Annotated in this window: 59 protein-coding genes, 3 tRNA genes, 1 rRNA gene and 2 pseudogenes (1 of these 65 running past the window's edge); 26 read left to right on the forward strand and 39 right to left on the reverse strand. The window is 32.0% G+C overall.

The window, feature by feature from the left end; translation table 11 throughout:
• A 16S ribosomal RNA gene (locus ACIQ66_RS01905) occupies positions 1-1,129 on the reverse strand; the annotation flags it as partial.
• 584 nt (positions 1,130-1,713) lie between these two features.
• A complete protein-coding gene (locus tag ACIQ66_RS01910; protein ID WP_396211121.1) occupies positions 1,714-2,391 on the reverse strand; it encodes a DUF4294 domain-containing protein in 678 nt (225 codons plus the stop codon).
• Positions 2,392-2,473: 82 nt separating this feature from the next.
• Between ACIQ66_RS01910 and ACIQ66_RS01915 the strand changes: the two genes are divergently transcribed.
• From ACIQ66_RS01915 to ACIQ66_RS01965, 11 genes and pseudogenes are all read left to right on the forward strand, one after another.
• Complete coding sequence (locus ACIQ66_RS01915) at positions 2,474-3,562, forward strand: M42 family metallopeptidase (RefSeq protein ID WP_396211122.1); 1,089 nt, start codon at positions 2,474-2,476, stop codon at positions 3,560-3,562.
• A gap of 133 nt (positions 3,563-3,695) precedes the next feature.
• Positions 3,696-4,241 carry an RNA polymerase sigma factor gene (locus ACIQ66_RS01920; protein WP_396211123.1) on the forward strand — a complete coding sequence of 182 codons (546 nt, stop codon included), beginning with the start codon at positions 3,696-3,698 and terminating at the stop codon, positions 4,239-4,241.
• Positions 4,238-4,768, forward strand: coding sequence for a hypothetical protein (locus ACIQ66_RS01925; RefSeq protein WP_396211124.1), 531 nt, complete (start codon positions 4,238-4,240; stop codon positions 4,766-4,768). Before ACIQ66_RS01920 ends, ACIQ66_RS01925 begins: the two co-directional genes overlap by 4 nt.
• Positions 4,752-5,807: a hypothetical protein gene (locus tag ACIQ66_RS01930; RefSeq protein WP_396211125.1), complete on the forward strand. Its 1,056-nt coding sequence runs from the start codon at positions 4,752-4,754 to the stop codon at positions 5,805-5,807. Before ACIQ66_RS01925 ends, ACIQ66_RS01930 begins: the two co-directional genes overlap by 17 nt.
• Before the next feature lie 5 nt (positions 5,808-5,812).
• On the forward strand, positions 5,813-6,529 hold the full coding sequence (locus ACIQ66_RS01935; protein WP_396211126.1) for a head GIN domain-containing protein: 717 nt from the start codon (positions 5,813-5,815) through the stop codon (positions 6,527-6,529).
• A gap of 95 nt (positions 6,530-6,624) precedes the next feature.
• Positions 6,625-6,813 (forward strand): annotated as a pseudogene (locus ACIQ66_RS01940) (DUF4256 domain-containing protein); the annotation flags it as partial.
• A 212-nt stretch (positions 6,814-7,025) separates the two neighbouring features.
• Positions 7,026-7,565 carry a hypothetical protein gene (locus tag ACIQ66_RS01945; RefSeq protein ID WP_396211127.1) on the forward strand — a complete coding sequence of 180 codons (540 nt, stop codon included), beginning with the start codon at positions 7,026-7,028 and terminating at the stop codon, positions 7,563-7,565.
• A gap of 75 nt (positions 7,566-7,640) precedes the next feature.
• Entirely contained in the window at positions 7,641-8,036 is a 396-nt protein-coding gene (locus ACIQ66_RS01950; RefSeq protein WP_396211128.1) for a four helix bundle protein, read from the forward strand.
• Between the two features lie 96 nt (positions 8,037-8,132).
• Positions 8,133-9,191 carry a nucleoid-associated protein gene (locus ACIQ66_RS01955; RefSeq protein WP_396211129.1) on the forward strand — a complete coding sequence of 353 codons (1,059 nt, stop codon included), beginning with the start codon at positions 8,133-8,135 and terminating at the stop codon, positions 9,189-9,191.
• A 150-nt stretch (positions 9,192-9,341) separates the two neighbouring features.
• Positions 9,342-9,527: a YdeI/OmpD-associated family protein gene (locus ACIQ66_RS01960; RefSeq protein WP_396211130.1), complete on the forward strand. Its 186-nt coding sequence runs from the start codon at positions 9,342-9,344 to the stop codon at positions 9,525-9,527.
• A gap of 51 nt (positions 9,528-9,578) precedes the next feature.
• On the forward strand, positions 9,579-10,772 hold the full coding sequence (locus tag ACIQ66_RS01965) for an LETM1-related biofilm-associated protein (RefSeq protein WP_396211131.1): 1,194 nt from the start codon (positions 9,579-9,581) through the stop codon (positions 10,770-10,772).
• On the opposite strand, the gene can is transcribed toward ACIQ66_RS01965, so the two are convergent.
• The 5 genes from can to ACIQ66_RS01990 form a co-directional block, all read right to left on the reverse strand.
• On the reverse strand, positions 10,769-11,410 hold the full coding sequence (gene can, locus ACIQ66_RS01970; RefSeq protein ID WP_396211132.1) for a carbonate dehydratase: 642 nt from the start codon (positions 11,408-11,410) through the stop codon (positions 10,769-10,771). The genes ACIQ66_RS01965 and can overlap by 4 nt on opposite strands.
• Positions 11,411-11,494: 84 nt before the next feature.
• Complete coding sequence (locus tag ACIQ66_RS01975) at positions 11,495-12,139, reverse strand: carbonic anhydrase family protein (protein ID WP_396211133.1); 645 nt, start codon at positions 12,137-12,139, stop codon at positions 11,495-11,497.
• Between the two features lie 31 nt (positions 12,140-12,170).
• Positions 12,171-12,842, reverse strand: a complete 672-nt coding sequence (locus ACIQ66_RS01980) for a DUF2490 domain-containing protein (RefSeq protein WP_396211134.1) — start codon at positions 12,840-12,842, stop codon at positions 12,171-12,173.
• A gap of 11 nt (positions 12,843-12,853) precedes the next feature.
• Positions 12,854-14,635, reverse strand: a complete 1,782-nt coding sequence (locus ACIQ66_RS01985) for a SulP family inorganic anion transporter (RefSeq protein ID WP_396211135.1) — start codon at positions 14,633-14,635, stop codon at positions 12,854-12,856.
• A gap of 70 nt (positions 14,636-14,705) precedes the next feature.
• Entirely contained in the window at positions 14,706-14,996 is a 291-nt protein-coding gene (locus tag ACIQ66_RS01990; RefSeq protein ID WP_396211136.1) for a hypothetical protein, read from the reverse strand.
• A 152-nt stretch (positions 14,997-15,148) separates the two neighbouring features.
• On the opposite strand from ACIQ66_RS01990, the gene ACIQ66_RS01995 reads away from it, so the two are divergent.
• Positions 15,149-16,090, forward strand: a complete 942-nt coding sequence (locus ACIQ66_RS01995; RefSeq protein WP_396211137.1) for a LysR substrate-binding domain-containing protein — start codon at positions 15,149-15,151, stop codon at positions 16,088-16,090.
• Positions 16,091-16,096: 6 nt separating this feature from the next.
• On the opposite strand, the gene ACIQ66_RS02000 is transcribed toward ACIQ66_RS01995, so the two are convergent.
• The 5 genes from ACIQ66_RS02000 to ACIQ66_RS02020 all read right to left on the reverse strand — a co-directional run bounded on the left by ACIQ66_RS02000 (position 16,097) and on the right by ACIQ66_RS02020 (position 18,467).
• A complete protein-coding gene (locus ACIQ66_RS02000) occupies positions 16,097-16,309 on the reverse strand; it encodes a hypothetical protein (RefSeq protein WP_396211138.1) in 213 nt (70 codons plus the stop codon).
• A gap of 268 nt (positions 16,310-16,577) precedes the next feature.
• A complete protein-coding gene (locus ACIQ66_RS02005; RefSeq protein WP_396211139.1) occupies positions 16,578-16,775 on the reverse strand; it encodes a hypothetical protein in 198 nt (65 codons plus the stop codon).
• Positions 16,776-16,891: 116 nt separating this feature from the next.
• Entirely contained in the window at positions 16,892-17,554 is a 663-nt protein-coding gene (gene mnmD, locus ACIQ66_RS02010; protein WP_396211140.1) for a tRNA (5-methylaminomethyl-2-thiouridine)(34)-methyltransferase MnmD, read from the reverse strand.
• A gap of 2 nt (positions 17,555-17,556) precedes the next feature.
• Positions 17,557-17,991 carry a hypothetical protein gene (locus ACIQ66_RS02015; RefSeq protein ID WP_396211141.1) on the reverse strand — a complete coding sequence of 145 codons (435 nt, stop codon included), beginning with the start codon at positions 17,989-17,991 and terminating at the stop codon, positions 17,557-17,559.
• A gap of 5 nt (positions 17,992-17,996) precedes the next feature.
• Positions 17,997-18,467, reverse strand: coding sequence for a DUF4920 domain-containing protein (locus tag ACIQ66_RS02020; protein ID WP_396211142.1), 471 nt, complete (start codon positions 18,465-18,467; stop codon positions 17,997-17,999).
• 242 nt (positions 18,468-18,709) lie between these two features.
• Here ACIQ66_RS02020 and ACIQ66_RS02025 point away from each other — a divergent pair, with 242 nt between their 5' ends.
• Positions 18,710-19,777 carry a branched-chain amino acid aminotransferase gene (locus tag ACIQ66_RS02025; protein WP_396211143.1) on the forward strand — a complete coding sequence of 356 codons (1,068 nt, stop codon included), beginning with the start codon at positions 18,710-18,712 and terminating at the stop codon, positions 19,775-19,777.
• Between the two features lie 147 nt (positions 19,778-19,924).
• The gene (gene lpxD, locus ACIQ66_RS02030) at positions 19,925-20,923 is read left to right on the forward strand and encodes a UDP-3-O-(3-hydroxymyristoyl)glucosamine N-acyltransferase (RefSeq protein WP_396211144.1); all 999 of its coding nucleotides are present in this window, start codon (positions 19,925-19,927) and stop codon (positions 20,921-20,923) included.
• Positions 20,924-21,020: 97 nt separating this feature from the next.
• Here the strand turns inward: lpxD and lon are convergent, their stop codons facing one another.
• The 8 genes and pseudogenes from lon to ACIQ66_RS02070 form a co-directional block, all read right to left on the reverse strand.
• Positions 21,021-23,474, reverse strand: coding sequence for an endopeptidase La (gene lon, locus ACIQ66_RS02035; protein ID WP_396211145.1), 2,454 nt, complete (start codon positions 23,472-23,474; stop codon positions 21,021-21,023).
• 189 nt (positions 23,475-23,663) lie between these two features.
• Positions 23,664-24,740 (reverse strand): fibronectin type III domain-containing protein, encoded by a 1,077-nt coding sequence (locus tag ACIQ66_RS02040; RefSeq protein WP_396211146.1) that lies wholly within the window; start codon positions 24,738-24,740, stop codon positions 23,664-23,666.
• 67 nt (positions 24,741-24,807) lie between these two features.
• On the reverse strand, positions 24,808-26,121 hold the full coding sequence (locus tag ACIQ66_RS02045; RefSeq protein ID WP_396211147.1) for an MFS transporter: 1,314 nt from the start codon (positions 26,119-26,121) through the stop codon (positions 24,808-24,810).
• Positions 26,122-26,196: 75 nt separating this feature from the next.
• Entirely contained in the window at positions 26,197-27,015 is an 819-nt protein-coding gene (locus ACIQ66_RS02050; RefSeq protein ID WP_396211148.1) for a M48 family metallopeptidase, read from the reverse strand.
• Positions 27,016-27,658: 643 nt separating this feature from the next.
• The gene (locus ACIQ66_RS02055) at positions 27,659-30,052 is read right to left on the reverse strand and encodes a glycoside hydrolase family 31 protein (protein WP_396211149.1); all 2,394 of its coding nucleotides are present in this window, start codon (positions 30,050-30,052) and stop codon (positions 27,659-27,661) included.
• 231 nt (positions 30,053-30,283) lie between these two features.
• Complete coding sequence (locus ACIQ66_RS02060) at positions 30,284-30,418, reverse strand: alpha amylase C-terminal domain-containing protein (protein WP_396211150.1); 135 nt, start codon at positions 30,416-30,418, stop codon at positions 30,284-30,286.
• 40 nt (positions 30,419-30,458) lie between these two features.
• Positions 30,459-30,683: pseudogene (locus ACIQ66_RS02065) on the reverse strand (1,4-alpha-glucan branching enzyme); the annotation flags it as partial.
• Positions 30,684-30,797: 114 nt separating this feature from the next.
• Positions 30,798-31,391: a HupE/UreJ family protein gene (locus ACIQ66_RS02070; RefSeq protein ID WP_396211151.1), complete on the reverse strand. Its 594-nt coding sequence runs from the start codon at positions 31,389-31,391 to the stop codon at positions 30,798-30,800.
• Between the two features lie 145 nt (positions 31,392-31,536).
• Here ACIQ66_RS02070 and ACIQ66_RS02075 point away from each other — a divergent pair, with 145 nt between their 5' ends.
• The gene (locus ACIQ66_RS02075) at positions 31,537-31,968 is read left to right on the forward strand and encodes a TerB family tellurite resistance protein (protein ID WP_396211152.1); all 432 of its coding nucleotides are present in this window, start codon (positions 31,537-31,539) and stop codon (positions 31,966-31,968) included.
• A 60-nt stretch (positions 31,969-32,028) separates the two neighbouring features.
• On the opposite strand, the gene fbp is transcribed toward ACIQ66_RS02075, so the two are convergent.
• Positions 32,029-33,036 (reverse strand): class 1 fructose-bisphosphatase, encoded by a 1,008-nt coding sequence (fbp, locus tag ACIQ66_RS02080; RefSeq protein ID WP_396211153.1) that lies wholly within the window; start codon positions 33,034-33,036, stop codon positions 32,029-32,031.
• A 136-nt stretch (positions 33,037-33,172) separates the two neighbouring features.
• Here fbp and ACIQ66_RS02085 point away from each other — a divergent pair, with 136 nt between their 5' ends.
• The 5 genes from ACIQ66_RS02085 (at position 33,173) to ACIQ66_RS02105 (ending at position 36,399) form a co-directional block, all read left to right on the forward strand.
• Positions 33,173-34,039 carry a M48 family metalloprotease gene (locus tag ACIQ66_RS02085; RefSeq protein ID WP_396211154.1) on the forward strand — a complete coding sequence of 289 codons (867 nt, stop codon included), beginning with the start codon at positions 33,173-33,175 and terminating at the stop codon, positions 34,037-34,039.
• A gap of 4 nt (positions 34,040-34,043) precedes the next feature.
• Positions 34,044-34,526, forward strand: a complete 483-nt coding sequence (locus tag ACIQ66_RS02090) for a GNAT family N-acetyltransferase (RefSeq protein ID WP_396211155.1) — start codon at positions 34,044-34,046, stop codon at positions 34,524-34,526.
• 64 nt (positions 34,527-34,590) lie between these two features.
• Positions 34,591-35,844 (forward strand): aspartate kinase, encoded by a 1,254-nt coding sequence (locus ACIQ66_RS02095; protein ID WP_396211156.1) that lies wholly within the window; start codon positions 34,591-34,593, stop codon positions 35,842-35,844.
• Between the two features lie 49 nt (positions 35,845-35,893).
• Positions 35,894-36,100 carry an addiction module protein gene (locus ACIQ66_RS02100; RefSeq protein ID WP_396211157.1) on the forward strand — a complete coding sequence of 69 codons (207 nt, stop codon included), beginning with the start codon at positions 35,894-35,896 and terminating at the stop codon, positions 36,098-36,100.
• Entirely contained in the window at positions 36,100-36,399 is a 300-nt protein-coding gene (locus tag ACIQ66_RS02105) for a type II toxin-antitoxin system RelE/ParE family toxin (RefSeq protein ID WP_396211158.1), read from the forward strand. Before ACIQ66_RS02100 ends, ACIQ66_RS02105 begins: the two co-directional genes overlap by 1 nt.
• A 209-nt stretch (positions 36,400-36,608) precedes the next feature.
• Here the strand turns inward: ACIQ66_RS02105 and ACIQ66_RS02110 are convergent.
• The 3 genes from ACIQ66_RS02110 to ACIQ66_RS02120 all read right to left on the reverse strand — a co-directional run bounded on the left by ACIQ66_RS02110 (position 36,609) and on the right by ACIQ66_RS02120 (position 36,909).
• Positions 36,609-36,691 (reverse strand) — tRNA-Leu (locus tag ACIQ66_RS02110).
• Positions 36,692-36,735: 44 nt separating this feature from the next.
• Positions 36,736-36,808: transfer RNA gene (locus ACIQ66_RS02115), tRNA-Lys, on the reverse strand.
• A 28-nt stretch (positions 36,809-36,836) separates the two neighbouring features.
• A tRNA-Lys gene (locus ACIQ66_RS02120) sits at positions 36,837-36,909 on the reverse strand.
• A 127-nt stretch (positions 36,910-37,036) separates the two neighbouring features.
• Between ACIQ66_RS02120 and ACIQ66_RS02125 the strand changes: the two genes are divergently transcribed.
• Positions 37,037-37,555, forward strand: coding sequence for a shikimate kinase (locus ACIQ66_RS02125; RefSeq protein ID WP_396211159.1), 519 nt, complete (start codon positions 37,037-37,039; stop codon positions 37,553-37,555).
• Here ACIQ66_RS02125 and ACIQ66_RS02130 read toward each other — a convergent pair.
• Entirely contained in the window at positions 37,544-38,044 is a 501-nt protein-coding gene (locus ACIQ66_RS02130; protein WP_396211160.1) for a phosphoribosyltransferase domain-containing protein, read from the reverse strand. The two genes, ACIQ66_RS02125 and ACIQ66_RS02130, sit on opposite strands and share 12 nt — an antisense overlap.
• Before the next feature lie 2 nt (positions 38,045-38,046).
• Positions 38,047-38,442, reverse strand: a complete 396-nt coding sequence (locus tag ACIQ66_RS02135) for an RNA-binding S4 domain-containing protein (protein WP_396211161.1) — start codon at positions 38,440-38,442, stop codon at positions 38,047-38,049.
• Between the two features lie 79 nt (positions 38,443-38,521).
• Between ACIQ66_RS02135 and ACIQ66_RS02140 the strand changes: the two genes are divergently transcribed.
• A complete protein-coding gene (locus tag ACIQ66_RS02140; RefSeq protein WP_396211162.1) occupies positions 38,522-39,601 on the forward strand; it encodes an FKBP-type peptidyl-prolyl cis-trans isomerase in 1,080 nt (359 codons plus the stop codon).
• A gap of 32 nt (positions 39,602-39,633) precedes the next feature.
• Here ACIQ66_RS02140 and ACIQ66_RS02145 read toward each other — a convergent pair whose 3' ends face one another.
• The 4 genes from ACIQ66_RS02145 to ACIQ66_RS02160 all read right to left on the reverse strand — a co-directional run bounded on the left by ACIQ66_RS02145 (position 39,634) and on the right by ACIQ66_RS02160 (position 42,840).
• On the reverse strand, positions 39,634-40,401 hold the full coding sequence (locus ACIQ66_RS02145) for a sulfite exporter TauE/SafE family protein (protein WP_396211163.1): 768 nt from the start codon (positions 40,399-40,401) through the stop codon (positions 39,634-39,636).
• A gap of 91 nt (positions 40,402-40,492) precedes the next feature.
• Positions 40,493-41,803, reverse strand: coding sequence for a UDP-N-acetylglucosamine 1-carboxyvinyltransferase (gene murA, locus ACIQ66_RS02150; RefSeq protein WP_396211164.1), 1,311 nt, complete (start codon positions 41,801-41,803; stop codon positions 40,493-40,495).
• Positions 41,804-41,842: 39 nt separating this feature from the next.
• Positions 41,843-42,556 carry a DUF4290 domain-containing protein gene (locus ACIQ66_RS02155; protein WP_396211165.1) on the reverse strand — a complete coding sequence of 238 codons (714 nt, stop codon included), beginning with the start codon at positions 42,554-42,556 and terminating at the stop codon, positions 41,843-41,845.
• Complete coding sequence (locus ACIQ66_RS02160) at positions 42,556-42,840, reverse strand: DUF493 family protein (RefSeq protein WP_396211166.1); 285 nt, start codon at positions 42,838-42,840, stop codon at positions 42,556-42,558. The genes ACIQ66_RS02155 and ACIQ66_RS02160 overlap by 1 nt, the downstream gene beginning before the upstream one ends.
• Before the next feature lie 245 nt (positions 42,841-43,085).
• Between ACIQ66_RS02160 and ACIQ66_RS02165 the strand changes: the two genes are divergently transcribed.
• The 4 genes from ACIQ66_RS02165 (at position 43,086) to ACIQ66_RS02180 (ending at position 47,031) form a co-directional block, all read left to right on the forward strand.
• Complete coding sequence (locus ACIQ66_RS02165) at positions 43,086-43,619, forward strand: AAA family ATPase (RefSeq protein ID WP_396211167.1); 534 nt, start codon at positions 43,086-43,088, stop codon at positions 43,617-43,619.
• A 66-nt stretch (positions 43,620-43,685) separates the two neighbouring features.
• Complete coding sequence (locus ACIQ66_RS02170; protein ID WP_396211168.1) at positions 43,686-45,578, forward strand: ATP-dependent DNA helicase RecQ; 1,893 nt, start codon at positions 43,686-43,688, stop codon at positions 45,576-45,578.
• Between the two features lie 50 nt (positions 45,579-45,628).
• Positions 45,629-46,576 carry a methionyl-tRNA formyltransferase gene (gene fmt, locus ACIQ66_RS02175; RefSeq protein ID WP_396211169.1) on the forward strand — a complete coding sequence of 316 codons (948 nt, stop codon included), beginning with the start codon at positions 45,629-45,631 and terminating at the stop codon, positions 46,574-46,576.
• A gap of 152 nt (positions 46,577-46,728) precedes the next feature.
• Complete coding sequence (locus ACIQ66_RS02180) at positions 46,729-47,031, forward strand: HU family DNA-binding protein (RefSeq protein WP_396211170.1); 303 nt, start codon at positions 46,729-46,731, stop codon at positions 47,029-47,031.
• A gap of 54 nt (positions 47,032-47,085) precedes the next feature.
• Here ACIQ66_RS02180 and ACIQ66_RS02185 read toward each other — a convergent pair whose 3' ends face one another.
• The 9 genes from ACIQ66_RS02185 to ACIQ66_RS02225 all read right to left on the reverse strand — a co-directional run.
• Complete coding sequence (locus tag ACIQ66_RS02185) at positions 47,086-48,759, reverse strand: formate--tetrahydrofolate ligase (RefSeq protein ID WP_396211171.1); 1,674 nt, start codon at positions 48,757-48,759, stop codon at positions 47,086-47,088.
• 30 nt (positions 48,760-48,789) lie between these two features.
• The gene (locus tag ACIQ66_RS02190; RefSeq protein ID WP_396211172.1) at positions 48,790-49,245 is read right to left on the reverse strand and encodes an RES family NAD+ phosphorylase; all 456 of its coding nucleotides are present in this window, start codon (positions 49,243-49,245) and stop codon (positions 48,790-48,792) included.
• A gap of 2 nt (positions 49,246-49,247) precedes the next feature.
• Positions 49,248-49,760, reverse strand: a complete 513-nt coding sequence (locus ACIQ66_RS02195) for an antitoxin Xre/MbcA/ParS toxin-binding domain-containing protein (protein ID WP_396211173.1) — start codon at positions 49,758-49,760, stop codon at positions 49,248-49,250.
• Between the two features lie 71 nt (positions 49,761-49,831).
• Positions 49,832-52,546 carry a DNA gyrase/topoisomerase IV subunit A gene (locus tag ACIQ66_RS02200; protein WP_396211174.1) on the reverse strand — a complete coding sequence of 905 codons (2,715 nt, stop codon included), beginning with the start codon at positions 52,544-52,546 and terminating at the stop codon, positions 49,832-49,834.
• A 101-nt stretch (positions 52,547-52,647) separates the two neighbouring features.
• Entirely contained in the window at positions 52,648-53,022 is a 375-nt protein-coding gene (locus tag ACIQ66_RS02205; protein WP_396211175.1) for a GxxExxY protein, read from the reverse strand.
• A 108-nt stretch (positions 53,023-53,130) separates the two neighbouring features.
• Positions 53,131-54,990 (reverse strand): DNA topoisomerase IV subunit B, encoded by a 1,860-nt coding sequence (locus ACIQ66_RS02210; protein ID WP_396211176.1) that lies wholly within the window; start codon positions 54,988-54,990, stop codon positions 53,131-53,133.
• Between the two features lie 135 nt (positions 54,991-55,125).
• Complete coding sequence (locus tag ACIQ66_RS02215; RefSeq protein WP_396211177.1) at positions 55,126-56,094, reverse strand: transglutaminase domain-containing protein; 969 nt, start codon at positions 56,092-56,094, stop codon at positions 55,126-55,128.
• Between the two features lie 10 nt (positions 56,095-56,104).
• Positions 56,105-57,199, reverse strand: a complete 1,095-nt coding sequence (ychF, locus tag ACIQ66_RS02220) for a redox-regulated ATPase YchF (RefSeq protein ID WP_396211178.1) — start codon at positions 57,197-57,199, stop codon at positions 56,105-56,107.
• Positions 57,200-57,340: 141 nt separating this feature from the next.
• Positions 57,341-57,671 carry the 3' portion of a hypothetical protein gene (locus ACIQ66_RS02225; RefSeq protein WP_396211179.1) on the reverse strand. It continues 836 nt past the right edge of the window, so only the last 331 of its 1,167 coding nucleotides appear in the window; the start codon falls outside the window, past its right edge — the gene reads right to left on this strand; it ends in the stop codon at positions 57,341-57,343.

Consider the following 57,671-nt stretch of genomic DNA (forward strand, 5'->3'; position numbering starts at 1 on the left):
AGAGTTCCCGACTTGACTCGCTGGCAACTAACAACAGGGGTTGCGCTCGTTATAGGACTTAACCTGACACCTCACGGCACGAGCTGACGACAACCATGCAGCACCTTGTAATTTGTCTTGCGAAAGACTAGTTTCCTAATCGGTCAAACTACATTTAAGCCTTGGTAAGGTTCCTCGCGTATCATCGAATTAAACCACATGCTCCACCGCTTGTGCGGGCCCCCGTCAATTCCTTTGAGTTTCATTCTTGCGAACGTACTCCCCAGGTGGGATACTTATCACTTTCGCTTAGCCACTGAGATTACTCCCAACAGCTAGTATCCATCGTTTACGGCGTGGACTACCAGGGTATCTAATCCTGTTCGCTACCCACGCTTTCGTCCATCAGCGTCAATCAATTAGTAGTAACCTGCCTTCGCAATTGGTATTCCATGTAATCTCTAAGCATTTCACCGCTACACTACATATTCTAGTTACTTCCTAATAATTCAAGTTAAACAGTATCAATGGCCGTTCCACCGTTGAGCGATGGGCTTTCACCACTGACTTATCTAACCGCCTACGGACCCTTTAAACCCAATGATTCCGGATAACGCTTGGATCCTCCGTATTACCGCGGCTGCTGGCACGGAGTTAGCCGATCCTTATTCTTACGATACCGTCAAGCTCCTTCACGAAGGAGTGTTTCTTCTCGTATAAAAGCAGTTTACAATCCATAGGACCGTCATCCTGCACGCGGCATGGCTGGTTCAGGCTTGCGCCCATTGACCAATATTCCTCACTGCTGCCTCCCGTAGGAGTCTGGTCCGTGTCTCAGTACCAGTGTGGGGGATCTCCCTCTCAGGACCCCTACCCATCGTAGCCATGGTAAGCCGTTACCTTACCATCTAGCTAATGGGACGCATGCTCATCTTTTACCGTTGGAACTTTAATAATCAAGTGATGCCACTCGAAGATACTATGAGGTATTAATCCAAATTTCTCTGGGCTATCCCTCTGTAAAAGGTAGATTGCATACGCGTTACGCACCCGTGCGCCGGTCTCATATATTGCTATACTACCCCTCGACTTGCATGTGTTAAGCCTGCCGCTAGCGTTCATCCTGAGCCAGGATCAAACTCTTCATCGTATATTGTTTGTCAAGCTAAGCTTGACTGTTTTTTAGACGAATTTCTAGTCTCTTTTCAAATCTCTCGATTCTCTTACTCTCTTTTTGTTTGTTCTTAAAATCTCTTTTAAAAACGGCTGTCAATTCAATATGTCTAGGAACGTGTCTTCTTCTTTTCGCCTCTCTTGCGGTTAGCGGGTGCAAAAGTAATCATTCTTTTTTATCTGGCAAGCTTTTTTGAAAATAATTTTAAAATTTTATTTCCGCCTAAACTCTACCACTATATCAACGAACTTCCCTATTGCGGGGTGCAAATATAATAATTCTTTTTTACCCTTTCCAAATTTAAATCAAACCTTTTTTATTCTTTTTTTTAAAACACTGAATATGCGGTTTTTGGAAAACAAATTTTGTTGGTTTAGTATCAATCTCTTTTGAAAATCGAATCCCATAGCCGTGATTGTAGTGGAAATCCTTGCTCAAATTTGGCTTATTTTTTCTCGTTTTTGAAAGAGCGACCAACGGAAGCTCCTTGCAAAACGTAGAAAAGTTGCCAAATTTGGGCAAGATTGCAACGAAAAGCGCGAGTAGCTACTAGAAAAAAACTACTTATTAATTTTTACAGCGAGTTGTTGCCAATGCTCGTATAATTCGTCGTAATCGACTGGATTGGCTGGTGGTTGGTTTACTAATCTACCTGAATTGAAGGCACGATACAAGATGCTTTCGATAAGAAAATCTTCATTGACTTGATACGGTGCGTATTTGGTTTTGAGATTAATATCGAATAATCTGGCGGTATTGTTAGACCAAAATGCTTTCCAGCCGCTTTTATAGTCCTTAATAAGTGAATAAGTTGTAAAGCCTGTTTGGCGGTGGATTAACTTAACCAAAATTTGACCTTGTTTGCGAGACAATTTTTTGAGTTGGGCTTCAAATTCGTTTTCCATGTAGTCTTCTACGATTTTGAAATACTTTCTTTTTTCTTTTTCGGTTTTGAGTTTATCCATATTCTTTTTGAGTATGGTTAGTCTTTCAGATGCGATTTTGGCATAAGGATATGTTTTGTAAACTCTATTTCTTAATAATAAGTATTGCTTTTTTGCTTCGGGATCGAGTTTCTCCTTATATACAAGTATTTCTTCTAACTGAATTGGTTCGTTAGAAAGTGTGTCTATATCTTTGATATCGTAACCCATTTTGGTCGTATCTTTCTGGATAACTTGGGCGTTTGCCGTGAAAGAAACAACTAAACAAAAAACAAAATACTTTAGCGAATTCATAAACTTGTAATTATTTACCAAAATTATACAATATATATAACAAGTGTAATGCCAAATTTATATTTTAGCAAAAAAATATTTTATGGCAACAAAATCAATACTTACAAAATCATCTATTTCATTTTTAGAAAAATATTTGAACAATGCTTCACCAACAGGATATGAAAGTGAAGGGCAAAAACTTTGGATGGATTATCTAAAACCTTACGTTGATACTTTTATAACCGACACATACGGAAGTGCCGTTGGAATTATAAACCCAGATGCACCTTTTAAAGTAGTAATAGAAGGACATTCGGATGAAATTTCGTGGTATGTAAACTATATTACCGATAACGGACTTATATATGTAATAAGAAATGGTGGTTCTGATCATCAAATAGCGCCTTCAAAACGCGTTAACATTCATACTAAAAACGGAATTGTAAAAGGTGTTTTTGGTTGGCCAGCGATTCACACTCGTGGACGTGGAAAGGAAGAAGCTGCTACACAGTTCAATATTTTTATAGATTGCGGTTGTGAAACCAAAGAACAAGTTGAAAAATTAGGAATTCATGTAGGTTGTGTTATTACGTATCCTGATGAGTTCATGATTTTGAATAAAGATAAATTTGTTTGCAGAGCTATTGATAACAGAATGGGCGGATTTATGATTGCAGAAGTTGCCCGTTTGCTAAAAGAAAACAAGAAGAAATTACCTTTTGGATTATACATTGTAAACTCTGTTCAGGAAGAAATTGGACTTAGAGGTGCCGAAATGATTACGCAAACTATCAAACCAAATGTTGCCATAGTAACCGATGTTTGTCACGATACCACTACTCCTATGATTGATAAGAAAATTGAAGGCGATTTGCAAATGGGCAAAGGTCCAGTTATTGCGTATGCACCAGCTGTTCAGAATAAACTTAGAGAACTAATTGTTGATACAGCAGAGAAAAACAAAATCCCGTTTCAGCGCCATGCTACATCTCGTGCTACTGGAACAGACACTGATGCTTTTGCTTATAGCAACGGCGGTGTTGCTTCTGCATTAATTTCATTACCATTGCGTTATATGCACACCACTGTAGAAATGGTTCATAGAGATGATGTAGAAAATGTAATCAAACTGATTTATGAGAGTTTGTTGCAAATAGAAAACAATCATAGTTTTTCTTATTTTAAATAAACTTAAAGAATTTATATTGCATACAAATCCAGATTAATCGTCTGGATTTTTTATTTTTATAAAGAATATTTTCAAAAACTGTAACATTCTAAAAACCCAACTGTCTTTTATATAGATTAACTAACCAAAACGTTTGAAAAACCAAGAAGTAGATATTGCCATTCTTCTCAATCTGTGCAAAGAGAACAATGAAAAAGCGCAACTAACCATTTATAATAAATATTATAAAGCAATGTTTAATGTGGCTTTCAGAATTGTTAATGATTATGCATTGGCTGAAGATATTATGCAAGAAAGTTTCTTGAAAGCGTTTACCAAGTTGGATTCGTATAGCGGAAAAGTAACATTTGGCGCTTGGTTGAAGAAAATTGTAGTAAATAACAGTATTGATGAATATAAAAAAGTATCAAAACATCAAATAGAAACACTTGATGAAAATACTGAAGTAATTGATGACAGTAATGATAATGGCATTTCATATAGTGAACTAAAAGCTGAATCCGTTTTAAAAACCATTCAAAACTTGAAACCCAATTACAAAATTATTTTAACCTTATTTTTTATTGAAGGTTATGATTTAGAAGAGATTACACAAATACTAAATATAAGTTACGAAAACTGCCGAACGATGATGAGCAGAGCAAAAGAAAGTTTGAGAACAAAATTAAATGCCTTATGAGTACCAATAATAAAATAGAAGATTTATTTAAAACTCAAGACAATTGGGATTTTGATATACCCAATCAAGGTCATGAAAATCGATTTTTAGATAAATTGAAAAATAAACAGCCTAAGAAAAAAAGAAATTGGATTCCGCTGTCTATTGCGGCTTCGCTCCTATTTGGCTTTGGGATTTTATATCTGAATTACACTTCAGAAAAAAAACAAGAAGTTGCTTTTTCGCCTCAAGTACAAGAAACGCACGATTATTTTTCGTCTGTAATCAATGTCGAACTTGAAATGCTAAAGAAAAAGGAAACACCACAAAGTAAAGCACTTATAAATGATGCCCTGAAACAAATGGAAGCACTAGAAAAAGATTATGAAAATTTGAAACAAGAAATCATAAAAAATGGCGAAAACAAACAGATTATTTATGCCATGATTACCAATATGCAAACCCGAATTACCTTTATAAAATCGGTATTAGACCAAGTCGAAACTATCAATAAATTAAAAATTGAAGCAAATGAAAACCATAGTTAAAATAGTATTTATTATTGTTCTATTTCCAATACTTTCTTTTGGATATAATGACGATAATCATGCTTACAATAAAGAAAAAACTATTTCAAAAACCTACGCTGTCAACGAAGATGCGCAAGTAAACATAACCAATTCGTACGGAAATGTAAATGTGTATTTATGGGATGAAAACAAAATTTCAATTCAAGTAAATATTAAAGTTTCTGGCAATAGCGAGAAGAAAATCAATGAAAGAATCAATTCTATCGATGTTGATTTTACAGCCACAACAAGCAAAGTTTCTGCTAAGACAATTTTCACAACCAAAGAATGGAAAAGTAGCAATATAAGTTACGAAATAAATTATACCATAAAAATTCCAAGAAATGGAAACATTGATTTGAACAACAAATACGGAAATATTATTGTAGAAAAATTAAACGGAAGTTCTGATATAACTTGTCATTATGGAAGCATTATTCTTGGACAATTTAACAACAAAACTAACAATATAAGCATTGCCTATTCCTCAAATTCATCTATAAATTCTATTGACAAGTTGAATTTAGAAAGTCAATATTCAGATGTTGATTTTCAGAAAGTAAACCATATAAATATTGATGGTAACTACAATACTTTCAATTTTCAAAACGTTGGCGGATTGAATTTGTCTTCCAATTATACCAAAATCAAAGCAAGTTCTATTCAAAAAATAGCCGTTGATGGCAATTATCTAACATTAAAATTGGGCGAAATTGGAAACGCAATCAACATAAGTTCAAATTATAGTGATATTCAATTTTCAGTCTCAAATAAAACAGATGCTATTGCGATATATGGAAATTATACCAATTCAAAAATAACTTGCAGTTCTGATTTTGCGTTCAATTTTGATATAAATCTTGGTTATGGATCGTTCAAAGATGAATTAGATTTGAAATACACTCAAAAATCAGAAAAAAACACATCAAAAGCCTATTCCGGTTATCATATTAGTCAAGGAAAAGCAACAATGAAAATTTCAACCAATTACGGAAGCGTTCAACTTTTAACAAAATAAAAATCATGATAAAAATAGTATTATTAATAGCATTTATGAGTATTTCAACAACAAATGCTCAATGGAATAAAGAAAAAATAAAAGAAAACGGTGTTCAAACGACCATTACCAGAACGACCGAGTCGTATGATGAAATCTCAGCAAGTGGATCATTTAACGTTGAATTAGTCGCTGGAAAAGAAGGAACTATCACAATTTCTGGCGATGAGAATATTATAAATCACATTGTTACTGAAGTCAATGGTTCAAAGCTCAAAATTGGTTTTGAAAAAAACAAAAACTATTCTTATCATTCTGACATTGTAATTACTGTTCCTTTTGAAGAAATTAGTGCCGTTTCCTTTACCGGTTCTGGAGAAATTACAACTAAAGACACTGTGAAAGCTGCCGATTTTGAAATTAAATTAACAGGTTCTGGAGATGGTGATTTTTCGGTTGACACCAAAAATTTGATTGCTTCAGTGGCAGGTTCGGGCGATTTGAAAATTACTGGAACTACGGAAGAATTAGAAGCTAAAGTAGCCGGTTCAGGTGACTTAAGTTGTACAAAACTAATAGCTCAAAACGCCTTTGTTTCTGTAGCTGGTTCGGGCGACTTAAAAGTAAACTGCACCAACAAACTCAAAGCTTCTGTAGCTGGTAGTGGTAACATTCATTACAAATCAAAACCTGAAACTATCGATTCAAAAGTTACAGGTTCAGGTGATATAACAAGTTATTAATTACGTTAGTTTTTACACAAAAACGTCTCAAAACTTAGTTGATTTGGGGCGTTTTTTTTTAAGAAATGGTAATTGAACTACTTACTTAAAATTAATACCATGAGCTACAAAAACACGGAAATTTTGACATCAAAACCTCAAGTTGGTTGGCAACACCTTTAGAAATAAGAAAACTTGGTGGCGCCATTTTTGGAGATTGGCGTTTTGGAAGAGTTTTTGTTTACCATAATGGAGCCGAATCTTACTATGCTGTAAGAGGTTTTAGAGGTATTTTGAAAGTTTAAAAACTATAACTTACCAATAGAATGAAGATTAAAAATCTATTCAATTTTTAAACGAATTATAAAAATCAACTTACAGATTATAATTAGTAAAATTAATTAAACTTTTGATTCGTGTGAATTTCAATTAAAAAAATCTTATCAACAATCTGAAATCTGAAATCTGAAATCTGAAATTTAGTTTTACCTTTGGCATTCGAAAAAAAATAAAGATTATGATTTATAAATTTAGAGTAATTCTCGATGCCGAAGAGGATGTTTTCAGAGATATTGCGATACAAGAAGACGCTACTTTAGAGGATTTACACAATGCTATTGTAAACGGCTTTGGATTTGACGGACTAGAAGTAGCTTCGTTTTATACATGCGACGATACATGGAATCAAGAAGATGAAATTCCGATGTTTGACGCTGGTGATGTTCCTGGTGAAAATCGTATTATGAGCGATTACCAATTGTCGGATATTCTTGACGAGGAAAATACCAAAATCATCTATGTGTACGACTTTATCAATATGTGGACATTTTTAGTCGAATTGGCTGCTGTTGAAGAAGTTCAAACTGGAGTTACTTATCCAGATTTGTTATTTTCTCACGGCGAAATGCCAGCTGAAGCGATGGAAAAACACTTTATTGCCGAAGATGACGAAGAAGCTTACAACGAATTTGAAGACGACCTAGATGAAGATGATTTAGATGCTTTTGGAACTGACGACAGCTTTGAAGATTACGGGTTTGAAGAGAATTGGAATTAAAAATAGTTTAAGGTTGTTTAAGGTTGTTTAAGGTTGTTTAAGGTTGTTTAAGGTTTAAAAGTTTAAAGTTGTTTTATGGCTACTGTAAAAAAGTTTGAAAATTTAGAAATTTGGATAGAAGCAAGAAGACTTTCAAAAGAAATAATTTTAATTTGTAAAACAACTGATTTAAAATACGATTTTAAACTTAAAGACCAAATTAAAAGTTCATCTGGCTCAGTAATGGACAATATTGCCGAAGGATTTGAAAGAAATGGAAATGGAGAGTTTCGTCAATTTTTATCTGTTGCCAAAGGTTCCGCTGGTGAATCAAGATCACAGTTGTACCGCGTTTTTGATAATGAGTATATTGACGAACAAAAGGTAACCGTTTTAGTTTCTGATTACGAAAAATTAAGCATCAAAATACACAATTTTATAACCTATTTAAACAAAAAAGATTACAAAGGGACAAAGTTTATAGACTCCTAAAAAAACAAAATTAAACAACCTTAAACGTTTAAACAACTTTAAACTTTTAAACAACTTTAAACTTTTAAACTTTTAAACCCTAAAACAAATAAAAAAATGATCAACCTATATAACACCCACATCGACAGCTTATCTATTCACCGAGTAGGGAATAAAAGCCGTAACGAAGCTATCTTTTTATCGGAAAACACTTTTGCTATCAACGACGAGATTACACCGTTATTGAAAGAGTTTTTCCTGAAACCTTTTCGTGATAAAGAAGAAAACTACTATCAGTTTGCTCACGAAATTGACTTAGATTACAACGAAATGTTTAAGTTTTCGACAGAAGTTTTTGCTAATCCGTCGAATATTCATGATGTTTCTAAAAAGATTACACAACACTTGTTTGAGCAATCCAATCATCCGCATATTAAGAATGGTGAAGTGTATGTTACGCACTTAACCAATATTAACATCGATAATAATGTGGTGGATGCTATTGGAATTTTTAAAAGCGAAATTCAAAGCGATTTTTTACAGTTTGAAGAAAAAGGTTCTAACCTCGAAATGCATTTGCAACAAGGAATTAACCTTAACAAATTAGACAAAGGTTGCCTTATCTTTAACTACAAACAAGACGAAGGTTACAAAATCCTAACAGTTGACAGCAATCGCTATGACGCGCGTTATTGGTTAGAACATTTCTTGAATGTAGATGCTTTTGAAGACGAAAACTTCATTACTAAAAAGTATCTAAAATTCTGTCAAGGATTTGCCAAAGATGTTGTTTTGCCAGCCGAAGACAAAAAAGAAGAAGTAATGTTCATGAACCGGTCGGTGAATTATTTTGCCAAAAACGATGCGTTTGAAGAAACCAACTTTATGAACGAAGTAATAGACAATCCCGATTTGATTTCGGAATTCAAAAACTACAAAGTTGATAAAGGCGAAAAATACTCTATCGAAGATATTACCTCATTCCCTATTGCCAATGCCGCAGTAAGTGATGCCCGAAAATCGATAAAAAACGTCATCAACTTGGATACCAATATTCAGATAAAACTAGATTTCATAAACCCAGAAAGTGCCGAAAAATATGTAGAAAAAGGCTGGGACGAAGAAAAACAAATGTATTACTACTTGGTTTACTTTAACAAAGAGCAGAAGTCTTAGTTTGGGTTGGAAGATGGAAGTTGGAAGTTGGAAGTTGGAGGAAAGTAGTTTGCAGATAGAATAACAGTTTTTCCAAACAGTTTTTCTTTCCACAAACTTGTCATCCGCAGCGGCGGATCTCACTTTGGAATTTGTTTTTTTTTTTAGAATTTGAACTACTTTAAATTTGCTTTTCAAAATAATAAAACAACCTTCGACAATTATCCTAATTTTAGTCCTTCATGCCGAAAAAGTTATTTGTATTGGCTCAACCAAGCCAAACGTGAAGAAACACGCAAAACAAGAATTGATGAAATAATTCGCCCTTGTGATAAAAACATAAAATCTAGACCCTAAAATTCTTCCACTTTCTTAATTTTATATAGCTTTGCATTTCAAAAGTAAGAAATGATAAACCCATCAGCAAACGGTTGGATTGATAAGTATTTTGTTGAACAAAAAACAATGTTCGACGAGGCTTTTGTTGATGATTTATCGCTTTACAAAAGTATTCGAGAAACAGGATTTATCTATGGTCACATCATTTCGATACATTCCAACCCGATAATTGATATTTCGCAATGGAAATCGGATGAAATTTCTAAAATTGCCTTATTGACAACGCTTTACGATGTATATCAATTTTGTAAAAAAGAAACCAATTCGGAAGATTTTATCAAAAAAACGGTGGCTTTTTACAAAGAAATGACGCCGTCTAATTTTGATTTTATCCGAAAAATTATTTCGTCTTCGGCAAGTTCAAAATTGGAAACTTTGATAAACGAACGCGTTCAAACTAACAAAGATATTATAAGCAAAAACTTTTCTCATATTGTTACTAATGCCTTATTGTTTGTAGATGTTTTGGCGTTTCAACAGTATTTGCAAAAAGGCGAAATTCCAGAAAAATATTTAAAACGAATGGAAGAAACGATTATGAGTATTGTTTCACTTTCGTTAAAAATTAAAACGGTCAAATCGCAACATGATGATTTGTTAATAAAACTTTTTGAAGCATCTGTTCGCTATACCAAATTTTCAAAAGTAAATATTCAGAATCTTGACGAATTGCCTTTAGATTATTTTACCAATAATTTAGAGAATTATTACCTGCTAGACTTAGCGGGCATAACACTTTGGAACGATGGAAAAGTAGAAAATGAAGAAGTGTATTTCCTTGATAAATTAGGAAAAGTCATGTCCATTTCAGAAGGATTTGTTGCAGAAAGTGTTCTTGCAACCAATAAATTTATAACCTTACACAAAAAGGAAATTCAGTATTTTAATTATTCCAACCCGGTAAAGCATTTTTACGATCAAACTACTACTGGTGTTAAGGTTTTAATAAAAAGAAACCAAAAACGATTGACCAAAGAAATCTCTGAAAGTAAAGAATTAATGCAACTTTTAGCCAAATCAACCCAAAAAGATTTGAGTACAGAAGAAAAAAAGAAAGTGAAAAAACAGTTACTCGACATTTGCAAAAGCATTCCGTCTTTAACAATCTTTTTACTCCCTGGCGGCGGTTTATTATTACCAATATTGATAAAATTTATTCCACAATTATTGCCTTCAGCTTTTAATGAAAATTTAGAAGATTAAATATCAAAATACAGTTGATGTACAGCATCTAAATCCTTATTACTACTGAAATTTACATTCAAATCGGTTACATAACCATCGTTTAATCCGTAAACCCAACCATGTAAAGTAACTTCTTGTCCTTTTTGCCAAGCTGCTTGAACTATCGATGTTTTAGCTAAGTCTAACACCTGTTCACGAACATTGGTTTCTACAAATTTATTAAATCTTTCCTTTTTGTCTTCGATGGCATCTAACTCTTTTTTGTGCAAACGATAAACATCTTTAATGTGGCGAATCCAGTTGTCGATAATACCAATTGAGTTGTTTTCCATAGCTGCTTTTACGCCACCACATCCATAATGTCCACATACAATAACGTGATTTACTTTCAAAACATTTACGGCATAATCTAAAACACTTAGCATATTCATGTCGCTATGAACCACCATGTTAGCTATGTTTCTATGAACAAATACATCACCTGGTTTTCCACCTACAATTTCGTTGGCAGGCACACGACTATCAGAACAACCAATCCATAATAATTGAGGATTTTGACCTTTTGCTAAATCCTTAAAAAAATTGGAATCAAGAGCTAATTGACTCTCAACCCATTTTTTATTGTTCTCTAAAAGTTGTTTGTAGAATTGACTCATTTATTTATTTTTTTTCAAATGTAAATATAAAAAAACCATTAATCTTTAATTGATTAATGGTTTTGAATAAATAATTAATTAAACTTAATCTTTAATAAAAGATGCATCTTCATAAAAAGTAACTTCTCCTGTTTCAAGATTGTGCATTGCACCTATAATACCAATTTCTCCATTTTCAACCATTTGTTTTAAAATATCACTACGGTCTAAAATGCTCTTAACGTTACGTTTTACATTAATCTCAGCAACATTTTCTACAAACTCTGAGTTTTTTGAACTTCTATCAGTTGTAGTTATTTTTTCTTGATAGATTGCTGGTTGAATTTTAGATAACAACTCCGTTAAATTGCCCATTTCTACATGGTCGCAAGCACCTTTTACAGCTCCACATTTGCTGTGACCAAGTACCACAATAAGTTTAGAACCTGCAACTTTACAAGCAAATTCCATACTTCCTAAAATATCAGTGTTTACAATGTTTCCAGCAATTCTTACCGAAAAAACATCTCCTAATCCTTGATCAAAAATTAATTCGGCTGATGTTCTACTGTCAATACAACTTAAGATCGTTGCAAATGGCCATTGCCCGTCACGAGTATCATTAACTTGTTCTAATAAATTTCTATGAGCTTTTAAATTACTCATAAATCTTGTATTTCCTTCTTTTAAATACTCCAAGGCTTTTTTTGGAGTCATATTTGATTGTGTTTCTTTGCTATGTGCTTTCATTATATATTTTTTTATTTAATTTTTATTTTTATTAAAAAGGTAAAGTATTAAAAATCACAATTTGAAATTGATTGCGATTTGTTTTTTCTAAAGTTTGAGCCATAATTCCGGCTTCAACTTTAAAGTTTTTGTTGATTACATATCCTAAAGCACCGTATAATCGATTTCTATCAAAAATTGGACTTTCGGTATTAATAAACATTTCATTATAGGTTGATAAATAAATTGCATCTTTTTCCATTGTTTTTTTATTCAATGGTAAATTTACTGCTAAGAAATAGCGAAAACGCAATTGAAAATCATCCGGAAGAAATCGCTCTTCTAATCGATAACGATGTTGCAAATAAACTCTTCCAAAATTTTGGCGTGTAGTAAACTGCTGATAAATGCGATGCTCGTTAAAGCTATCTTTTTCATCAGAATTTGCAACATAACGTTGTGTATTTATAAACCCGTAGCCTAACAAAAGGTTATTATTGTTTTCTGACAAATTGTAACCTATTCCAGTTCTTAAAAGCAATTGATTGGCATCATCAATAAAGTTAAAACTTCGATATTGAACTTCGTTATGCCAATTCCATTTTTTGTTTATAGCTTGATTTCCAAAATAAATGAACCAATTTCCTGCTTCAGACTGCTGAGAAAATGAAATACTTGTGAAACCAATGCACACAATTAAAAAGAATCTAACTAGTTTAGTCATTATTTCATTAACTATTTAACCGGTTTATCTTTTGCTTCAACAAAAACATGTTTATCTTCTTCTACGGTTTCCTGGATATTATAATTTTTTTTGAAGCCTACTAATTTAACCTTAATATTTTCGGTTTTAGAATGTGTTTTTTTGAATTCCTTAATTAAAGTTAGTACATCAAAATCGATATAAACTGTTTTAGATGCATCAATAATTACATTAGAATTTTCTGGAATATTTGTTAATGTTTGTTTGATTGCCGCTTTATTTAAAAACGAAACTTCTTCGGCTAAATCAATATGAATGACATCACCTTCTTTATACTCGTCATTTCTATAAACATAAGCACGTTGCATATTGCCTTTCAATACAAAATACACACTTAAGATCATACCTAATGCAACTCCTTTTAGCAAATCAGTAAAAACTACTGCTATAATGGTAGCAAAAAACGGAAAATATAAATATTGATTTCGATTAATTTTAACTGCAAATTCTTTGTCATTTTTAGCTTTGAAATACATGTAAACTATTAATACAATTACTGCAACACCTAATGCTAGTTTTAAATATATACTGTCTGAATTTTTAACAGCTATCAAAAGGCCAACTATAATTGCAACCATAACATTCATTGCAATTGGCATGTATTTAGCAAAATGTTTGATATTTGGTACAGCTAATTTATAACCAATCATTAATAAAACCGCTGCAAGTGTTGCAAGAGGAATTTTATTCAATAAAAAAGGTATTGATAAAACACTAACTAACAATAATATTCCGTGAATAATTGATGACATTTTAGATTTTGCTCCAGCTGCATTATTTGCTGTAGTTCTTACTACAACAGAAGTCATTGGTAAACCACCTAAAAGTCCACTTACTAGATTACCAATACCTTGAGCTTTTAACTCCACATTAGTATTAGTATATCTTTTTTGAGCGTCCATTCTGTCAGAAGCTTCAATACACAATAAAGTTTCAATAGAGGCAACAATTGCAATTGTCATTGCAACAATCCATACTTTAGGATTTGCAAATTGAGAAAAATCAGGAAATACAATAATTGCTTTAAAATCATCAACAGATTGTGGAACAGGTAAACTAACTAAATGCTCTTTTAACACCTGTAAACTTGAACCCGATTGAATAAAAAATTCATTAATTAAAATACTCACAATTACCGCAACTAAGGCAGGTGGCACAATTTTAATTTTTTTGAATAATTCAATTTTTGGCCATAAAATTAAAATTAATAATGATACTAATGTAATACTTACAGCACCAAAATTTACTTTATCAACCATGTTTAATAGTTCAGAAAATGTGTTTTGATTATCAGCCTGATCAAAAGACATATCACCTTCATAATCGGCATCATATCCAAAAGCATGTGGAATTTGCTTTAATAGTATAATAACACCAATACCTGCAAGCATTCCTTCTATAACATTATTTGGAAAATAATTAGAAATTGAACCCGCTTTTAAGAATCCTAATACTAATTGAATTAAACCGGCTAATACAACAGCTAATAAAAAGATATTGAAGGCTCCTAAATCGGTAATAGAAGTTAGAACTATTGCAGTTAATCCTGCAGCTGGGCCAGAAACACTTAAGTGAGATTGGCTTAAATACCCCACAACGATACCACCTATAATACCCGAAATAATTCCAGAAAATAAAGGAGCTCCACTTGCCATTGCAATACCTAAACATAGCGGCAACGCCACCAAAAAAACCACTAAACCTGAAGCAAAATCAGATTTAAGGTTAGCAAAAAGGTTGATTTTTTTTGTCATACCAATAAATTAATTTAATATATAAAAAATATCGTTTCAAACAATTTGAAAAACGAAAAGTCGGGATGTATTAAACCAATTCTGGCGGAGGTGAAAATATTTCTTCGGAAACATTGTCGTGAAGTAAAATGTTTTTTGAAACAAATTTTGTATTTAATTTAATATTTGTATTCAAAAAAGGATAGTCAAATTGTTGTTTTAAGTCAGCTTTGATTTCTTTTAGGTCTTTTTGAATTTCTTCTTTTTCTGCTAAACTGTAAAACAATGAAATGTCAGTATTCTTCTCAATCAAGTTAACCAAGGTAGGTGCTGAAAGAAAAGAAATAAAAAGAACCATTAAAATTCTTGCAATTGACTTCATGCTGCAAAACTAACTTTTCTTAACATAATAAAAAGCCATTATTAAAAATTTAACAAAAAAAAGAGATTTATTTTTAATTATTTTAATAAGTTAGAATTAAAGATATCAATTTAATTGATAGTTTTTATATTTGCATCAAATTTTATTATACAATGACAATTACTCAACTTAAATACGTTTTGGCAGTAGCCGAATACAAGAACTTTACACTAGCAGCCGAAAAATGTTTTGTTACCCAACCTACATTGAGTATGCAAATTCAAAAAGTAGAAGAAGAATTGGATATTCAGCTTTTTGATAGATCAAAAAAACCAATTCAATTAACTGAAATTGGTCAAAAAATTGTTACTCAATCTAAAAATATCGTTAATGAAGCCGATAGAATACAAGATATTGTAGATCAGCAAAAAGGATTTATTGGTGGTGAATTTCGATTAGGTATTATTCCAACTATTACACCTACTCTATTGCCCATGTTTTTGAATAATTTCATAAAGAAATATCCAAAAGTGAAATTAAAAATTGAAGAACTCCATACCGATGATATTATTTTCAAATTAAATAACGGTCATCTAGATGCTGCCATTGCCGCTACACCTTTGCATGAAGAAAAGATTAAGGAAATTGTTTTGTATTACGAACCATTTGTAGCCTATATTCCTGAAAATCATGCAACTTTTGGTAAAAAAGAAATTGAAATTGGCGATTTGAATTTGGATGAAATTTTGCTATTGCAAGACGGACATTGTTTTAGAGATAATGTTTTAAACCTTTGTAAAAACAGTAATAATCTAGATTACAATCATTTTCAACTAGAAAGTGGAAGTTTTGAAACACTTATAAAGTTAGCTGATGAAGGCTTAGGAACAACATTACTACCTTACTTGCATACTTTAGAATTGAAAGAAAAAGACATGAACAAACTTCGCCATTTTAAAGAACCAAAACCCGCACGAGAAGTTAGTTTGATTTATCCAAAAAACGAATTAAAAATTCACATTATTGATGCCTTACGAACTACTATTGCTGGTGTTATAAAAGGTGCAATCGTATTTAATAATGTTCAGATTATAAGTCCAAAATCGTCTAAATAAAGGAGTTTAGTAAACTCCTTTATTTATTGAAATTTCGGTTAAACATTCTTTTAAGTGCGGTTTGTTAGAAGTGAAATAAACTAACCATTTAATTAGTTGCTCTATTTCATAAGGTAACAAACTGTTTAGCGCTTTTTTCAATTTTCTTTTAAAAAGACTTTGGTCAAAACTCACACTCTCTAATTCTAGCTTAGTGTAATCGTAAATCAATCTAGGCATAAAATAGTTATTAGTTTGGTTAATAATTTGCTTAAGATTTGGGAATCATTTTGTAAATGTAAAAAGTATATTTTTATAAACCAAAATAAAACTAGATTATTTATCGACAAAATACGTTTTAATTCGTTTAAATACATCTTTTTAATTATTTTAAAAATAAAATCGTACAAAAATTATAGATTCTTTAATCTACTAGTAAACAATTTCAATATCATTTACCACACTTTTTTTTATAAAAAAAAAGGAACCGTTTAAGTTCCTTTTAGTTTTATTTGTTGATAATCAGTAAACATTGCCTTAATTCGGGCTTTTCCTTGGTAAAATTTAACAACCATTCTGTTAATTGTTCTAATTCATAAGGCAAAAGCACTCTGACTGCTTTGTCTAATTCTTTGCAAAAAAGTTTAGCATCAAAGCTAACTCTTTCAAGCACTGACTTAGTATAGTCATAAATCAATCTTGACATAATTAGTTTTTAATTGGTTATAGTTTTAAATCTATGATTTAATAAGAACGTAAAAAGTATATCTTTTAACAATACCAAATTTAAAATATTTAAAATTCAAAATTCAAAAAAATACGTTAAATTTTTGTAGCCCTCAACATTTCTCTCTTTCCTGGAGCACCAGGTAATTTTTGAACTTTGAATCCACATTCTAACATAGCTCTTTTTATTGAGCCTCTACAAGCGTATGTTACTAAAACTCCATTACTTTTTAAAGCTTTATACATTTTTTTAAAAATTTCGAGTGACCAAAGTTCAGGTTGCACTCTAAAGCCAAAAGCGTCAAAATAAATTAAATCAAAAACATTTTCATCTGAAATATCTTGAAAAAATTGTTTCCGCTTAGTTAATGAAAAATTAGATGAAATAAAATGCTCTTCTTCCCATGAAGATTGATGCATTTTTGAGAAAATTTCAGTTGCATCAGTTGCATTTAATTCAGATACATAATTCATTTTCAAAGCTTCATCAAATAAAACTGGATAAGCTTCTACTCCAACATAATCGATAATTTGATTGGTTTTTTTTGCTTCTAAATACGTAATAAAAGTATTTAAACCTGTTCCAAAACCAATTTCTAAAATGGTAACTTGTTTTCCATCAAATAAGGAAAGTCCGTTTTTTATAAATACATGATATGCTTCTTGAATAGCGCCGTGTTTAGAATGGTAACTTTCATCCCAATCGGGCAAATGAATGGTCGTAGAACCGTCGTTTGTGGTTAGAATTTCACGTTTCAAAATTACTTAATATATAATTTTTTGATTCTCGGAATTGGTCCACTACATTTCCCTTTGTGACAAGTTACACAAGCATCAACACCTTTATTGAAATTTTCTTTTACATTTTCAGGATCAGAATAAATCAGTTGTTGCGCTTCACTATATTTTTTTGCATTTTCCCGAAAAAAAACATCATTATCCTTGGTTGTAGTAAACTTTGCTGAGTAAATTTTATTAAAAAAATCAGGATAAGTTCCGACTGAATCACCTTTTATAATTCTTAATCTCAATTGCTGATTGTGTGCATACATTTGCTCCATGAGCATTGCCATTTCTGACATTTCATACATTTTAAATTCTTTGCCTTCTGTAGAACAAGCATCTGCATCATCTTGCTTTTTCTGGCAAGAAAACAAAACTGTAATTAAAAGTAAAACTACTGCTAACTGTTTCATTAACATTATTTTTTTATTAAAACACCATCAGCCATAAACGAATAATTGGTTTCTGGAGCGACAATACTATCAACAGCCGCTTGTGATTTTCCTGCATCTTTAGCATATTCTTTTAAATCTTCTATTGAAGTTAACTCGATAAATGCTTTTCCATTAACCACAACTTCACTTTCGGCAGCATTTAATGGAACAAAAAATGCATAATCTTTAAATTTTACAAAAGCCGTTTGGTTATTTCCTAAATCTAAATTCATCCAACATCCTTTCTTTTGGCAAACATCAACTATTTTAGTCGCTACTTTAACTTCAAGTGTATCGGTTTCTTTCATTGCCTTATATTTTTCGAGCAATGCTTCTTTAGTAATAGCACTTTCGGCAGTTATTTTATCACCAAATTCAGCATAAGAAACAGGTTTTTCTTTTTTACAACTTACCAAAGCCATCATTATACTAGCAGCATAAACTATTTTTTTCATTAGAAGTATCGTTTTTTTTATTTTCTACAAAATTAACTAGTTCTTAAAGAATTCTAACTACAATATATAATAAATTTTGGCATTTTAATAGAAGTTAAAAAAGTGAATAAATAAATTCTTTTGAATACAAAATGAATTCATTTTTTTATTAGTTTAGCAAAAAACTAAATAACAACTGCTTCTATATTGTAAATTATTGATTTTGAATAAAATACAACAACTTGCAGAAACTAAAAATACTAATGGCTATACTAAACGCTAACGAAATCGATATAGTTAGAGTGAATTCTTCTAAAATCGACACTATAGATTTCGAAAATCTTGCCTTCGGAAATGTATTTACTGATCATATGTTATTATGTGATTATAAAGATGGAAAATGGCAAAAAACAATTATAAAACCCTATGAACCTTTCATGATAGATCCATCAGCCAAGGTTTTTCATTATGGTCAAGCAATTTTTGAAGGTATGAAAGCCTACAAAGATGAAAATGATGATGTGTGGTTATTTAGACCCGACGAAAATTTTAATCGTTTTAATAAATCTGCTGTAAGAATGGCAATGCCAGAAGTTCCCGAAAACATCTTTATAAATGGCTTAAAAACTATTTTAGATATCGAAAGAAATTGGGTAAAAAAAGGTTTGGGAAATACACTTTATATTAGACCTTTTATGATTGCAATTGGTTCTGGAGTAATCGCACAACCATCTACACAATACAGATTTATGATAATACTTTCGCCAGCTAAATCTTATTATTCAGGTGAAGTAAAAGTTATTATTGCCGAACATTATAGTCGTGCTGCTAACGGTGGAATTGGTGCTGCAAAAGCGGCCGGAAATTATTCAGCGCAATTCTATCCAACCAAGTTAGCAAACGAAAAAGGATTTCAACAAATTATTTGGACAGACGATGCGACGCATACCAAACTAGAAGAAGCTGGAACAATGAATGTTTTCTTCAGAATAAACGATACCTTATATACAGCTCCTACAAGCGAAAGAATTTTAGATGGTGTAACAAGAAAAAGTTTGATTGAACTAGCCAAACGTGACGGATTGAATGTAGAAGTTCGTCCAGTGCTTGTAGAAGAATTGGTAAATGCTGCTAAAAATGGTAGTTTGAAAGAGATTTTCGGAGCAGGAACAGCAGCTGTCGTAAGCCCAATTGTAGCTTTCTCTTATCAAGGAACTGAATATGAACTGCCTAAACAAGACAAATCATTTGCATTGCAATTAAAAGAAGATTTAACCAAAATTCAATATAAACTAGCCGAAGATACTTTTGGTTGGACGGTGAAAATATAGTTTTACTCTCAAATGTATCTTTAATACCGTTTTTAAACAAACACAATTTGCTAAAATAAAAAAAATAATTTTCATATTTTTTTAACCCTAAAATAAAAAGCTTTCACTTTTTTTTCATTTATTTGAATAAATTTTATAAAATTACATATGAAAGCATTTTCGATACAAGAAATAAATGAAGTTTTAAAAGGCGAAATCCTTGGTTCAACTTCTGCAAAAATAACCGCTCCAGAACAACTGGAAATGGCCAATTCAACCGAAATTTCTTTTATCGGAAATAAAAAATATGAAAAATATTGGGCAACTTCAAACGCTTGTGCAGCCGTTGTAAACGAAGATATTGCCATTGAACCTGGTGAAAACAAAGCATTTATTAAAGTAAAAAATGCCGATTTAGCCATGTCACAGGTTTTAGAACTCTATGCTCCAGCTCCACCAGTTTTTGCAACACAAATTCATCCAACAGCTACAATCGATTCTTCAGCTACAATTGGAAACGGAACTAAAGTTGGTGCTGGTTGTTATATCGGTCCAAATGTTACTATTGGAGAAAATTCTATTATATATCCAAATGTTACCATTCTTGATGAATGTACAATTGGTAGCAATACTGTGATTTGGTCAGGAGCAGTTATTAGAGAAAGATGTCATATTGGAAATCATTGTATTTTACATCCTAATTGTACCATTGGTGCTGATGGTTTTGGATTTCGTCCAGATCCGCAACGAGGTTTGGTAAAAATTCCTCAAATTGGAAATGTAATTATTGGAAATGGTGTTGAAATTGGAGCCAACTCATGTGTTGACAGAGGAAAATTCAGTTCAACTGTTTTGGGTGATGGTTGCAAAATAGATAATCTAGTTCAAATTGGTCATAATTCTAAACTTGGAAAATTCTGTATTATGGCAGGAAATTCTGGCTTAGCAGGTTCTGTAACGCTAGGAAATGGAGTTATTATTGGCGGAAGCGCGTCTATAAAAGACCACACCACTATTGGTGATGGAGCAATTGTTGGAGCAGGTTCAGGTGTAACTGGCGACATTGAAGCTGGTAAAACAATGCTTGGCTATCCAGCAGTGGAAGCTAGAGAAGCTCTTAAACAATGGGCTATATTAAAACGATTGGTTAAGGAAAGTTCGAGATAGTTTTTTACCACCAAGAACACTAAGAAAGCACAAAGGTCACAAAGAATATTCTCTGTGACCTTCTAGATTTCTACATTATCAAAATGACAAATCAGACTTAATTTATAACCTTAGCATTTTTAACTTTATCCTTAGTAATGGCAATAGCTAAAACTTCACTCATTTCTTTTACATAGTGAAATGTCAATCCATCGATATATTCAGGTTTAATTTCGTCGATATCGGCTTTGTTTTCTTTGCAAAGAATGATTTCTTTTATGTTAGCGCGTTTGGCAGCTAAGATTTTTTCTTTTATTCCACCAACAGGAAGCACTTTTCCTCTTAAAGTGATTTCGCCTGTCATTGCTATACTTTTCTTAACTCTTTTTTGCGTAAATAAAGAAACTAAAGACGTTAACATTGCTATTCCAGCACTTGGCCCATCTTTTGGTGTTGCACCTTCTGGAACGTGAATATGAATGTTGTATTTAGCTATAACTTCGGCATCTAAACCAAGTAATTCAGCATTTGCTTTGATATATTCTAAAGCAATGGTAGCCGATTCTTTCATTACAGTTCCTAAATTTCCTGTAATGGTCATAGTTCCTTTTCCTTTAGATATTAAAGATTCAATGAAAAGAATATCGCCACCAACACTTGTCCAAGCTAATCCTGTTACAACACCAGCCACTTCATTATTTTCTGATTTATCTCTTTCTAATCTTGGAACACCTAGGGCTTGTATTATATCTTCATCGGTCACTTTTACATTATAAGCTTCTTCCATCGCAACCGATTTAGCAGCATTTCTAATTACTTGAGCAATTTTAGCTTCCAAGCCACGAACTCCAGATTCTCTTGTATAACCAACAATGATTTTTTCTAATTGCTTTTTGCCAATAGTCAAGTCTTTTGGTTTTAATCCGTGTTCTTTTAGTTGTTTTGGAAATAAATGTTGACGTGCAATTTCAATTTTTTCTTCAACTGTATAACCCGACATTTTGATTACTTCCATTCTGTCTTTCAAAGCAGGTTGAATAGTTGCCATATTATTGGAAGTTGCAATAAACATTACTTTTGACAAGTCATATCCCATTTCGAGGAAATTATCATAAAAAGCATTGTTTTGTTCAGGATCAAGAACTTCTAACAATGCCGAAGATGGATCGCCTTGATTATTGCTAGTCAGTTTATCAATTTCATCTAAAACAAATACTGGATTGGATGTTCCTGCTTTTTTTAAACTTTGGATAATTCTTCCTGGCATTGCTCCAATGTACGTTTTTCTGTGTCCGCGAATTTCTGCTTCATCTCTTAATCCGCCTAACGAAATACGAACATATTCTCTTCCCAAAGCTTCTGCCACTGATTTACCGATAGAAGTTTTTCCAACTCCTGGAGGTCCAGTTAGGCAGATAATTGGTGATTTCATATCATTTCGCAATTTTAAAACTGCCAAATGTTCTATCATTCGTTTTTTCACATCATCTAAACCAAAATGGTCTTTGTCGAGAATTTTTTGAGCGCGTTTTAAATCGAAATTATCTTTGGTATATTCACCCCAAGGTAATTCTAAAAATAATTCGAGGTAATTGCGTTGAATTCCAAAATCGGGTGCATTAGGATTCATTCGTTGCATTTTGGAAAGTTCTTTTTCAAAATGCTTTTCGGTTTTGTCATCCCATTTTTTTGATTTTGCTTTTTGATGCATTTCTTCAATTTCTTGCTCTTGAGAAACGCCACCCAATTCTTCTTGGATTGTTTTCATTTGTTGATGCAAGAAATATTCGCGTTGTTGCTGGTCTAAATCAAAACGAACTTTGGACTGAATATCATTTTTTAATTCCAACTTTTGCATTTCAATATTCATAAAACGCAACGTTTCTAAAGCTCTTTCTTTTAGAGCATTTATCGTTAACAAATTTTGTTTTTCTTGAACAGATAAATTCATATTAGAAGAAACAAAATTGATTAAAAACGACTGACTTTCAATATTTTTAATAGCAAAAGTAGCTTCAGTAGGAATATTTGGACTTTCCTTGATTATTTGAATTGCCAACTCTTTTATTGATTCTAAAATCGCTTTAAATTCAGTGTCATGTTTGCTTGGTCTTTTTTCTTCAACTTCTTTGATAGTAGCTCTTAAATAAGGGATTTCAGAAGTTACTTCGTCAATTTCAAAACGTTTTTTCCCTTGAAGAATAACAGTAATATTTCCATCGGGCATTTTTAATACACGAAGAATACTTGCTACAGTTCCTACTTTATTAATATCATTTTGAGTTGGATCTTCATCTTCTTCATTTAATTGAGCTACAACACCGATTATTTTATCACCAGCATTTGCATCATTAATTAATTTTATAGATTTATCTCTTCCTGCAGTAATTGGAATTACAACACCTGGAAATAAAACGGTGTTTCTTAATGGTAAAATAGGTAATGAATCAGGAAGTTGTTCATTGATCATTTCTTCCTCATCTTCGGGCGTTAAAAGTGGAATTAATTCGGCTTCTGAATCTATTTCCTGCAATGACAAATTGTCAAGTGTGAATATTTTATGTTGTGACATATATAAATGAGTAAGTCAATATGACATTAAAAATGATTGATTGTAAAACAAATGTAGCATTTAGGAACATCAAAACTAATTAAAATCGATGTAACGCTTATATATTCGTTTGCTGTGTTAAAAGGGCAAACTTTGTGCCATAAAAAATCCGTCATGAAGACGGATTTAGAAAAATTAATTTTCATTTTTTTAGTATGGCAGATAAAATTCTCCTTCAGTAATAATTCTTGTCTGGGTCATACCATCATTTTTTCCAATAAAATTAAAAGTCCCTTTTATAGTATTTGGGGATTGATTTAATTCAGTAATGACAATATTTCCAGGACTTGTTGTTAAATCGTCATAATCTGAATTAAAACCATTATTTCCTTGAATATATGAACAAGTAACCTCTGCGAAACTTAATGGATAATTTCCAACTCCATCTGGTGTTGTAATATTTAATGCAAAGGAATTTATACCATCTGTTGATAAAATCATTAATGCAAAATCCGAATAAGAAGCACCTGTAACGTCTGTAGGATATGAAAAAACCTTTAATACTCCATCAATTTTCATTTTCAAATAGAACTCACTGCCACCCGTTGAAACTGCTGCCAAATTTTTAAGAGGTGACCAGCTACTAGTTTCAGTTGCAGAACATTTTGCTCTTACATAAAAATCATAACTATCGTTTGTTAAGTTAGATACAGTAAATGGTTTTGATGTAGCTGTTAGCGTTGTGCCTTGTCCAATAGATAAACCTGCAGGAACATATAAAACCTGCCAAGAAGTTTCTGTACCGCCAGCAGTCCAATTGACAGTTGCTGTTGAGTTTCCTGAATTTCTAACGACTGTTAAGCCACTTGGCGTTGAACAATTAGGATTTGGCGGTGTAACAGTAAAAGGTTCAGACCACTCTCCAAATTCTGTTGCACTACATACAGAACGAATCAAAAAATCATAACTAGTAGCAGCTTGCAAACCATTTATTACTCGGCTTGTTGATGTAGAACTAATAATTGTTCCTGCTCCTAATGCAAAACCCGCAGGTCCATATTGTATTTGCCAAGAAGTTTCATTGTTAGCTTGAGACCAAGAAATAGTTATGCTTGTTGCGCTTGAAAAAGCTCCATTAACACTTTCTGGACTCTGACAATCTCCCTCTTGATTGCCTAAGTTATTAATTAATGCAGGGTCGATAGGTTCAACTGCTTGATCACAGGAATTAAAAACTATTAAAGAAAAAAGTAAAACTATTACTCTAATTAACTGTATGTTTTTCATAAATTTTTTTTTATTTGCCAAATATAAATATATTACTTTTTAATTGTAAATTTTTGCTCTAGTATTTTTATTTAATAGAATTAATTTTTACTTTTTTCATAAAACTTAAAACTATGTATCCTAATAAAAAGAAAATTGCCAGGATAAAAATTGAGTTTTTTAGTGAATCTGAAATAGCACCTACAAATCCAAAAATAAAAGTTCCTAATACAATTGCAATTTTTTCAGTTACGTCATAAAAGCTGAAATAAGTTGCGTGGTCATCCGTTACGGGTAATAATTTAGAATATGTGGAACGAGAAAGTGATTGAGTTGCACCAAGAACCATTCCAATGCCAGCTCCAAGCAAATAAACTTGTAAATCAATAAATTCACTTTTTGCATCTGTAAAATATATTGCCAAACACACAATTCCCCATATTGCAATAGTTATTTTTAAAGTCTTAATATTTCCTAATCTATCAGAAATTCTCGAAAATAAAAAGGCTCCTAAAATAGCAACAATTTGAATTAAAAGTATGATTATAATTAATTTACTTGTTTCGATACCTAACTCTTTCTTTACATAAATTCCCAACAACAATATTATTGTTTGAACTCCAACACTATACATAAAAAAAGCGGTTAGAAATTGTTTCAAACTTGTTAATGATTTTAATGCTTTTAGAACTTCTCTTAGTTCTTTAAATCCTTTAAAAATAAAATCTTTTTCTGGTTTTTTATGAAATATATTATTTGGTAAATGATAAAATGTAACTTGAGCAAAACCCATCCACCAAAGTCCAACCATAAGAAATGAAATTCTTGCTGGCAAACCTGCATCGGTAATTCCAAATAATTCTGGTTTCATGACCATTATCAAATTGAAGGCTAACAATAAAACCGATCCCGTATATCCATACATGAACCCTTTAGCACTTACCCTATCTTGTTGCTCAGAATGTGCTATTTCGGGCAAATACGAATTATAAAAAACAAAGCTTCCCCAAAAACCAATACTTGCTAAAATAGTGAAAACAATTCCTATCCATAAATTTTCAACACCTGTAAAAAAAAACAAACTCATTACAGAAAGTGAACCTAAGTAACAGAAAAACTGCATAAATCGTTTTTTATTTCCTGTATAATCTGCTATTGCAGAAAGAATTGGAGAAATAAAGGCTACAATCAAAAACGAAAATGAAAGTGAATAAGACAGTAAAGTTGAGTTATGAAATTCAGTTCCTAAAAAGTGAACAATCCCACCATTTTCACCAGTAATTGATTCATAATAAATAGGGAAAACGGCTGTTGCAATAACTAAACTATAAACAGAATTTGCCCAGTCATAAAAAGCCCAAGCGTTAATTAATTTTGGATTTCCTTTTTCGAGATTTGCCATTTTTTTTTGCTTTATAAAATAAAAAAATCCCGAGTTCTCGGGATTCAAATATACTCTTTTTTTGTTATTTCAATATTATTTAAAAGTAGCACCAAACTTAGCCGCTTCAGCCATCGCTTGAGGAATTAGTGAAGATAAATGATCAATTCGTGTTTGATTACTTGGGTGTGTACTCAAAATTTCTGGTGGAGCCTGTCCGTTTGATTGCGCTGACATTCGTTCCCAAACTGCTACAGCATTTTTAGGATGATAACCCGCAATTGCCATAAGAGTTAGTCCAATCATATCTGCTTCACTTTCGTGTTTTCTACTAAAAGGTAACATTCCGCCTACTTGCGAACCTACCCCATATGCTTGCATTACAATTAGTTGAGTTTTTGGGTCTTGATTTCCTACTGCTACTGCAGCACCAACTTGTCCAAGTTGCTGAAGCATTCCTGCACTCATTCTTTGTTGTCCGTGGTTTGCTAATGCATGTGCAACTTCATGTCCCATAACCGCCGCAATTCCTGCATCGTCTTTACAAATTGGGAGAATACCTGTATAAAAAACTATTTTTCCACCGGGCATACACCATGCATTTACTTCTTTACTATCTACTAAATTATATTCCCAATTATATCCATTTAAATAATCTGAATGACCATTTGCAGCTAACCAGCGTTCTGCAGCAACTTTTATTTTTGTACCTACGGTTTCAATTTTTTTAGCTTCTACAGTATTTTTTACAACCTTATTTTCTGACAAAAATTGATTGTACTGTTGAAATGCCATTGGAAATATTTGACCATTTGAAACCAAAGCCATTGTACTTTTTCCTGTAAAAGGATTTTTTGCACAAGCAAAAACTAATGCTACAATAACTAATGCAATTAATAAATTTCTTTTATTCATACTATATAATTATTGCTAATTTTCTTTAAAACCCTCTCTATTTAAAATCAAATATAGGAAAAAGTAGGCTTTTAATTCTTTTTCCTTATATATATCTTTAATCCTATTATATTTAATTATTTTGAAGTATATATACAAAAATTGAATTTTCGGCGGGTTCAACAATCTATTATTTTTTATCAAATTTTATTTATATAGAATCAAATTTTATGCCATTTCGTTTTTAGAATTTACAGGAAATAAAATTTCAACAACTAAATCAGGAGAACTTATACAAGCTCTATCTTCAAGTTAAGATTCCATACAAATTATATATAAACTAGTCTGAACAATAGTTTGAACTTTTTGTCATTATTACTATTTTTAAAATCAATTAATCTAACATAAAAAGGAGCAATATATAAACCACTACTTTTAGTTTCAAAAAACTAACTAAATGTATAGTCAATTTTAAAGAAACTAATTGATATTTTTTCTCTGAGTCAGACTCTATTTAAGAATTTTTCCTTTTATTAGTTCAACTCTTTTAGAAAATTGCCATTATAAATAATCCGCATAAAAATAGGTACCATTTAAATCTAATTATTCAATATCAATAAGCATTTTGATCTTAGTAAAATTAAAAAAAATAAATGCAAAAAAATTATCCAATTAAATGTATTTCAGTAAAATCTTTATCAACTATTAATGAAAATCCATCGAATGAAACTTGATCTAAATTTATCTTCTCATTATCAATTTCTATACTAATAACTTTAAATGGAACTGCTTTTAGATTTATTTTAATGGTTTGATAAATTGTTTCAAAAGCTCCTTCTTTATGTTGGTGAATAAACAATTCTTTGTCTTTACCAATTAATGTGAATGTTTTATAACTAAATTTTCCTTTGTTATAATCATAGCCGTCTTGAGCATCTTCATAAACAAACGATTTTTCTTTTCCTAACTTGAAATAAGCATCTAATGTAAGATCAGGATGTTCAATTTGTCCAACATATTGCTGAATTGGATATTTTGGAATAATTGTACCTTCTTTAATAAATAGAGGAATTTGGTCAAAATCGGTGGCAACCCATAGTTCTTTTTTGCCTACAACTAGTTCATTTGTCCAGTAATTATACCAATTACCTTGTGGTAAATACATTCTTCTACCAAGAGCATTTGGTTCTAGGATGGGGCAAACCAATAGTTGATTTCCAAAAATAAATTCGTCTGTTCTATAATGCGTTTGAGTATCATTTTGGTCAAAATATACTAATGGTTTCAGCATTGGAATACCATCGTTTACATATTGCCAAAACATGGTATATAAATAGGGTAATAATTGATAGCGAAGTTCAACGAATTTTCTAGTAATATCAATTACTTCTTCTCCAAAACTCCAAGGTTCTTGATCACCGTGATGTCCAGATGAATGTGTTCTACAAAATGGATGAAAAACACCTAATTGGATCCAACGTGCATATAATTCTGCAGTTGGTTGTTCGGCAAATCCACCAATATCTGAACCCGTAAAACCCATTCCAGAAATTGACATACGTTGCATTTGAACGTTTGCAATCCATAAATGTTCCCAAGTAGCAATATTATCGCCAGTCCAAGAAGAAGTATAACGTTGTGCTCCTGAATAAGCTGAACGAGTAATTACAAAAGGTCTTTTTGGATATGCAAATCGTTTTACACCTTCATAAGTAGCACGTGCCATTTGAGTTCCGTATACGTTATGCGCTTTTCTGTGACTGCAATTATTTCCATCGTAATTATGACGAACGTCTAGGGGGAATGTTTTTGTTGAAACTTCCATTACTGCTGGTTCGTTCATATCATTCCAAACACCTTTCACGCCTATTTCTGACACCAATTCTTTAAATAATCCTCCCCACCATTCTCTAACTTCTGGATTTGTATAATCTGGAAAATTACATTCGCCTGGCCAAACCTTTCCTTTCATATATGGTCCATCAGCTCTTTTGCAGAAATAATCATTTTCAATTCCTTCTTTATAAACTGAATAGTCTTTATCAATTTTAATTCCAGGATCAATGATTACAATGGTTTTAAATCCATCTTTAGCTAAATCAGCAACCATTTGTTTTGGATCTGGAAAATAGTCTTTGTTCCAGGTAAAACAACGGAAACCATCCATATAATCAATATCTAAATAAATGGCATCACAAGGAATTTGAAGTTCTCTAAATCTTCCTGTAATTTCTTTGACTTTCGCTTCTGGATAATATCCCCATTTGCATTGTTGGTAACCTAAGGTCCAAAGTGGTGGTAATTCAGGTTTTCCTGTTAAATGAGTATAAGTAGTAACTACATCACTCATTTTTGGCCCGTAGATGAAATAGTAATTCATTTCTCCACCATCTGCCCAAAAACTAGTTACACCTTTTTTTTCGTGACTAAAATCGAAAAATGAACGGAATGTATTATCAAAGAAAATTCCATAAGCTTTACCATGATGCAATCCGATGTAAAAAGGAACAACTTTATATAAAGGTTCTTGGTCTTTTACAAATGCGTATTGATCGGTTGCCCAATTTTCAAGCCTTTTGCCCTTCAAATTTAGATGTGTTGCTTTATCTCCTAATCCGTAAAATGATTCTCCATCATGAGATGTCTTACTCATTTTTACAATATTTCCTCCATATTCATAACATTCTTCATAATGAAAACCAATTTCATCTTCGAGAATTGCAGTTCCATCTAACTCATAAATTCCAACTCTACAATCGTGTTTTTGGACAATTACATATACTTTGGAAGTTTTAATTCTATAATGATTTGTTTCCTCAGTTACTTCTAAAACATTATATTCGTGCGATTGGGTTTTATCAATAGCATAAGAAAAGTCATTGCTGAAATATCCTTTTGCAGTAAAACGGAAACGAATCATACTGTCTCGAAGAACTGTAACCCTTAGAATTACATTATTATCAGTATGAAAATCTATTGAATCTACTTCGTGTTGGTAATGTATAATTTGTGTTGGAAATAAATCGCCTTTATATTCAAGTTGGGTGTTAATTATCATAGGTTAATTTTTGACAAAGAGACAAATTTACAAAGTTGAAACCTATAAATTATCAACTACCAAAAGTTTTTTTAACTATAACGTTTGCGTATAATAACAACTTGAAAATAGACCTTTCAGTATTAAAAAAACCTGAGAGGTCTTGTATGAATTAAGTGATTTTAAATAACAAAATTCCTAACGTAGCAAGAAAAATTTCAGGTAAAAAAAAATATTTTTCATTCCACGTAGTTACTTATATTTTATTGTTTTAAAATTGTTAACTCTGTTTCCATTATTTTCCAATTTATCAGAATTAAAAATTTCTGTTAGCCTTTGTTTTGTTGGAAGACCAATTCTGTAGTTTTCATGGACAACTGGTGCCATATTACAAACCACAATTAGATTGTCTTTTTCTTTATTTCCTTAGTGATAACATAAAATTCTCGTAAAATATATAAGTCATCAAAAATATGATATGATTTTGATGGTATTTTCTATAAACACCTTCTTTAGTAAAATATTGCAAAGTATCGTGTATCTAAAACTTCATCCATTTCACTCCGAAACTTAAACCGCCAAGAAATATTGGTCTCGAAACCATTAGAAAACTAGTGCTTTCTTTTGTAATAGTTTGAACATCTGAAAAAGTTGCATAAGCATCTTTACCAAAATCTTTTTAGAAACTGACTTAGTGGTAAAAGATATAGCGAAGAGCAGGAAAAATGGTTTATAAAATAACTACTGATTAGCACTTAAAGCAAATTTAGTAGCTCCAAATTTTACTTTCGATAATCATGGGTGTTACAACTCCTACGACAAAGGCAGAAGAAATAAGAACGAAGTCGCGTTTGGAGAAACGGAAAAATGTTTGTAATAGCCATGAAAAAATGAGAACTGTCAGTACAACAACAATTTGTGCGGCTTCGATTCCGAGAGCAAATTCTAGCAACGGAATAATCTTATCGGTAGGTTTGCCTGATAAAATAGAATTGAAATAATTAGAGAATCCAAGTCCGTGAATAATTCCGAAGAATAGAGTGATGAAACCAATGGTATTCAAATTGCTATGTTTGGAAGTTTTTCCTGCAGTAAAAAGATTATAAATAGCCGTTACTAAAATAGTTATTGGGATTAAAAATTCAACAAAATCGGCTTTAATAAAAATGACATTAAATACAGAAAGTAATAAAGCTAGGGTGTGCCCAAACGTGAAAATGGAAACTAATATTAGGACTTTCTTCCAATCATTGAAGGTATAAGGAACCACCATTGCGATTAGAAAAAGAATGTGATCGTAGGCATTTATATCTAAAACGTGCCTTAAACCCACTTGAAAATAAATCCAAAACTCTGACATAGTAAAATAAATAATCGATTAAGCAGTGTAAATTTACGATTTAATTTGATTTTTACAATAATACATTAACTTTTTAAAAACTTACTAATTGATTTTTAAATAATCTGAAATAGGCTTATATTTGCATAATAAAACTAATATACTTATGTCATTTTCAGATTTATTTGATAGCGAATTTAAAACAAGAAATAAAGGTCATTTTTCAGCAATTGTCCGCGTTGCTATGGCCGACGGAGATTTGAGCAAAGAGGAAAAAGAATTTTTAGATAAATTAGCGGTTCGTTTAGAAATTTCGAGTGCAGAATACGAGGAAATTCTGGAAAACCCTTCTAAATACCCAATCAATCCGCCTTATTCATACGCACATCGTTTAGAGCGTTTGTATGATTTATCAAGAATGGTTTATGTTGACCATGTTCTTGGAGAAAAGCAAAAAAAGATTTTAACACGTTTGGCTTTAGCTTTAGGTTTTACACCTGGAAATGTTTCTTTTATAGTAGATAAAGCGTTGTCATTATTAGTAATTGGTGTTGACTTAGATACTTTTACTTATGAAATGACACATATGAATAAATAAGTACGAGGTACAAAATACTAAGTACGAAGTATAAAAAATCCTGATTGCTCAGGATTTTTTTTATTTATGTTCTTCCATAAACTCTTCGGCTTTGGCAACCATATTATAGCTTCCACAGAAAAAGGGTACACGTTGGTGCAATTCTGTTGGTTGAATTTCCATAATTCTTTTGTATCCATTAGATGCTTTTCCTCCGGCTTGTTCAGCTATAAAAGCCATCGGATTACACTCGTACAACAAACGCAATTTTCCATTAGGAGCTTTAGAACTTGTTGGGTAAATGTAGATGCCACCTTTTATCATATTACGGTGCATATCGGAAACCAAGCTTCCAATATATCGTGAAGTGTATGGTCGATCGCCTTCTTCTAACTGACAATATTTGATGTAGCTTTTAACTCCTTGTGGAAAATGAACATAATTTCCTTCATTAATAGAATAAATTGTTCCATCTTTAGAATATTTCATATTAGGGTGTGAAAGATAGAACGTACCAATAGCTGGATTTAGAGTAAAACCATTTACACCATGACCAGTAGTATAAACTAGCATAGTCGAAGTTCCGTAAATAACATATCCAGCAGCGACTTGTTGGGTTCCTGGCTGCAGAAAATCTTCTGAAGTTACAGGTGTTCCGACTGGGGTTACTCTTCTAAAAACTGAAAAAATGGTTCCAACTGAAACATTTACATCAATATTAGAAGAACCATCAAGTGGATCCATCAAAACCACATATTTATTACTATGACTATTATCAGAACCTGAAACGGTAATAAAATCATCATTTTCTTCAGAAGCAATACCGCAAACAATTTCGCGATTAATTAATGTTTGAATAAAAACATTATTAGCATATACATCTAATTTTTGTTGGTCTTCACCTTGAATGTTCTGTTCGCCTGCAGCCCCAACAATATCAACTAATCCAGCTTTGTTAACCTTATAGTTCACAACTTTGGCAGCTAATCTGATTGAGTTAATAATTCTGGATAATTCTCCCGAAGAATATTGAAATGCGTTTTGATTTTCAATAATAAATTCACCTAAAGTTTTGTTGCGTTCTTCCATTTACGAAATCGATGTAGTTGTTTGTGCAAATATCGTTTTTTTAATTAAAAATCAATCTAAAAACCGTAAAATTTCTAGTAAAAAAATTACGAAACTTGTTTTATCTTTGTTGCACAATTATTTAATATCATTAAGAATGAAATCTAGACAATTATTTTTAGTAATATGTATCGTACTATTTAGCTTTACTAAAACAACTGCTCAAATAAATTTAGGAGATAGAGCTTTAGGAGCTTTGCAAAACGGGGTAGCAAGTTTTACATTTAGTAATGAAACTGCGGCTTTACTTGCAAATGAAGCAGTAAGAAAAATGGATTCAAGTAATGTTGTTGCAGGTTCAAAAGACGGCTATGCTTTACGATTGAATAGAATTTTTGGCAAACATGCTACTGAAAATGGATTGGCTTTAAACTACAAAGTTTATTTGACAAAAGATATAAACGCTTTTGCCTGCGCTGATGGAAGTGTACGAGTTTTTTCAGGTTTAATGGATATTATGGATGACAATCAATTATTAGCCGTTATTGGTCATGAAATTGGTCACGTTGCAAATGAAGATACAAAAGATGCTATGAAAGTAGCCTATCGTAAAGCAGCTTTGACTGATGTAATTGCATCACAATCGGATAAAGTGGCTAAACTTACCGATAGCCAATTAGGACAAATAGGAAGCGCCATGCTAGATAGCAAACATAGTAGAAAGCAAGAATCGGAAGCAGATACTTACTCTTATGATTTTATGAAAAAACACGGTTATAATGTAAATGCAGTAGCTTCGGCTTTTGAATTATTAGCAAGTCAAAGTGGTGGAGCTTCTGCCAATTTTTTGACACGAATGATGAGTTCACATCCAGATCCATCTGAAAGAGCTACAATTGCAAAAGCAAGAGCTGAAGCTGATGGATTATACAAACCCTACAAACAGGGAACAATAAATAACAAAGCTACAACTACCAGAGTAACGACTAAAAAGCCAACAAAAAAACCAGCTAAAAAGAAATAAATTTATGATTATTAGAAAAGCTGTAAAAGAAGATATGCCTCAAGTTCTCGAATTAATTCAGGAATTAGCAACCTTCGAAAAAGAACCCGATGCAGTTGTCGTAACCGTTGAAGATTTAGTTCGTGATGGCTTTTCTAAAAATCCGCTATTTCATTGCTTTGTTGCCGAAGTTGATAATCAAATAATTGGCATCGCATTTTACTATTATAGATATTCCACTTGGAAAGGAAAAACCATTCATCTGGAAGATTTGATTGTAAAAGAAAGTAAACGTGGTTCTGGTGCAGGTTTTGCTTTGTATAGCGAAATTATTCAACAAGGAAAAAGAGACAATGTTCGCAGAATTGAATGGAATGTTCTCGATTGGAACACACCAGCCATTGATTTTTATGAAAAAACGGGTGCAAAAGTGCTAGATGATTGGCGTGTAGCACAAATAGATGAAACGGCTATTTCAAATTTTATTAAAAATTTGAAAAGAAAATAAAAAAAATCAAATACCAAAAACCAAATTTGGAATTTGGAATTTAAAAATTGGAATTTTACAAGTTATGAGAATATTCAAATTTGGTGGCGCTTCTGTAAAAGATGCCGATGGTGTGAAAAATGTAGCTTCAGTTCTAGAAAAAGTAGGACATGAAGATGTTTTAATTGTAATTTCAGCAATGGGAAAAACGACCAATGCACTTGAAGTTGTAATAAAAAATTATTTTGAAAAATCAAATGAACTCAATGCCTCTTTACAAGAAGTTAGAAAGTACCATAATCAAATTTTATTAGAGCTTTTTGACGATGAAGATCATGATGTTTATTTTGCTGTAAATAGTCATTTTGCAGATTTAGAATATTTCTTAAGAAGCAATAAATCGCCTAATTATAACTTTGTTTACGATCAAGTTATTAGTTATGGAGAAATCGTTTCTACCACAATCGTAAGTCATTATTTCAACGAAAAAGGATTGAAAAACAATTGGATAGATGTTCGCAACTTAATCAAAACAGATGCAACTTATCGTGATGCAAATGTAGATTGGGAACAAACGCAGAAATTAATTTCTAAAGGAATTAAAAAGAAAACTTTGAATATTACACAAGGATTTATTGGTTCTGATGAAAATAATTTTACCACAACTTTAGGAAGAGAAGGTTCCGATTATACTGCTGCAATTTTCGCCTATTGCTTAAGTGCCGAAAATGTAACCATTTGGAAAGACGTTCCTGGTGTTTTGAATGCCGATCCAAGGTATTTTGAGAATGCTGTTTTGTTGAATCAAATTTCGTATCGTGAAGCAATTGAGTTGGCATTTTATGGAGCTTCGGTAATTCACCCTAAAACATTACAACCTTTACAGAAAAAAGAGATTCCTTTATACGTAAAATCATTTATAAATCCGCTTTTACCAGGAACAAGCGTGTCAAAAGGTGAAGATTTAAATCCGAAAACTTCTTGCTTTATTGTGAAGAAAAATCAATTATTGATTTCGTTATCATCAATCGATTTTTCATTCATTATGGAAGAAAATATCAGTGAAATTTTTTCTTTGTTGCATAAATTCAAAATCAAAGTAAGCTTGATTCAGAATACAGCTATTAGTTTTTCAATTTGTATTGAAGATAAATTTGGAAATTTTAATGATTTAAAAAACATTTTATCTAAGAAATTCAAAGTTTCTTATAACGAAAATGTATCGCTTTATACCATCAGACATTACACCAAAGAAGCTGCTGAAATTGTAGAAAAGGATAAAACTATTTTGGTAAAACAGATTTCGAGAGAAACTATGCAAGTGGTTACTAAGGAGTAGTTTTTTGATGAATCTAAAAAAATTAATATCTTTATAAAAATTTAACAAAATGAAAATTAAAGATTTAAACAAATTTTCTAATGCTGAAAAGATAGCTCTTGCAGAACAATTATGGGATAGTGTTTCTAAAAAAGACATAACTTTATCTGAAGAAATTGAAAAAGAGTTAGATGAAAGAATACTGTTAGTTGAAGAAGGAAAAACTGAATATTATACTTGGCAAGAAGTTAAAAATAAGATAGATAAAATTAGATAATGTACTCTATTCAATTTACTAAAGAAGCACTTTTAGATGTTGAAGACATTGTCATTTGGTATGAAGAACAAAGAAAAGGGCTGTCTTTTGATTTTGAACTTTGTTTAGAAGTGGGTGTAAATGAAATTTTGAGAACACCAAAAGCATATCAAAAACGTTATGGAAAAATAAAAATCAGGTTTATTAATCGCTTTCCATATGGTATTCATTACATTATTAAAGAAGATTTAATAATCATAATTGCAGTATTTCATACTTCAAGATCTCCAAAGAATTGGTCAAAAAGAAAAAAGCTTTAATCAGAAAAATATGGATTGACTTCGTCTTTCCCAACAAAGCTCCGCTTTGATAATAGAAAACAGCTTTAAAAAACATTTCAAGCGAGCTTGATAAATAGTGGGATTGACTTCGTCTTTCCCAACAAAGCTCCGCTTTGATAATAGAAAACAGCTTTAAAAAACATTTCAAGCGAGCTTGATGTTTTTTAAAGCTGTTTTCTATTCATCCGTGACCACGGTGGGATTTGAACCCACACGCCCTTACGAGCACCACCCCCTCAAGATGGCAAGTCTACCGTTTCTCCACGTGGCCTTAACTAAAAAAAGCCATTCACCTAAGATGAACGACTTTTGTTGTGACCTGGCTGGGGCTCGAACCCAGGACCCCATCATTAAAAGTGATGTGCTCTACCAACTGAGCTACCAAGTCATTGATTGAAAAAATGAAAAAAAATTTGTGACCTGGCTGGGGCTCGAACCCAGGACCCCATCATTAAAAGTGATGTGCTCTACCAACTGAGCTACCAAGTCATTATCATTTCTTCAATGCGGGTGCAAATATAAGGCGATATTATTTATATTTCAAATCAAATTTGTTATAAATTTGTCTTTTTTTAGTAATTATCTTTAACAACCTAATATATAAGGTTTTATTCTCATGAAAAAAATAATTTTGATAGGTTATATGGGTTGTGGAAAGTCAACAATTGGAAAATTATTGGCGAAATCATCTAATATTGAGTTTGAAGATTTAGATTTTTTTATCGAAAAAAAGTTAGAAACTTCTATCGAAACGATTTTTAAAACAAAAGGAGAAATCTATTTTAGGAAAATTGAAAACCAATTTTTAGTTGAACTTTTAAATTCAAATAAAAAAATGGTTTTAAGTCTTGGTGGCGGAACACCTTGTTTTACAAATAACAACCAACTACTTTTCACTGATAAATACACAACTATTTACCTGAAAGCATCTGTAAACGAACTTTATAATAGACTTGAGAAAAACAAAGACAAACGTCCGTTACTAGCCAACTTTAATTCGGAAGAAATGAGAGAATATATTGGAATACACCTTTTTGAGAGAAGTGTGTATTACAACCAAGCTACTTACACCATAAATGTTGATGGAAAATCACCTGATGAAATAGTCCGTGAAATTAAAGATTTACTCTTGTAAAAAAGCATAATCACCTTTTTTGTCAAAAACAACCTGAACATGTTCTAACGAAGATGTACTAAGTGAAATTCCCTTAAAATCGGCTTTTACAGGATACTTTTTATGATTTCTATCTACTAATACTGCTGTCTTAAATTTCCTCAATGGAACATCTAGAAAATGCTTTACACCATATACCAATGTTGTACCAGAATTTAATACATCATCAACTAAAACCAATCCTTTATTAGTATATTCTTCTTTAGAAATTGAAGTTGAAATAGGCTGACTCGGATTTTGTTTATCAATAATAACCTCACAAAGAGTAACTTTTATATCAGAAATTGATTCTAAAGCTTGAGCAATTTTATTGGCAAAAATAAAACCGTTTGAAGCAATTCCGGCAATAATAATGGTTTCTTCACCAACAAAGGTTTCATAAATTTGGTAAGCAATACGTTTGATCTTATGTTCAATTTCTTGATGATTTAAAATTCTATTTCCACTCATAATTATACTGTATTATCCCAATCCTCGGTTATTGTTTCGTTTCCAAACTCGTCTAAATCTCTTCTATCTTTTTTGGTTGGCCTACCATCACCAGTTTTTCTGTAATGTTCTTTTGATAGTTTTAATAATTCTAGATGTTGATAGGCTTCGGCTGGTGTTTCGTCTTTTCTGTAAATATCAACTAACTTTGCTCCAACTCTATTTTCAGGAACGTCTAAAACAGTGATAATATGCGTAATTTGGTCTTTTCTAAAAGTAATCGTATCCGTTGCAAAAACTTCTTTAGACGGCTTTGCCACTTGACCATTTACGGTAACATGATTTTTTTTACAAGCTTCGGTAACCATATTTCGGGTTTTATAATACCTAACACACCATAAATATTTATCAACTCTCATAAATTTTCTTAAAATCAACGTTAAATTTGTTTACCAAAATAAATCTATATTGTATCTTGCGCCATCAAAAAACATTATAATGAACAAATTTAAGTTTTATTTTATTCTTTTTTCAACTCTTTTAGTATTATTTTCTTCATGCAATAAAGATGATGACGAACTTGCCGTAACTCCTTTAAGAGATTTTGGTGCTCAATTCAAAACTGACTCAATTGCTATAGACAAATATCTTCAAACTCACTATCTTAATTTAGAAAGCGTAACCGATATTGCTTCTGTTGTTAATAGTGCTGATTTAATAAAAAAAATGCCTACAACAGGAACACTTCCACCATCAATCTTTACTTTATTTAATAGTCCTACCTTACCAAGATTGTTGATCAAAAAAATTAAAAAACATGATATTATATACTCTGTTTACTATCTACAATTTAGTGAAGGTGATAGTGCAGAAAAACCGTGTCCATTAGATGAAGTATTGGTCACTTATAGAGGAACATCTCTAAAAAGTGGAACTGAAACCCAATCTACTGGTCAAGTTGAAGTTATAAATGCTACAGAATTTGAAAATAATCCAACAAATTCAAAATTTACTTTAAGCTCAACAATTGCTGGCTGGCAAGAAATATTTCCATTATTTGGAAAAGGAACTTTTGATGAAACTGCAACAGGAAACGGGCCAAATGTTTACTCAAATTTTGGATCAGGAATCATGTTCTTACCATCCGGATTAGCTTATTATAATGGAAGTCGTACAAATATACCTAGTTATTCTCCACTAGTTTTTAGCTTTCAATTATTGAACTTAAAACGAATTGATAATGATGGTGATGGAATATTTACAATTGATGAAATTGTTAAAAATACTGACTATAGTTTTACTTATTCAGATTCAGATGGGGATGGAATTGTGGATTTTTTAGATTTTGATGACGATAATGATGGGTTTCCAACTAGAAATGAAATAAAAAAACCAACTCCATTTCAAGGAACAAGCTTGTACTACCCATTTAATCCAATAGTTGACAATCCATTAACTACAGATATTGATGAATCTGAACCTAAAGGTATTCCAGATAAATCAGGAGATTTCTCAACTCCAACAAGAGTTAGAAGACATTTAGACAAAACTGCTAAACCACCTTACACAACATATTAAATTAAAAATCCTGATGTAAAATCGGGATTTTTTTATTTAAAAAACACATCGTAACCAAATCGAATTAGTGTACCGATTACAATTATCAAAAAGAAAATTCTAATAAATCCATTTCCTTTTTTGATAGCAACTTTGGCGCCAATCCAACCACCAAGAGCATTACAAATCGCCATTGGAATTGCTATTGCCCAGATGATTTTTCCTTTAATAACAAAAAGACAAATCGAACCAAAGTTGGTCGCTAAATTCACCATTTTAGCATTGGCAGAAGCGTGAAGAAAATCAAATCCAAGAATTGCTACAAATCCCAAAACCAGAAAACTTCCTGTTCCTGGACCAATAAATCCGTCATAAAAGCCGATACAAACACTCATTAAAACTGCATACAAAAGTTGTTTATTAGATGATAAATCTTTGGCTTGATGTTGTCCAAAATTCTTTTTGGTAAAAGTGTAAATGGCAATTAAAGTAAGTACAACTAGCAATAAAGGTTTCATAAAATCATTACTAACCATTGTCAGCAAATTGGAACCCAAAAAAGCGGCGCAAAAAGCAACAACAGCCATTATCAAAAGTAGTTTCCAATTCATATCTACTTTTTTCAAATATTGATTGGCAGCAAAACTAGTACCACTAAAAGCCGGAATTTTTAAAGAACCAATAATGGATGAAACCGCATAATTAGGCAACAAAATCAAAGCAACTGGAGTTTGTATCAATCCGCCACCTCCAACTATTGCATCAACAAAACCTGCAAAAAAAGAAGCAATACAAAGAATAATAATTACATATGTTTCCATAAATAGCATTTATATTCAAAAAAAAATTCCAAATTCCAAGTAGTACATCAATTGGAATTTGGAATTTATATTTTTGTAATTTTAAGTTTTTTTAAGCTCTAACAATGTTAGCACCAATAGCTCTCAAGCGTTCGTCAATATTTTCGTAACCTCTATCAATTTGCTCAATATTCTGAATTGTACTTGTTCCTTTAGCAGAAAGTGCGGCTATCAATAACGAAATTCCCGCTCTAATATCTGGTGAACTCATTACGGTTGCTTTTAACTGCGATTTAAAATCATGTCCCATAACCACCGCTCTGTGAGGATCACATAACATAATTTTAGCGCCCATATCAATTAATTTATCTACGAAGAATAAACGGCTTTCAAACATTTTTTGGTGAATCAAAACATCTCCACGTGCTTGTGTTGCTACTACCAAAACAATACTTAATAAATCTGGAGTAAATCCTGGCCAAGGTGCATCTGCAACAGTCAAGATAGAACCGTCAATATCCGTTTTTATTTCATAACCATCTTTGTGAGCTGGAATGTAAATATCATCACCACGACGTTCTAATGTAATTCCTAATTTTCTAAAAGTATTTGGAATCACACCTAAATTATCCCAGCTTACATTTTTAATTGTAATTTCACTTCTTGTCATAGCAGCAAGACCAATCCAACTTCCAATTTCAATCATATCTGGAAGAATTCTGTGCTCACAACCACCAAGCGATTCTACACCTTCAATTACCAATAAATTAGAACCAACACCAGTGATTTTAGCACCCATTGAGTTCAACATCTTGCATAATTGTTGCAAGTAAGGTTCGCAAGCGGCATTGTAAATAGAAGTTGTACCTTCAGCTAAAACAGCAGCCATAACAATATTAGCTGTTCCTGTAACAGAAGCTTCGTCAAGTAGCATATATGCGCCTTTCAAACGTCCGTCCATTTCTACACCATAAAAATGGTCTTCTCTTTCGTATCTAAATTTTGCACCAAGGTTTATAAATCCTTCAAAGTGTGTGTCCAAACGACGTCTTCCAATTTTATCACCACCTGGTTTAGGAATATATCCTTTTCCAAATCTTGCCAATAATGGCCCAACAATCATTATAGAACCTCTTAGAGAACCACCTTCTTTTTTGAAAGCTTCAGTTTCAAGATAACCAACATTTACTTCGTCTGCCTGAAAAGTGATAGATCCTTTTCCGTTTTTTTGAATTTTTACACCCAAATTTCCCAAAAGGGTTATCAGTTTATTAACATCAATAATATCAGGAATGTTATTGATAGTTACTTTTTCTGGAGTTAAAAGCACTGCACATAAAATTTGTAAAGCTTCATTTTTTGCTCCTTGTGGTGTAATTTCTCCTTTTAATGATTTTCCACCTTCTATTTTAAAAACGCTCATAGATTATTGGTTATGATTTAATGTTTTTATAAAAAACACTTATTGAATTTTATTTTGATTATTATTTTTCTTAACAAATGGTTTTTTCTTATTGCTTTGAATTTTTGGTTGTCCAGCAGGCATAATTTTGTTAGAAACTCGCTTGTTGGTTCGCATCAAGTCTGTGGTGTTCAATAACTCTTCATCACTTTGAATCAAGTTTATTGTTCCAGCTGATAATTCGTAAAGATGTTCAAATATTACGGCATCAGTAACAGTGTCTTTATTCCAACTCAAATACGATTTTTTCATATGATTGGCAATCACTTTTATCAAAGCTCCTTTCATTTCCCCTTCTTCCCATTTATTAGCAACATCTATCATATATTTGATATTGTTTCCATAAAATCGGTATTTAGGAAAATTCTGTGGATATTGAAGAACTTCAGGTTTCAACTGTAAAACTTCTCTCGACGGAATAGGATAAGGCGAATCTACATCAATCTTAAAATTAGACATAATAAACAACTGATCCCATAATTTATGCTGAAAATCGGGCACATCTCTCAAATGCGGATTTAATCCACCCATTACATAAATAATATATTTGGCCGTTTTGTTACGCAATTCTCTGTCTTCAATTGCAGTAGCTTGGTCAATCAATTTTTGCAAATGACGACCATATTCTGGAATGATTAAATGCGGACGCTCGGCATTGTATTCTAAATACTGAACCGTATCGTTGGCGTTTTCTTTTATATATTTTGGTACCATTATAATGAGATTATCCCTTCAATGTTTGAAACTTCAATGTATTTTTCTACAACATCAGCAGGGCTTTGCATTGTTACATTTATAGAAAGACTGGTGTATTTTCCAGTTTTAGACTGATGCGTATTGATAACCGCACCTATATTATCAAAAGCATTTTCAACTTCTTCCACTTTTTTCGGGTCTGTTGGCACAATAAATTTGTACAAATATTCACTTGGCCATTCAGATGTAGAGCTTAGCTCTTCTTTTAACCTAACATAAAATTCTTCTGTCTTCTTATCCATTCTTAAATTTGAAAATAAAAGCAAATATACAATTTTAGATTTAGGATTTACGATTTTATGATTTAGGAATTTTAGGAGCGAATGGTTCGGGTATTTTAGGGTACCATGTTCCCGCTTTCCGCACTACATGGTAGATGCTACAATCGGGGCTAGTTAATTTTTGTATTGAATAAAAATAAAATTTCAAAAACGTATTCTTTTATCTAAAACATTTCAATAAATTTGCGCCTAATTTCAAAAAAAAATTGAGAAAAGAACTTGTAGTTATAACAGGCGGGCCAGGAACTGGAAAAACCACCATAATCGATGGACTTATCGAACAAGGTTACTCGTGTTTTCCTGAGATTTCACGCCAAATAACACTCGAAGCCAAAAAACAAGGAATCGAACAACTTTTTCTCGAAAAACCATTACTCTTTAGCGAATTGCTTCTTGAAGGCAGAAAAAAACAATTTGAAAGCGCCAATCAAGACGCAGCCGATTTTGTTTTCCTAGACCGCGGAATTCCAGATATTTTAGCTTACATGCATTATATTGGCGATAGTTATCCTTCGTTTTTTGACCAAGCCTGCAAAGACCATACTTATACCAAAGTCTTTGTTTTGCCTCCATGGCAAGAAATATATATAAGTGACGAAGCGCGTTACGAAAACTACGAACAAGCCAAACTTATCTTTGAACATCTAAAAGAAACCTATCAAACTTTCGGTTACAATCTAATAGAGGTTCCAAAAGGAACAGTAGAAGAACGCATTCTTTTTATCCTAAATTCATTATAATTTATTGTTTTTATTACTTTTACGAAATATTCCTAATTCATAAATCCTAATTCGTAATTGATAAAAATGTCTAAACCATTAGAAATCCTTCAACAATACTGGAAACACGATGCGTTTAGAGCTCCGCAAGAGGAAATAATTTCATCAGTTTTAAACGGAAAAGACACTTTCGGATTAATGCCAACTGGTGGCGGAAAATCAATTTGTTTTCAAGTTCCAGCCATGATTATGGACGGAATTTGTTTAGTTATTTCGCCTTTAGTAGCACTTATGAAAGATCAAGTGCAAAATCTTCAAAGCAAAGGGATAAAAGCAATCGCACTAACAGGTGGAATTCGTCAAGATGAAATAATAGATTTACTCGACAATTGCCAATATGGAAATTACAAATTTCTATACCTTTCACCCGAAAGATTACAAAACGATTGGATAATCGAACGAATTAAAAATTTACCAATCAATCTAATCGCTATTGATGAAGCGCATTGCATATCACAATGGGGACACGATTTTAGACCTTCATATTTGAAAATTGTAAAGCTTAAAGAATATTTTCCAAAAGTTCCTTTTTTGGCATTGACAGCTTCGGCAACTAAACGTGTTCAAGAAGATATTTTTGTGCAATTGCAACTCAATAATCCTGCAATATATACCAAATCATTTGCACGAGACAACTTAGCATACATGGTTGTTGAAATCGAAGACAAACTCTATATAATTGAGCAAATTCTTCGTAAAAATCCGCAGCCATCTATCATATATGTTACCAATAGAAAAGCATGCTCTGATACTGTTTCACAACTTAAAAAACTCGGATTTACCGCTACTTTTTATCATGGTGGCTTATCAGCTAAAGAAAAAAATAACCAAATGCAACTTTGGATGGACGAGAAAGTACAAGTTATGGTGGCAACAAATGCATTCGGAATGGGAATTGACAAAGCCAATGTAAAAACGGTCATTCATCTTCATTTTCCGCAAAATTTAGAAAATTATTATCAAGAAGCAGGTCGAGCCGGTCGAAATGGCGCTAAAGCATACGGTATTTTATTAGCCAATTCATCTGACTTAATTCACGCAGAAGAACAATTTTTGGGAAGTTTACCTGATAAATCTTTCTTAAATTTAGTTTTCGTCAAACTGTGTAATTTCTTCCAAATCGCTTATGGAGAAGGAATTGACGAACAATTTAGTTTTAACTTGAACCAATTTTGTACCAAATATAATTTTCCTACTTTAAAAGTCTATAATACTATGCAGTTTTTGGATAGACAAGGTATTATCTCTCTTTCGCAAGAATTTTCAGAAAAGATTTCGTTACAATTTATCATCGAAAGTAAAGAAGTCATTAGATATATGAGTTTGAATCCGCAAGATGAAGAAATTATTTTAGCCATTTTACGAACTTATCCCGGAATTTATGAAACCTTAACAGCTTTCAATCTTCAATTGATTGCTAAAAAATCCAATTCAGCAGAAAATCAAGTTTTGGCCGTTTTAAAAAAGTTGAAAGAAAAATATATTATTGAATATATCGCTAAAAATAATGACGCTACAATAGTTTTTAATGAAGTTCGCGAGGACGAAAAAACCATAAATCGTGTTTCAAAATTCTTGGAAGCCCAAAATCAATTGAAAACACATCAGTTAAAATCGGTTTTGTACTATATAAAGGAAAAAAATACTTGCAAGAGCAAATTGTTGTTGCGTTATTTTGGTGAAATTAAAGAAGAAGATTGTGGCATTTGCTCGTATTGTGTTGCTAAAGCAGTACCTAAGAAAAGTACAAAGTCAATTGCTGAAAAAATTATTAGTTTGTTAAAAATACAAGAATTAAATTCGAGAGCTATTCAAAAAATGACCAAATTACCCAAAGACGATGTTATCTTTGCGCTTCAAGATTTATTGGAAAAAGATATTGTTATTGTAAAACCAAACAATCTATATTCACTTAAATAAAACTGAGATTAGTTTCGCTAAGGCGAACAAGTCGAAAACTCTTAAAATTAATGGAAAAACTAAGAATCGTATTTATGGGAACACCTGAATTCGCCGTAGGCATTTTGGACACCATAATCAAAAATAATTATGAAGTTGTAGGAGTGCTAACGGCAGCAGATAAGCCAGCAGGTCGCGGTCAGAAAATAAAATATTCGGCTGTCAAAGAATATGCTTTAGAAAATAATTTAAAACTTTTGCAACCAACCAATTTAAAAGACGAAACTTTTTTAGCTGAATTAAAAAGTTTGAATGCTAATTTACAAGTTGTTGTGGCTTTCAGAATGTTGCCAGAAGTTGTTTGGAAAATGCCAAAACTAGGAACTTTTAATCTACATGCATCGTTGCTACCCAATTATCGTGGAGCAGCACCAATAAACTGGGCTATTATTAATGGAGAAACTAAAACCGGAGTTACGACTTTCTTTATAGATGATAAAATTGACACAGGTGCCATGATTTTGAGCAAAGAAACACCAATTTATGAAATCGAAAACGCTAGAGAATTACATGATAGATTACTGAAAATAGGAAGTGAAGCTGTTGTCGAAACATTAGCTTTAATCGGAGGTGGCAATGTTACTACAACCATTCAAAAAGATTCAAGTAGTATAAAAACGGCTTATAAACTCAATCGGGAGAATTGCAAAATTGATTGGAATGTTTCAGGAAAACAAATTCTTAATCTAATTCTTGGGTTATCCCCTTATCCAGCAGCTTGGTGTTTGTTTAAAGATGGTAATGAAGAATGGAGTGTGAAAATTTATGAAGCAAAATTAAGTTTAGAAAATCATTCATTTGCTATTGGAACAATCATTTTCACCAAAAAAGAATTAAAAATTGCTGTACAAGATGGCTTTATTGAGGTTTTAAGCCTCCAATTTCCTGGAAAAAAGCAGATGAAAATTGCAGATTTGCTAAACGGGATTACATTTTTGAATACAATTAAAGCTTTGTGAGACCATGATTTTGTTAAATAATGGTAAAAATACAACTCTAAAAAGCTGGGTTTATCAACAAAAGCTATGATTTATCAACAAAATGAGTGAAAACGATATTAATCACTTGCGAGGATTATATTTTCTACTAAATTTGTGTGATTAACAAAAAAATGTTTAACCAACAATTAAAAACTATTATTATGAACAAATCAGAATTAATCGACGCTATTGCTGCCGATGCTGGAATTACTAAAGCTGCAGCTAAATTAGCATTAGAATCATTTTTAGGAAACGTAGGTGGTACTTTGAAAAAAGGTGGAAGAGTATCTTTAGTAGGTTTCGGATCATGGTCAGTTTCTAAAAGAGCGGCTAGAGACGGAAGAAATCCTCAAACAGGAAAAACTATCAAAATTGCTGCAAAAAATGTAGTGAAATTTAAAGCTGGAGCGGACTTAGAAGGTTCTATAAACTAATCTAGTTTTACTTTGATATAAATTAAACGCTTCGAGACTATCGAAGCGTTTTTTTTATGACAATCCTGTTATTCTACCATCATTGTCAATATCTATTCTTTCAGCATTTGGAACAGCTGGTAATCCAGGCATTCTCATTACATCTCCAAGCAATGGAACTATAAATCCTGCACCACTGGCTATTTCGAATTCTCTTACTGTTATGTCAAAATTCGTAGGTCTTCCAATGAGCTTCTCATTATCAGAAAAACTGGCTGGTGTTTTGGCCATACAAACCGAAAATTCATTAAAACCTAAATCATTTATCATCTTCAATTGTGCTCTAGATTTAGAAGAAAATTCAACAGAATTGGCACCATAAACTTCTTTGGCAACACAATTTATCTTATATTCAATCGAATCTGATTTTTTATACAAACTTTTGTAGTTTACCTTGCCTTTATTAATTTCTTCTACCACTTTTTCAGCTAGTCTTGCCGAACCTTTGCCACCTTCAACAAAAGATGTACTTACAATTGCAGTTACACCTTTTGTTAAGCACAATTCTTTCAATTTATCATATTCCTCATTAGTATCTTCAGGAAAAGCGTTGATGCAAACGACAGGATTGATTCCAAATTTCTGAATATTTTCAATATGTTTTTCTAAATTACAAAAACCATTTTCAATAGCTGATACATTAGGAACTTTCAATTCATAATCGCTCATTCCTGCGTGATACTTAATTGCTTTCAAGGTTGCAACTAAAACAACCGCATCGGGTTTCAAACCACTTTGAGCACATTTTATATGGAAGAATTTTTCAGCGCCCAAATCGGCACCAAATCCAGCTTCAGTAACTACAAAGTCACCAAGAGAAAGTCCAGTTTTAGTAGCGATTACTGTATTGGTTCCTTGTGCAATACTTGCAAATGGTCCACCATGAAGAATTGCTGGGTTTCCTTCTAAGGTTTGCACTAAATTAGGTTTTAAGGCATCTTTTAGCAAAACCGCCATCGCTCCTACTACTTTCAAATCTCTTGCAAAAATCGCTTTCCCATCAAAAGTTTTTCCAACAAAAATATTTCCTAAACGGAATTTCAAATCCTCTAAATCTTTAGACAAACAAAGAATTGCCATAACTTCAGAAGCGGGTGTTATATTGAACCCATCTTCACGCATTATTCCATTTGCTTTGGCACCAACTCCAATTATTATTTGACGTAGCGAACGATCATTCACATCCATCACACGTTTCCAAGTAATAGATTTTGGGTCTAAATTCAAAGAAAACTTAGGGTTTTGCAGATTATTATCGATAATGGCAGAAAGTAAGTTATTGGCTTTTTCAATTGCAGAAAAATCACCTGTAAAATGCAGATTAATATCTTCCATAGGAACAACTTGAGCATAACCGCCACCAGCAGCGCCACCTTTCATTCCAAAAACGGGTCCAAGCGATGGTTCTCGCAAAACTGCAATTGCTTTTTTACCAATGTAATTCAACCCGTCTGTCAAACCAATAGACATGGTAGTTTTTCCTTCTCCATATTTGGTAGGCGACATTGCAGAAACCAAAATTAATTTTCCTTTAGGATTTTCCGCTTGAAGTTTTGAAGGCAATTTGGCTTTATACTTTCCATAGTATTCTAAATCGTCCTCTTGAATATTTATTTTTTCAGCAATTTTTCTAATGTGCTGTAAAGTTGCATTTTGAGCAATCTCAATATCGGATGGAAATGTAGGCATTATTTAATTTTTTAAAATATTTAAAAATTTTTATTTTTTTATTCTAAAATCGAATTCGTATTCTTCAATATTGATGATTTTCATACCTTCAGAATCAATTTTTAATGGATTAATTATAAAATTATATTCATTAGAAATTACAACAGAAGGCAAACGAAGAATTGGAAAATTTGAATTACTCAATTTTTCTGAACCGAAAATTTTAGTTGAAGAACTGGAAGGAATTGAATTCCAAATAGGTGGTAAATCTTTCTTATCGATAAACTCAATTAGATGATCATTAATTTCAATAATTGAAAAAAACAACCTCGAAGGCATAAAATCTATGTTTACATTTACAGAATATTCAAGCAAAGCTAAAGCTCTACTTTGTGAAGTATAAAGACACGGAGAGCCAATTAAATTCCATCTTCCTCCATACAATTTTGCACCATAACCACTTAAATCGTTTGCATATTGTTCTTTGGTTATTCTATATACTAACATATTTAAGAGTAAATACCGTGTTCAATTCTGCCTATAATGTTTTTTATTTCTTCTCTACCAAATTGATTATCAATTATATCAAAAGGTTTTTTATTCCCTAAAGATTTATTTGATGTAAATAACCAAGAATTAAACTTTTCTTCGTCTTCAAAAACCTCATAACCATAAGAATATAAATCTGTAAGTGCCAAAATTCTCTCAGAAATACCTTCACTATAAAAATCTGACTTATTATTTATTAAAGTAGCTCTTGTTACAGAAAGTGCTTGGGATAATTTATCATAATCTAGATGAGCTTTTAATTTAAAATTTTCTAAATCAGATTTTTTGATACCTTTTTCTAACAATTCCATTTTCTCTAAAGAAGTCAATTTATTGATAGGTACAGAAATACCTGACACAATTGACTTCCAAAAACTAGTTGATACAAATGAAGAATATGCCATTACAGGTTCATTTACTACATTCAAATTGTCATTTGTAGCTTTTGAATATTTTATTTGCTTTTTTGACACAGTATAATTATTTTAAAATCATAGTGCAAATTTATACTTTACATAATGATTTTCAAAATATTTCTTCACTTTTATTCCAAACTTAAAGTAATTTGTCCATCTTCGTCTAATTCTGTTTGAATATCTTCAGTTACATTATCTTCAACAGAAACTTTCATCTCCTCTGGAGCTTCTATAAAAGGTTCTTCATAAGGCAATGGCTCTAAAAGATTAACTTGTTTTAATTTATCAGTCGTCAATTGATTTCCAATAGCTTTTATGCCTTTGACCGCAATAAATTGCTCTAAATCAATAGTTTGATTTTCTTTTTGAACACCTTTTACTTTTGCAAAAATAATTTCAGCAATTGGACGCCAATCGGTAGAAACAATTTCTAATTGTGATTTTTCGTGTTCGGTGATAAAAATCTCTTCTTTATTTTCGTTTTCAACCAAAAAGCGTTTTACAAAATATCGCTCTTTTTCTCCATCATAATAAATGGTAGAAATAGGTTTTTTAGGATGCCATTTCTCCAACACAATCATATCTTCATCAAAATGTGTTGTCAATTCTGGAATAATTGTTTTCAATTTTCCAGATTGATTGATAATCAAGAGTCTGTCATTTGGTCTGAATTCACCCAACAACTCTCCTCTTCCATCAACATTCAAACGTTGAACTGTATCATCAAACCAAACTTTTCTCGGACGTAAAGTTGAAATTCCTTTTTCCTTCAACTCTATTTTCTTGATAGGATATTTGGTAACGGTATTTCCTCTTGAAGCTCTACCTTTTATGGCAATATCGGCAAAATCTAAATCCCATTTCAATTTTTTAACGCTACCTACTTGACGGAGTAAAATGGTAATTGTTTCGGCTTCTCCATTTGGATTGGCAGAAAAATATAATACTTGAGAACCTGGTTTTTCTTGTGTTAAATCGTAAAATTTATCACGAGTAACTCCAGAAACATTAAAACGTTTTATAAAAGTCGAACCATTTTTACCATCACGATACATCATATTGTAAATAGTTCGCTTGTCATTTTTATCAAAAACGGCAATGTGAATAATATCTTTTCCAACAAATTTTTTATCGTCAACTTTGGCTACCATCATTTTTCCATCACGCAAGAAAACAATAACATCATCAATATCAGAACAATCGGCTACATATTCATCTTTTTTTAAACCAGTTCCAAAGAAACCTTCTTCTTTGTTTACGTATAGTTTTGTATTTCTCAAAACTACCTTTGTAGCTTCAATATTTTCAAAACTTCTTAACTCGGTTTGACGCTCGCGACCTTTTCCGTATTTCTCTTTTAATTTGGCAAAATAATCAATGGCAAAATCAATTAGATTATCTAAATGATGTTGCACTTCTTTCATTTCGTCTTCCAATTTGGCAATAAAATCATCCGCTTTATCTGAATCGAAACGCGTTATACGAATCATTGGAATTTGCGTTAATTTTTGCAAATCGTCGTCTTCAATCTCTCTTACAAATGATTTTTTGAATGGCTCAAATCGTTTGTACATGTATTCGTAAAGCGATTCTCTATCAGAATACAATTTGAAATCAATATACATTTCTTCACGAATGAAAATCTTTTCTAAAGTAGAAAAATGCCATTTATTTTTAAGTTCTTCTAATTGAATTTCGAGTTCTTTCTTTAATAATTCAACCGTTCTATCTGTCGAAATTTTCAGCATATCAGAAACTCCAATGAACAACGGTTTGTTATCTTCAATAACACAACCCAAAGGCGCCACAGATGTTTCGCAAGCCGTGAAAGCATACAAAGCATCAATTGTTTTGTCTGGAGAAACCCCTGGAAATAAATGAATTAAAATCTCAACTTCTGCAGCTGTATTGTCTTCAATTTTCTTGATTTTGATTTTACCTTTTTCGTTGGCTTTCAAAATACTATCAATCAAAGTCGATGTATTGGTTGAAAACGGAATTTGAGTAATTACCAATGTTTGTTTATCAAATTGCGAAATTTTAGCACGAACACGAACTCGTCCGCCACGCAAACCATCGTTATAATTAGAAACATCAGCAATACCAGCAGTTTGAAAATCTGGGTATAATGTAAAAGGTTTTCCTTTTAAAATTTTAATCGAAGCATCAATCAGTTCATTAAAATTGTGTGGCAACACTTTAGTAGAAAGTCCAACCGCAATTCCTTCTGCACCTTGAGCCAAAAGCAATGGGAACTTTACTGGAAGATTATTCGGTTCGGCACGACGACCATCATACGACATTCCCCAATCAGTAATTTTTGGCGAATACAAAACTTCTAAAGCAAATTTTGACAAACGTGCTTCAATATATCTTGAAGCCGCAGCGCTATCTCCGGTTAGAATATTTCCCCAGTTTCCTTGACAGTCAATCAACAATTCTTTCTGACCAATTTGCACCATAGCATCACCAATACTCGCATCTCCGTGTGGATGATACTGCATGGTGTGTCCAACGACATTGGCAACTTTATTGTAACGACCATCATCCAACTCTTTCAATGAGTGCATAATACGACGTTGCACTGGCTTGAAACCATCTTCAATCGCAGGCACAGCACGCTCAAGAATTACATAGGAAGCGTAATCCAAAAACCACTCTTTGTACATTCCTGTAACTTTGGTAATGGTATCTTCTGGATTCTCGTCGTTTTCGTAAAAATGATTTCCGCCTCTTGAAACTATGTCCTCAAAGCCTTCGTCTATACTTTCATCGTTGGTTGAATCGTCTAACTCGTCGTTAGTTTCTTCTTCGTTAATGTTATCTTCTTCTTCGTCTTTCATATTTTTTGTAGCCCTATGTTACTCAAAGTTTTCACAATGTTTCACAATTTTTTTTTAGTATCACAGAGTTTCACAATGTTTTGCACAAAGTTTCACAATGTTTATAATATCACTCTTTTAATACCATCTTTCAATGATCTTTTATAAAAATTTAATAGCAAGCCTAATTTACAATCTGAAAGTCGCATATAAGTTAAACATTGAGCGGTATGTTCAATTGTAAAATCTTCAACAACTTTTAATTCAATTATAACTTTTTTATTTACAATTATGTCAACTCTATAACCGCAATCAAATTTTATTTCATCATAAATTACTGGAAAAGCTTTTTCTTGCTCAACTTCTAATCCGCAATTTGCAAGTTCATAAGCCAAACATTCTCTGTAAACTTTTTCTAATAAACCTGAACCAAGTTTGGTATGTACTTTAAAAGCACAATCTAAAATGATTCGACTTATTTCATTTTCTTCTTGCATATTTTATTTTTTAGCACAATGCTACGCTAAGTTTTCACAAAGTTTCTCTATGCTTTAAAAATTCGTAGTGTGACTTTGTGCTTTACATTGTAAAACTTTGTGCTACCATCATTTCTCCACCAACTCCTTATCCAATTCGACTTTCAGATTATTGATAATGAACGTCTGTCTGTCTGGTGTGTTTTTACCCATATAGAATTCTAACAACGTTTCAATTGACGTAGCTTTATCTAACATCACAGGATCTAATCGAATGCTTTCTCCAATGAAATTCTTGAACTCATCTGGAGAAATTTCTCCCAATCCTTTAAATCGGGTTATTTCTGGTTTTGGTTTTAGTTTTTCAATCGCATCTCTTCGCTCTTCGTCTGAATAGCAATAGATGGTTTCTTTTTTATTTCGAACACGGAATAATGGCGTTTGCAAAATATACAAATGTCCTTCTTTAATCATTTCTGGGAAAAATTGAAGGAAAAAGGTAATCAATAACAAACGAATGTGCATTCCATCGACATCAGCATCGGTGGCAATTACGATGTTATTATAGCGTAAATCTTCGATGCTTTCTTCAATATCTAATGCTGCTTGAAGCAAATTGAATTCTTCGTTTTCGTACACAATTTTCTTCGACATTCCATAAGAATTCAGAGGTTTACCACGCAAACTGAAAACGGCTTGAGTATTTACATCACGGCTTTTGGTAATCGAACCCGAAGCAGAATCACCCTCGGTAATGAAAAGTGTACTTTCTAAACTTCTTGGATTTTTAGCATCGGTTAAATGCACACGACAATCACGCAATTTTTTATTGTGTAAGCTTGATTTCTTCGCTCTGTCTTTGGCTAATTTTCTTATTCCCGAAAGCTCTTTACGTTCACGTTCAGCTTGTAAAATTTTACGTAAAAGCGAATCAGCAACTTCTGGATTTTTATGTAAAAAATTATCTAATTTGGTTGTAATAAAATCATGAATGAAGGTTCGAACCGTCGGACCATTCGGACCAACATCGTTAGAACCCAATTTGGTTTTGGTTTGCGATTCGAAAACGGGTTCTTCCACTTTTATGGAAACCGCAGAAACGATTGATTTACGAATATCGGATGCTTCAAAACCTTTGTTGTAATACTCACGAATGGTTTTTACAATAGCTTCACGAAAGGCGTTTAAGTGCGTACCACCTTGCGTTGTATTTTGACCATTTACAAACGAATGGTATTCTTCGGAATATTGTGATTTACTGTGTGTTAGTGCAATTTCAATATCTTCACCTTCAAGATGAATAATTGGATATTGCATATCTTCTTCAGTAATGGTTTCTTCTAATAAATCTTTTAATCCAAATTCCGAAAGGTATTTTTCACCGTTGTAATATATTGTTAATCCGCGATTTAGATAACAATAATTTTTGAGCATTTTGATAATATACTCATTTCGGTATTTATAATTTTTGAAAATAGCTTCGTCAGCGATGAAAGCAACTTTTGTTCCTTTTCGCTTGGTTGATTCAACAATTTCTTCTTCTAATTGAAGATTTCCTTCGGAGAATTCAGCAGCTTTTTGTTGGTTATCACGAACCGATTCCACACGAAAATAATTAGACAAAGCATTCACCGCTTTGGTACCAACACCATTTAAACCAACCGATTTTTTAAACGCTTTAGAATCGTACTTTCCACCAGTATTCATTTTGGAAACTACGTCAACGACTTTTCCTAAAGGAATTCCACGACCGTAATCGCGAACGGTTACTAGTTTATCTTTGATAGTTACTTCGATAACTTTTCCTGCACCCATAACAAATTCGTCGATGCAGTTATCGATTACTTCTTTTAGTAAAATATAAATTCCATCATCTGGAGATGAACCGTCACCGAGTTTCCCAATGTACATTCCGGGACGCATTCGGATGTGTTCTTTCCAATCGAGTGAGCGTATATTGTCTTCGTCGTATTTAGTTTCGTCTGCCATTTTTAAAAAATCGAATTTGTGCTAATGTAGTGAATTTCGAAGTGTTTTTAAAATGATATTTATCAAAGTTATTAAGAATGTTTTTGACAAAAAATGGAATGTAGAAACCAAGATTGTTCAAGGTAATTTATAAAGCTACTTTACTATTATGTTGTAACCAGCAATTATCTTTCGATTAATAAATAATAGCAATGATTGATTCCCTTTATTTTTAAGAGAAATAGTATAATTAGATGGTTTTATATCAAATTCAACATACTCATTTTTTATGTCACCACTAAATCTATATTCTAAGTAATCATCATCAATATTGAAATCAACAAACTTTATATCAAAAATCTCTTCATCTGTAAAAACTCCAAAATCAGGAAGCATCAACTTAGACTCATTTTTTATAAAATCTGGAAAATATATTGGTAAATTAATGTAATCAACTTTCGATTTATCATTAATTAACAACCATTTTTCATCATCAGGATAATGATTTAAAAAAAATAATTTTGGTTCAGTAAAAAAATAAATGTCATTGTAATTAAAAACAAACTGACCTGTCTTTGATGAAATATTTCCAGCAGCAAGTGTACAATCCACGAATTTCCATTCCCCATTAATCTTAACTACATTCCAACCATGATTTGTTTCTAACTTGCTACCAATTTGTGAAGGATCACTTTTTAAGTTTCCTCTAATTAATTTACATTCTATTCCTAATTTATTTGCTAATTCATTATACAATGCAGAATATCCATAACAAACAGCTATCTTTTTATTAAAAGTAGATAAAGCTAAATCTGAATTAAATTTTTTATCTTTTTCGATTAACTCTTTATCTGTCTTATACGAGAATGCTTGAATATTTTGAGACTTAAGTTTATTTGAAAACTCAACATCATAACTAATATTTTTGCAAATCCAATAAAAAGCAGCTCTCGCTCTTTCAGATTCTGAAGAAAAATCTGAATTAATTTTTAAAACTAAATCATCAATTTTAATAAAAACTTTTGGATATGAATCAACTAAACTATCAATTTTTTCAAAACTCTGTGAGTAAAAAAAATTAGTTGCAAGCAAAAATAAAATTAAGTTGATACTTTTAAAATTCATAAAAAATTAACTACACATTAAAACGAAAATGCATTACATCACCATCTTTAACGATGTATTCTTTTCCTTCTACTCTTAGTTTTCCGGCTTCTTTACATTTTGATTCAGAACCTAATGCAGAATAATCTTCAAATGCAATAACCTCAGCACGGATGAATCCTTTTTCGAAATCGGTGTGGATTACTCCTGCTGCTTTTGGTGCTGTATCGCCAATGTTAATTGTCCAAGCACGAACTTCTTTTACACCAGCAGTGAAATATGTTTGTAATTTCAAGAGTTTGTATGCTGCACGAATTAAAACAGCCGAACCCGGTTCTGTCAATCCCATATCTTCTAAAAAAACTTGTCTTTCTTCGTAGCTTTCTAATTCGGTGATATCTGCTTCTGCTCCTACTGAAAGTATGATAACTTCGGCATCTTCGTCTTTTACTAATTCACGAACTTGGTCAACATATTTGTTTCCGCTTACGGCTGAATTTTCGTCAACATTACAAACATAAAGTACTGGTTTGTTAGTAATTAATTGAAAATCTTGCATCAATTCTTCTTCATCTTGATTTTGAGCAACAACTGTTCTTGCCGATTTTGCTTGTAATAAAGCTTCACGAATTCTATCTAAAAGTGCTTTTTCAACTTGTGCTTCTTTATTTCCAGTTTTGGCAGCACGATTTACTTTTTCTAAACGTTTTTCAACTGTTTCTAAGTCCTTTAATTGCAACTCGATATCAATCGTTTCCTTATCGCGAATTGGATTTACATTTCCACCAACGTGTACAATATTATCGTTATCAAAACAACGCAAAACGTGAATAATCGCATTACATTCTCTAATATTTCCAAGAAATTGATTTCCTAAACCTTCTCCTTTACTTGCTCCTTTTACCAATCCAGCAATGTCAACAATATCAACAGTCGCCATTTGTACGGCCTGTGGTTTTACCAGTTCTTCTAAACGAACAATTCTCGGGTCTGGTACATTTACCACGCCAATATTTGGCTCGATGGTACAAAACGGAAAGTTAGCACTTTGCGCCTTAGCATTTGATAAACAATTAAATAAAGTTGATTTTCCTACGTTTGGTAATCCTACAATTCCTGCTTTCATATCTTTTTGATATTTTTTTTATTTGGTGAAATGTAACGCAAAAGCGTTTCATTAGTACGTTTTATTTATAAAAGTGTGCAAATATAACGTATTATAACCAAGTTTCAAAAGGGTAAGAAATTGTCTATTATTGAATAGAATTTATTCTTGTCTAAGCTCTATACTTTTAATAATTTCGAACTCTTCATCGGTTGGAACAAGACCAGAATCTGTCCAATAATCAGTTAAAATTTTATTTTTTTTATTAAAAAGATTTTTGTCTTTAAAAACATCACTTTCTTCGAAACTATAATTTTGATTGCTAAAATTAGTGGTTACAAAATAATTTCTAACTTCAATTTCGGTTGTTCTGTTTTTATCAACTCGTTCAAAACCAATTTCCTCTTTCGATGACATCAAATAATAATCAGAACCATCTATTCTGTATATAGTTTTGAAAATTGACTTGTAAATATTTTTAGAACCTAGAGTG

Source organism: Flavobacterium sp. (assembly GCF_044377315.1).
Classification (GTDB): domain Bacteria; phylum Bacteroidota; class Bacteroidia; order Flavobacteriales; family Flavobacteriaceae; genus Flavobacterium.

Excerpts from the sequence above, each read along its gene's own strand:
- ACIQ66_RS01910 (WP_396211121.1), bottom strand. The coding sequence starts at position 2,391 with ATGAATTCGCTAAAGTATTTTGTTTTTTGTTTAGTTGTTTCTTTCACG.
- ACIQ66_RS01915 (WP_396211122.1), top strand. The coding sequence starts at position 2,474 with ATGGCAACAAAATCAATACTTACAAAATCATCTATTTCATTTTTAGAA.
- ACIQ66_RS01925 (WP_396211124.1), top strand. The coding sequence starts at position 4,238 with ATGAGTACCAATAATAAAATAGAAGATTTATTTAAAACTCAAGACAAT.
- ACIQ66_RS01930 (WP_396211125.1), top strand. The coding sequence starts at position 4,752 with ATGAAAACCATAGTTAAAATAGTATTTATTATTGTTCTATTTCCAATA.
- ACIQ66_RS01935 (WP_396211126.1), top strand. The coding sequence starts at position 5,813 with ATGATAAAAATAGTATTATTAATAGCATTTATGAGTATTTCAACAACA.
- ACIQ66_RS01945 (WP_396211127.1), top strand. The coding sequence starts at position 7,026 with ATGATTTATAAATTTAGAGTAATTCTCGATGCCGAAGAGGATGTTTTC.
- ACIQ66_RS01950 (WP_396211128.1), top strand. The coding sequence starts at position 7,641 with ATGGCTACTGTAAAAAAGTTTGAAAATTTAGAAATTTGGATAGAAGCA.
- ACIQ66_RS01955 (WP_396211129.1), top strand. The coding sequence starts at position 8,133 with ATGATCAACCTATATAACACCCACATCGACAGCTTATCTATTCACCGA.
- ACIQ66_RS01965 (WP_396211131.1), top strand. The coding sequence starts at position 9,579 with ATGATAAACCCATCAGCAAACGGTTGGATTGATAAGTATTTTGTTGAA.
- can (WP_396211132.1), bottom strand. The coding sequence starts at position 11,410 with ATGAGTCAATTCTACAAACAACTTTTAGAGAACAATAAAAAATGGGTT.
- ACIQ66_RS01975 (WP_396211133.1), bottom strand. The coding sequence starts at position 12,139 with ATGAAAGCACATAGCAAAGAAACACAATCAAATATGACTCCAAAAAAA.
- ACIQ66_RS01980 (WP_396211134.1), bottom strand. The coding sequence starts at position 12,842 with ATGACTAAACTAGTTAGATTCTTTTTAATTGTGTGCATTGGTTTCACA.
- ACIQ66_RS01985 (WP_396211135.1), bottom strand. The coding sequence starts at position 14,635 with ATGACAAAAAAAATCAACCTTTTTGCTAACCTTAAATCTGATTTTGCT.
- ACIQ66_RS01990 (WP_396211136.1), bottom strand. The coding sequence starts at position 14,996 with ATGAAGTCAATTGCAAGAATTTTAATGGTTCTTTTTATTTCTTTTCTT.
- ACIQ66_RS01995 (WP_396211137.1), top strand. The coding sequence starts at position 15,149 with ATGACAATTACTCAACTTAAATACGTTTTGGCAGTAGCCGAATACAAG.
- ACIQ66_RS02000 (WP_396211138.1), bottom strand. The coding sequence starts at position 16,309 with ATGCCTAGATTGATTTACGATTACACTAAGCTAGAATTAGAGAGTGTG.
- ACIQ66_RS02005 (WP_396211139.1), bottom strand. The coding sequence starts at position 16,775 with ATGTCAAGATTGATTTATGACTATACTAAGTCAGTGCTTGAAAGAGTT.
- ACIQ66_RS02015 (WP_396211141.1), bottom strand. The coding sequence starts at position 17,991 with ATGAAACAGTTAGCAGTAGTTTTACTTTTAATTACAGTTTTGTTTTCT.
- ACIQ66_RS02020 (WP_396211142.1), bottom strand. The coding sequence starts at position 18,467 with ATGAAAAAAATAGTTTATGCTGCTAGTATAATGATGGCTTTGGTAAGT.
- ACIQ66_RS02025 (WP_396211143.1), top strand. The coding sequence starts at position 18,710 with ATGGCTATACTAAACGCTAACGAAATCGATATAGTTAGAGTGAATTCT.
- lpxD (WP_396211144.1), top strand. The coding sequence starts at position 19,925 with ATGAAAGCATTTTCGATACAAGAAATAAATGAAGTTTTAAAAGGCGAA.
- lon (WP_396211145.1), bottom strand. The coding sequence starts at position 23,474 with ATGTCACAACATAAAATATTCACACTTGACAATTTGTCATTGCAGGAA.
- ACIQ66_RS02040 (WP_396211146.1), bottom strand. The coding sequence starts at position 24,740 with ATGAAAAACATACAGTTAATTAGAGTAATAGTTTTACTTTTTTCTTTA.
- ACIQ66_RS02045 (WP_396211147.1), bottom strand. The coding sequence starts at position 26,121 with ATGGCAAATCTCGAAAAAGGAAATCCAAAATTAATTAACGCTTGGGCT.
- ACIQ66_RS02050 (WP_396211148.1), bottom strand. The coding sequence starts at position 27,015 with ATGAATAAAAGAAATTTATTAATTGCATTAGTTATTGTAGCATTAGTT.
- ACIQ66_RS02055 (WP_396211149.1), bottom strand. The coding sequence starts at position 30,052 with ATGATAATTAACACCCAACTTGAATATAAAGGCGATTTATTTCCAACA.
- ACIQ66_RS02060 (WP_396211150.1), bottom strand. The coding sequence starts at position 30,418 with ATGGCACCAGTTGTCCATGAAAACTACAGAATTGGTCTTCCAACAAAA.
- ACIQ66_RS02070 (WP_396211151.1), bottom strand. The coding sequence starts at position 31,391 with ATGTCAGAGTTTTGGATTTATTTTCAAGTGGGTTTAAGGCACGTTTTA.
- ACIQ66_RS02075 (WP_396211152.1), top strand. The coding sequence starts at position 31,537 with ATGTCATTTTCAGATTTATTTGATAGCGAATTTAAAACAAGAAATAAA.
- fbp (WP_396211153.1), bottom strand. The coding sequence starts at position 33,036 with ATGGAAGAACGCAACAAAACTTTAGGTGAATTTATTATTGAAAATCAA.
- ACIQ66_RS02085 (WP_396211154.1), top strand. The coding sequence starts at position 33,173 with ATGAAATCTAGACAATTATTTTTAGTAATATGTATCGTACTATTTAGC.
- ACIQ66_RS02090 (WP_396211155.1), top strand. The coding sequence starts at position 34,044 with ATGATTATTAGAAAAGCTGTAAAAGAAGATATGCCTCAAGTTCTCGAA.
- ACIQ66_RS02095 (WP_396211156.1), top strand. The coding sequence starts at position 34,591 with ATGAGAATATTCAAATTTGGTGGCGCTTCTGTAAAAGATGCCGATGGT.
- ACIQ66_RS02100 (WP_396211157.1), top strand. The coding sequence starts at position 35,894 with ATGAAAATTAAAGATTTAAACAAATTTTCTAATGCTGAAAAGATAGCT.
- ACIQ66_RS02105 (WP_396211158.1), top strand. The coding sequence starts at position 36,100 with ATGTACTCTATTCAATTTACTAAAGAAGCACTTTTAGATGTTGAAGAC.
- ACIQ66_RS02125 (WP_396211159.1), top strand. The coding sequence starts at position 37,037 with ATGAAAAAAATAATTTTGATAGGTTATATGGGTTGTGGAAAGTCAACA.
- ACIQ66_RS02130 (WP_396211160.1), bottom strand. The coding sequence starts at position 38,044 with ATGAGTGGAAATAGAATTTTAAATCATCAAGAAATTGAACATAAGATC.
- ACIQ66_RS02135 (WP_396211161.1), bottom strand. The coding sequence starts at position 38,442 with ATGAGAGTTGATAAATATTTATGGTGTGTTAGGTATTATAAAACCCGA.
- ACIQ66_RS02140 (WP_396211162.1), top strand. The coding sequence starts at position 38,522 with ATGAACAAATTTAAGTTTTATTTTATTCTTTTTTCAACTCTTTTAGTA.
- ACIQ66_RS02145 (WP_396211163.1), bottom strand. The coding sequence starts at position 40,401 with ATGGAAACATATGTAATTATTATTCTTTGTATTGCTTCTTTTTTTGCA.
- murA (WP_396211164.1), bottom strand. The coding sequence starts at position 41,803 with ATGAGCGTTTTTAAAATAGAAGGTGGAAAATCATTAAAAGGAGAAATT.
- ACIQ66_RS02155 (WP_396211165.1), bottom strand. The coding sequence starts at position 42,556 with ATGGTACCAAAATATATAAAAGAAAACGCCAACGATACGGTTCAGTAT.
- ACIQ66_RS02160 (WP_396211166.1), bottom strand. The coding sequence starts at position 42,840 with ATGGATAAGAAGACAGAAGAATTTTATGTTAGGTTAAAAGAAGAGCTA.
- ACIQ66_RS02170 (WP_396211168.1), top strand. The coding sequence starts at position 43,686 with ATGTCTAAACCATTAGAAATCCTTCAACAATACTGGAAACACGATGCG.
- fmt (WP_396211169.1), top strand. The coding sequence starts at position 45,629 with ATGGAAAAACTAAGAATCGTATTTATGGGAACACCTGAATTCGCCGTA.
- ACIQ66_RS02180 (WP_396211170.1), top strand. The coding sequence starts at position 46,729 with ATGTTTAACCAACAATTAAAAACTATTATTATGAACAAATCAGAATTA.
- ACIQ66_RS02185 (WP_396211171.1), bottom strand. The coding sequence starts at position 48,759 with ATGCCTACATTTCCATCCGATATTGAGATTGCTCAAAATGCAACTTTA.
- ACIQ66_RS02190 (WP_396211172.1), bottom strand. The coding sequence starts at position 49,245 with ATGTTAGTATATAGAATAACCAAAGAACAATATGCAAACGATTTAAGT.
- ACIQ66_RS02200 (WP_396211174.1), bottom strand. The coding sequence starts at position 52,546 with ATGAAAGACGAAGAAGAAGATAACATTAACGAAGAAGAAACTAACGAC.
- ACIQ66_RS02205 (WP_396211175.1), bottom strand. The coding sequence starts at position 53,022 with ATGCAAGAAGAAAATGAAATAAGTCGAATCATTTTAGATTGTGCTTTT.
- ACIQ66_RS02210 (WP_396211176.1), bottom strand. The coding sequence starts at position 54,990 with ATGGCAGACGAAACTAAATACGACGAAGACAATATACGCTCACTCGAT.
- ACIQ66_RS02215 (WP_396211177.1), bottom strand. The coding sequence starts at position 56,094 with ATGAATTTTAAAAGTATCAACTTAATTTTATTTTTGCTTGCAACTAAT.
- ychF (WP_396211178.1), bottom strand. The coding sequence starts at position 57,199 with ATGAAAGCAGGAATTGTAGGATTACCAAACGTAGGAAAATCAACTTTA.